Origin of the sequence: Actinocrinis puniceicyclus (assembly GCF_018283645.1) — a bacterium.
Classification (GTDB): Bacteria; Actinomycetota; Actinomycetes; order Streptomycetales; family Catenulisporaceae; genus Actinocrinis; species Actinocrinis puniceicyclus.
In genome coordinates this window covers 1-41,687 of record NZ_JAGSXH010000051.1, presented here as the reverse complement: position 1 = coordinate 41,687, position 41,687 = coordinate 1, and the positions used below count along the sequence as shown (strand labels likewise).

The window sequence follows — 41,687 nt, the reverse complement described above, 5'->3', positions numbered from 1 at the left end:
CTTCAGCACCGCTTCGCGCGTCGTCACCCTGCCCATGCCTTGCACGGTACCCCCGCCGAGCGAACTGCAACGCTCCCGGCGAAACGGTCAAGACGCCCTACAGGCCGGCCGAATGCGGGTGAAACGCACGACGCTCCGCGTCCTGGTGGACGCGGAGCGCGCGAGTAGCCCGTTCAGCGAAGAGGGGCTTCTTGGTGCGGTCGACAGCGGGAAGCCGTCACCGCGTGCGAATGACTACAGCGGCTTGACGTTCTCCGCCTGCGGACCCTTGGGGCCGGTGGTGACGTCGAACTCGACGCGCTGGTTCTCGTCGAGCGAGCGGTAGCCGCTCGACTGGATCGCAGTGAAGTGGACGAAGACGTCGGCGCCGCCGTCGTCCTGGGAGATGAAGCCGTAGCCCTTCTCCGCGTTGAACCACTTGACCGTACCGGAAGCCATCTCTCTCCTCTTGGAAGGGGGACGTCGGACAGGTCCCACGGGATGTGGAACCCGGGTTGCCCTCCACGAACCGTCCCGCTTTGCCGGTCACGCCATGGGAGAGGATGCGCCACGAAACACGAAGGCCCGCGGCCGTACTCCCGCGGGCGTTCAAACGAAGCATTCAGGGAACTGCAGCTGCAACCGCGCCCACCTTAACACGTGACCACCGCCGCGCACCTCCTTCCAACGGGTGAATTCGAAAAGATCCGGGTCCGTGCCCGGCCCGCGACGCCGGAACACACGCAAACCACCGTACGTGGTACCAGCAGGTCAAAAACGGGATGCACGCCGACCGTCCGCCTCCTATGGTCCTTAGCATGCCCCCCACATCGCCGTCCGGCGGTTCCTTCGCGTCCCTTTGGCGTTTGAAGACCTATGTTCGTCCGTATCGGTGGCAGATGCTCCTGATGTTCGCCGTCGCGCTCGGCGGCACGCTCGTAGGCGTCGCCGTCCCGCTGCTGACCAAGGCCGTCGTGGACGGGCCGCTGCGGCACGGCGAGCGCGGCGAGCTGTGGCAGCTCGGCCTCTACGCGCTGCTGTTCGGCCTGGCCGAGGCCGTGCTGATCCTCGCCCGCCGGCTCACCCTGGCCACAACCGCGCTCGGCATAGAGAAGGACCTGCGCGACCAGCTTTACGCGCACCTGCAGCGCCTCGACGTCGGCTTCCACGACTCCTGGCAGTCCGGGCAGCTGGTGGCCCGGATGACCAGCGACATCTCGGCGATCCGGCGCTTCCTCGGCTTCGCGCTGATCTTCCTGGTGGTCAACAGCGTCACCTTCGCCGTGGTGGGCGTGCTGCTGATCGTGATCCATCCGCTGCTCGGCGGCCTGGTGGTGGTCCTCAGCCTGCCGCTCAGCTACGTGATCTTCAAGTACGAGCGGGTGTACCGGCGGCAGATCCGCGCCGTACAGGACCAGCAGGGCGAGGTCGCCACCGACGTCGAGGAGTCCGCGTTGGGCATCCGCGCCGTCAAGGCGTTCGGCCGGGCCGGCTTCCTCACCGAGCGCTACCTGGCCAAGTCGCGCGAGCTGCGCGGACTCCAGCTGACCCAGATCAAGACCCTGGCCGAGATCTGGGCGCTGATCATCGCGCAGCCGCAGGCGGTGCTCGCGCTGGTGGTGCTCGGCGGCGGGGCCGCCGTGGCCGACGGCACCCTCACGCTCGGCACCCTGATCGCCTTCATCTCCCTGTACCTGCTGCTGATCTGGCCGATCGAGTCGATGGGCTGGCTGCTCGCGGCATCTCAGGAGGCGAACACGGCCGCCGAGCGCGTCTTCGAGGTACTCGACGCCAGGCCCCGGATCCGCGGCAGCTCGCACGGCCACGCGGCCGGCCAGGCACGGGTGACCGAGCGCACGCGGCCCGACGCGGCGGACGGCGCCGGCGACGCCGAGCCCCGCCTGGTCTTCGAGCACGTCGACTTCAGCTACCCGGTCGCGCTCGACCGCTCGTCCGGAACCCCGATCCTCACGGACGTGAACCTGCGCCTGGCCGCCGGGGAGACGGTCGCGCTCGTCGGACCCACCGGCTGCGGCAAGACCACGCTGACCGCGCTGGTGCCCCGGCTCTACGACGTGACCGGCGGCCGCGTGCTGCTCGACGGCACCGACGTGCGCGAAATGTCGCTGACCGGGCTGCGTGCCCGGGTCGCGTGCGCCTTCGAGGACCCGACCCTGTTCTCCGCCAGCGTCCGGGAGAACCTGGTGCTCGGCCGGCCCGAGGCGAGCGCGGCCCAGGTCGAGGAGGCGCTGCGGATCGCTCAGGCGCAGTTCGTGCACGACCTGCCCTGGGGCCTGGACACGCGGGTCGGCGAGCAGGGGCTGTCCCTGTCCGGCGGCCAGCGCCAGCGGCTCGCCCTGGCCCGGGCCGTGCTCGGACGCCCGCCGGTGCTCGTGCTCGACGACCCGCTCTCCGCCCTCGACGTGCACACCGAGGGCCTGGTCGAGCAGGCGCTGCGCGCGGTCCTGGCCGAGACCACCGGTCTCGTCGTGGCGCACCGCGCCTCGACCGTCCTGCTGGCCGACCGGGTCGCGCTGCTCGGCCCGCACCCGTCCGGCGGCCACACCGTCACTGCGCTCGGCACCCACCACGAACTGCTGACGGCCGAGCCCGCTTACCGCGACCTGCTTTCACAGAGCTCTGACCTTGTCGAGGAAGGCGTCTGATCGCATGACAGTGCTCGACACCGACACCGCGTCCCCCGCTGCCGAACCGCAGGCCGGAGACATCCCGCTGGACGACTGGCGCGGGGTCGCCGCCGAGAAGGCCGACGAGATCTCGGCCGGCGGCGGGCTGTTCCTGCGCGCCCGTTCCCGGCGGCTGCTCGGCTCGCTGCTGCGCCCGCACCGTCGCGCGCTGGCGTGGGCGAGCTGCCTGATCATCGTGGTCACCGGCGCCGAGATGGCCGGCCCCTACCTGGTGTCCGTCGGCATCGACTCCGGCATCCCGGCGATCCGGCGCGGCGACTGGGCGCCGGTCGGCGCGGCGGTCAGCGGCATCCTGGTCACCGCGCTGGCCGGCTCGCTGCTGCGGCTGCGCTTCCTCAAGCTGGCCGGGCGGATCGGCCAGGACGTGGTCTACGACCTGCGCGGCCGGGTGTTCCGCCAGTTCCAGCGGCTGCCGATCGCCTTCCACGAGCGGTACACCTCGGGCCGGGTGATCTCCCGGCTGACCAACGACCTCGACGCGCTCGGCGAGCTGGTCAACGCCAGCCTCGACGGGCTGATCAACGCGATCCTCAACGTCGCGGTCATCGGCGTCGTGCTGGCCGTGCTCGACCCCGGGCTCTCGCTGTTCCTGCTGATCTGCCTGCCGGCGCTGTTCCTGCTGCTCAGGTGGTACACCCGCGGTTCCCGGGTCGCCTATCGCCGCACCCGCGAGACGATCGCGGCTTTGATCGTCCACTTCGTGGAGACCCTCAACGGCATCCGCGCGGTCCACGCGTTCCGCCGCGAGCCGCGCAACGACGCGATCTTCCACGAGCTCAGCGCGGACTACAAGCGGGCCAACGCCGACGCGATGCGGCTGATGGCGTGGCTCATGCCGGGCATCAAGGCCATCGGCGCGGTGATGACCGCGGCGGTGCTGATCTTCGGCGGCTTCCAGGTGATGGACCACGCGCTGGAGGTCGGCGTGCTGACCGCCTACCTGCTGTACCTGCGCCGCTTCTTCGACCCGCTGCAGGACCTGGCGATGTTCTACAACTCGTACCAGTCGGCGACGGCGGCGCTGGAGAAGCTCTCCGGCGTCCTGGAGGAGGAGGCGGGCGTTCCGGAGCCGCGGCAGCCGGTCCAGCTGCCCCGGCCGGTGCGCGGCGAGCTGCGCTTCGAGGCGGTGCGTTTCGCCTACCCGCGCCGCGAGCAGCAGTCCGCGGACGGCGCGGCGCATCCCGAGAAGATCGTCCTTCCGGAGCTCGACCTGACCATCCCGGCCGGGCAGACCGTGGCGCTGGTCGGCGCGACCGGCGCGGGCAAGTCCACCCTGGCCCGGTTGATGTGCCGCTTCTACGACCCGGACGCCGGCGTGGCGCGGCTCGACGGGATCGACCTGCGCGACCTGGGCGACGGCGACCTGCGCAGCGCGGTGGTCATGGTCACGCAGGAGAACTTCCTGTTCACCGGCACCGTCGCGGACAACATCCGGTTCGGCCGCCCGGACGCCACCGACGCTCAGGTCGAGCAGGCGGCCCGGGCGATCGGCGCGCACCAGTTCATCGCGGCCCTGCCCGACGGATACGCCACGGACGTCAAGAAGCGCGGCGGGCGGCTGTCCGCCGGGCAGCGCCAGCTGGTCGCGTTCGCTCGTGCGTTCCTCGCCGACCCGGCGGTGCTGGTGCTCGACGAGGCGACCTCGTCGCTCGACGTGCCCAGCGAGCGGCTGGTGCAGCGGGCGCTGCGCACCATCCTGGCCGAGCGCACGGCGCTGATCATCGCGCACCGGCTCTCCACGGTGGAGATCGCGGACCGGGTCCTGGTGATGGAGGGCGGGCGGGTGGTCGAGGACGGCGCGCCGGCGCAGCTGTTGGGCGCCGCGACGGGCCGCTTCGTCGACATGCACTCGGCCTGGGTGGACTCGCTGGCCTGAGCAGACATCTTCGACGACCCGGCCCGACGGAAACCGCCCCGCGAACGTGTGAGCGCAACGCGCCGGCGCCCGGACGATCCGCGATCAGTAGGGAAAACCCTTGACGCCCCGTCAGCCGCGGCGCGGAAGGAAAGCCGCGAAACGGGACGAAAATCCGCTCCCTGAATCGAAACCCGCGTGAGTTACCGGGGAGTATCCCGCTGGGTGGGCCGGGCAGCCTACGATCGCCCCATGACCCGCGTACTGCTCGCAGAAGACGACGTGGCCATCGCCGAGCCGCTGGCTCGCGCGCTGCGCCGGGAGGGCTACGACGTCGACCTGCGCGCCGACGGGCCGGGCGCACTGGCCTTGGCCCAGTCCGGCGTGGTGGACCTGCTCGTGCTGGATCTCGGACTTCCCGGCATGGACGGTCTGGAGGTGTGCCGCCGGCTGCGCACCGACGGCCACGGCTTCCCGGTACTGGTGCTCACCGCCCGCGCCGACGAGGTGGACACGGTGGTCGGCCTTGACGCGGGCGCCGACGACTACGTGACCAAGCCGTTCCGGCTCGCCGAGCTGCTGGCCCGGGTGCGCGCGCTGCTGCGCCGCGGCTCGCCGGACACCGGTACCGCCGCGCGCGGGGTGCGCATCGACGTCGAGTCCCACCGCGCCTTCCTCGGCGACGAGGAGCTGAACCTGACCGCGAAGGAGTTCGACCTGCTGCGGGTGCTGGTGCGCGACGCGGGCCGGGTGATAACCCGTGAACAGCTGATGCGTGAAGTCTGGGACACTACCTGGTGGTCCTCGACCAAGACGCTGGACATGCACATCTCCTGGCTGCGCAAGAAGCTCGGCGACGACGCCGCCAACCCCCGGTTCATCTCGACCGTCCGCGGGGTGGGGTTCCGGTTCGAGCGCGGCTGACGACCGTCCTTGAAGGCACCGCCCTGGGGGGTAAATGCGCCGTCGGATGATCAAGTCCACGGTCTCCGCCGTGCTGATCGTGGTCGTGTTGCTCGGCGTGCCGCTGGGTGTCATCGACGCGCTGCGCATCAGCGAGGCCGAGCACGCGGCGCTCAACCAGCGGGTGCAGCTGATCGGCTTCCAGCTGGACCAACAGCTCGCGGTCACCGGCCAGGTCGACGAGAAGGTGCTGGCCGCGCTGGTTCCCGACGGTGACAGCGCCACCCTGACGTATCCGGGGCACGACCCGGTGATGCTCGGCACTGCCGTGAACGACCATCCCAAGTCGAGCGACCCTTACATCGGCCCGAAACCGCGGCAGGTGACCGCCGTGCTCACCGAGTCCTGGTCGCCGACCGAGATGCGTATCCGCGGCAGCCTGCTGCTGGTGCTCGGGGTCGCCGTGCTGGCCACGATCGCGGCCTGCGGAGTGGCCTTCCTCCAGGCGCGGCGGCTCTCGCGCCCGCTCAGCGACCTGGCCCAGACCGCCGAGCGGCTCGGCTCCGGCGATCCGCGGCCGCGCCACCGCCGCTACGGCATCCCGGAGCTGGACCGGGTCGCCGAGGTGATCGACCACACCGCCGACCGGATCTCCCGGATGCTGGCCACCGAGCGGCGGCTGGCCGCCGACGCGTCGCACCAGCTGCGCACCCCGCTGACCGCGCTCTCGATGCGGCTGGAGGAGATCATCGCGGCGCAGGACCTGATGGACGTGAAGGAGGAGGCGGCGGTCGCGCTGACCCAGGTCGAGCGGCTGACCGACGTGGTGCAGCGGCTGCTGACGGACGCACGGGACACGCGCCGGTCCACCTCCACGGTGCCGATCGACGTGGACATGGTGATCCGCCAGCAGATCTTCGAGTGGCGTCCGGCCTTCCGCAGCGCCCGCCGCCCGATCCGGGTGGAGGGGGTGCGCGGCCTGGCCGCGGTCGCCACGCCCGGCGCGTTCGCGCAGGTGCTCGCGACGCTGATGGAGAACTCGCTGATGCACGGCGCCGGCCCGGTCACCATACGCACCCGCACGACCGGCGGATCTGTGGTCGTCGAGGTGTGTGACGAGGGGCCCGGCGTGCCGCCCGAGCTGGGCGCCAGGGTCTTCGAACGCTCGGTCTCCGGCCGGGCCTCCACCGGCCTGGGCCTGACCGTGGCGCGGGAGCTGGCGGAGGCCGACGGCGGCCGGCTGGAGCTGCTTCAGCAGCGCCCGCCGGTCTTCGCGGTGTTCCTCACGGCCTTCGATCCGCTCACGTAGCGCCGGGCCGCGCCTCGGCGGCCGGACTTCGAGGGCGCGGGAACGGACTTCGGGGCGGGCTTCGGGGTGCGGTCGCGGGGGCGCGCGGACCGCTGCGTGCGCGCTACCGGTCGTGCCTGTATGTGAAAGCAAGTCGTGAAAGATGCGGCATGACGAACGCGAAGGGGCGGGAACCCTCTCGGATTCCCGCCCCTTGGAAGGCCTTAGGTCGGCGCGTCAGCTGCCGGTGCTCCCGCTGGTGGCGCGCAGCAGGTCCCCGGAACCGGAGCGCTTGTGCCGCGGGCTGTGCGGCACGAGCGGAAGTTGCGAGGTGGGCATCGGCTCGGCGGTGGAGTACTGGAACTGCTCGACGACCAGCGCCGGGTCCGCCTTCGGGAAGATCCAGGTGCGGTAGGTCCACAGCCGGAATACCATCCCCAGCGGCATGCCGAAGACGTACTTGGCGATGTTGTTCGCGACCGCGCTGTCGAAGTGCAGGACGTACTGGGAGAAGGCCAGCGGCACCGTCTCGATCAGCATCCCGATGCCGTTGACCGCGAAGAACAGCACCAGCTCGCGGCTGCGGCCGATCGAGTCGCGGTCCTTGTAGGTCCAGAACCGGTTGCCCAGGTAGGCCACGATCGTGGCCACGATGGTGCCGAAGATCGAGCCGATGACGGGCTTGTGCGGAATGGCCTGCCAGCACAGGTTGGTCACCAGCATGTTCACCACGAGGGCGATCGCGCCGATAGTGCCGAACTTCGCCAGCTCGTGGAACCCGCGGCGAATTCGGGCGTATACAGCTTCTAGTGCCGCCACTGTGGATTACCTGCCTGACTTCCGGGGGCTCACCACTACGAGAGTAGCCACTGTCGTCGGTGCGAGACCGTCACGGGAGGGTCCGTAGCAGACCTGTGACGGACACATTGCCCGTTCAAGGTACACAAAACAGGCCGCTCGTGCGTGCACGTGGTATCGCCGTGACAACGTGCGGGCATGGCCGTGGCAGCCCAGGGCCGGGCATCCCGGGCCGGAGCAGGCCGGGCGCGCCGTTAGGCTTGGGTCCTGTGATCGGCACAGATGGTGGAAGGGCGGGCGCGACCGGCGCCGCCGGGTCCCTCGGTGTCGGTGCGCCGGTCGTCGGCGTCATCGGCGCGGGGCAGTTGGCCCGGATGATGCAACCCCCGGCCGTTGCGCTCGGCGTGCGGCTGCGGGTGCTCGCGGCCAGGGCGGACGATTGCGCCGCTCAGGTGATCCCGGATGTGGTTCTCGGTTCGCACGACGATCCGGACGCGGTCGTCGCCTTCGCCCGCGGCTGCGACGTGGTGACCTTCGACCACGAGCACGTGCCGACCGCCGTACTCGAGCGCCTGATCGAACAGGGCGTGGCGGTGCATCCCGGCGCGGACGCGCTGCTGCACGCGCAGGACAAGGCGGTCATGCGGGAACAACTCGGCGCGCTCGGCGTGCCGGTCCCGCGCTGGACCCGGCTGGACGCCGCGAGCGTGGACGCCGCCATGCATACCGCGGCGCAGTTCGCCCGCGAGACCGGTTGGCCGTTCATCCTCAAGGCGATCAGGGGCGGCTACGACGGCAAAGGCGTCTGGAGGATCGAGACGCCGCAACAGCTGCGGGAGGTCGTCGAGACCGCGCACGAGCGCGGCGTCGAGCTGATCGCCGAGGTGCTCGTGCCGTTCGTCCGGGAGCTTTCCGCCCAGGTGGCCCGCTCGCCGCACGGGCAGGCCGTGGCCTATCCCGTGGTGGAGACGGTGCAGCGGGACGGTGTCTGCCGCGAGGTCTACGCCCCGGCACCCGGCCTCGGCGCCGACCGGTCGGCGCAGGCGCAACGCATCGCGCTGACGGTCGCGCGGGAGCTCGATGTGACCGGGATGCTGGCGGTCGAGCTGTTCCAGACCGCCGACGGCGCGCTGAGCGTCAACGAGCTGGCGATGCGGCCGCACAACTCCGGGCACTGGAGCATCGACGGGGCGGTGACCAGCCAGTTCGAGAACCATCTGCGCGCGGTGCTGGACCTGCCGCTCGGCGCTCCGACGCCGCACGCGCCGGTCGCCGTGATGGCCAATGTGCTCGGACTCGACCTGCCCGACGTCTACCCGGCGTATCTGCACTGCATGGCGCGGGACCCCGGGCTGAAGATCCACATGTATGGCAAGGCGGTCAAGCCCGGCCGGAAGATCGGACACGTGACCGTGCTCGGTGACAACCTCGGCGACTGCGTTGAGCGTGCCACGCACGCGGCCGCCTACTTGCGGGGAGAGATCGATGAGTGACGCACCGGCGCGGGGCGGGGACCGGGCGCAGGTCGGCATCGTCATGGGCTCGGACTCGGACTGGCCGGTGATGAGCGCGGCCGCCGCGGCGCTGGACGAGTTCGAGGTCTGCTACGAGGTGGATGTCGTCTCGGCGCACCGGATGCCGCAGACGATGATCGAGTACGGGCGGCGGGCGGTCTCCCGCGGCCTGAAGGCGATCATCGCCGGGGCGGGCGGAGCGGCGCACCTGCCCGGGATGCTCGCCTCCGTGACGCCGCTGCCGGTGATCGGCGTGCCGGTGCCGCTCAAGCACCTCGACGGCATGGATTCGCTGCTGTCGATCGTGCAGATGCCCGCGGGCGTGCCGGTGGCGACCGTGTCGGTCGGCGGCGCACGCAACGCGGGACTGCTCGCGGTGCGGATCCTGGGCGCGCACGATCCGCATCTGCTGGCCGCGATGCGCGCGTTCCAGGACGACCTTGAGGCGCAGGCGCGGGCTAAGGGTGCGGTGTTGCGTGCCAAGCTACAGACCGACAGGTCCGAGCCGAGCTGAGCTGACCGGCGCCCTTAGCCCCATAGCTCCTTAGCCTCTCGGCCTCGGTCTCGGGCTTGGGCTCGGCCTTGGGCTCAGTCTCGGCTTCGGCCTTATCCTCAGCCGACCACGGGCCGGCCGAGCGCGCGGTAGGTCCAGCCCGCCTCATGCCAGCGTTCGGCCGAGAGCGCGTTGCGCCCGTCGACGATATGCCGCCGCGAGACGACCTCGCCGACCTCGCGCGGATCCACCTCGCGGAACTCCAGCCACTCGGTCAGGTGCAGGATCACGTGCGCGCCACGCGCCGCGGCCAGCGCCGATTCCGCGTAGGCGAGCGTCGGGAACAGCTTGGCGGCGTTGTCGTTCGCCTTCGGGTCGTACACGGTGACCTGCGCGCCCTGCAACAGGATCGAGGCCGCCACGTTCAGCGCGGGCGAGTCCCGCACGTCGTCCGAGTCCGGCTTGAACGCGGCGCCCCACACCGCGACCCGCTTGCCCAGGAACGAGCCGTCGCACTGCTCGCGGGCCAGGTCCACCAGCCGCACCCGGCGGCGCATGTTGATCTCGTCGACCTCCTTGAGGAAGGCCAGCGCCTGGTCCACGCCCAGTTCCCCGGCCCGCGCCATGAAGGCCCTGATGTCCTTCGGCAGGCAGCCGCCGCCGAAGCCGAGCCCGGGCACCAGGAACTTCCCGCCGATCCTGGCGTCGTGCGCCAGCGCCTCGGCCAGTTTCATCACGTCGCCGCCGGCCGCCTCGCAGACCTCCGCCATCGCGTTGATGAACGAGATCTTCGTGGACAGGAAGGCGTTCGCGGCGACCTTCACCAGTTCGGCCGTGGCCAGGTCCGTCACGATCAGCGGCACGCCCGCGTCCGTCAGCGGCTTGTACACCTCGCGCAGCACCGCCTCAGCGCGCGACGAGTTCCCGGCGTCCGACGCCGTTCGCGCACCCGGCGAGGCGACGCCGAGCACCAGCCGGTCGGGCCGCAGCGTGTCGCCGATCGCGTAACCCTCGCGCAGGAACTCGGGGTTCCACGCCAGTTCCACGGCCGTGCCCGCCGGGGCCAACTCGGCGACGCGCTCGGTGAGCCGGGCCGCCGTGCCGGCCGGAACGGTGGACTTGCCGGCGATCACGGTCGGCTGGTCCAGGTGCGGCGCGAGCCCGTCGATCACCGCGTCGACGTACCGCAGATCCGCCGCGTATTCGCCCCTGCGCTGCGGTGTGTTCACGCAGATGAAGTGCACGTCCGCGTGGAACTCGGCGACTTCGGAGTAAGAGGTGGTGAAGCGGAGCCTGCCGTCGGCCACGTGCTTGGCCAGCAGTTCCTCAAGTCCCGGCTCATAGAACGGGACCCTGCCCGAGGCCAGCGCGGCGATCTTCTCCGCGTCCACGTCCATGCCGAGTACCTCATAGCCCAACTCGGCCATACAGGCCGCGTGTGTGGCGCCGAGGTATCCGGTTCCGATAACGCTGATCCGAGCGGCCACGTGCCGCCCCCTTCCGTCGCGTCGCGATAGTGCTGCCCGCCGCATGCGGTGTCTCCGACCTTAGGCCACGGTTGACGACACTTCGCCCGGCGTCGCGCACAAAGGCACAGTCGGGCGGGGGTGGCGCACTGGCTACTGGTGGGTAACAATGGCGGATGTGAACCAGCCCCAGGATTTCGACCTTTTCACCCTCCGCGAGGAGCATGAGCTGCTGCGCGAGTCGGTGCGCTCGCTCGTCGAGACCAAGATCGCGCCTTACGCCGCGGCCGTGGACCAGGAGGCGCGCTACCCGCAGGAGGCGCACGACGCCCTCCACGCCGCGGACATGCACGCGATCCACATCCCCGAGCAGTACGGCGGCGCCGGGGCTGACGCGCTGGCGGCCTGCATCGTGATCGAGGAGGTCGCGCGCGCCTGCATGTCCTCGTCCTTGATCCCCGCGGTCAACAAGCTGGCCACGGTGCCGCTGATTCTCGCCGGGTCCGAGGAACTGAAGCAGAAGTACCTGCGCCCGGTGGCCGAGGGACGGGCGATGTTCTCCTACGCGCTGTCCGAACCCGACGCCGGTTCCGACGCCGGGGGCATGACGACGCGCGCGGTGCGCGACGGTGACGGCTGGCGGCTCAACGGCGTCAAGCGCTGGATCACCAACGCGGGCGTGTCCGAGTACTACACCGTGATGGCGGTCACCGAGCCGGGCATCGGCACCCGGGGGATCTCGGCCTTCGTGGTCGAGAAGAGCGACGAGGGATTCACCTTCGGCGCCAAGGAGAAGAAGCTCGGCATCAAGGGCTCGCCGACCCGGGAACTGTACTTCGACGACGTCTGGCTCCCGGGCGACCGCATCATCGGCGAACCCGGCACCGGTTTCAAGACCGCGATGCGTACGCTCGACCACACGCGCGTCACCATCGCCGCGCAGGCGCTGGGTGTCGCGCAGGGTGCGCTCGACTACGCGGCCGACTACGTCAAGCAGCGCAAGCAGTTCGGCAAGCCGATCGCCGAGTTGCAGGGTGTGCAGTTCATGCTCGCCGACATGGGCATGAAGATCGCCGCCGCGCGTCAGCTCACGTACGCGGCAGCCGCGAAGTCCGAGCGCAACGACCCCGACCTGACCTTCTACGGCGCGGCCGCGAAGTGTTTCGCCTCCGACGCGGCGATGGAGATCACGACGGACGCGGTCCAACTGCTCGGCGGGTACGGGTACACGCAGGACTATCCGCTGGAGCGGATGATGCGAGACGCGAAGATCACGCAGATCTACGAGGGCACCAACCAGATCCAGCGCGTGGTGATGGCGCGTCAGCTGCTCAAGGGCTGAGCGCGCGCTCGGTGCGGCGCGCGGCGTTCTGCCGGCGCTGGAAGGTCTCTCGCACGTCGTCGCGGCCTGGCGGCTCGTGCAAGTTTCGCGGCGTGTGCGCGTGCACGAGGGCGGCCGCCTCGGCGCGGCTTGACCGCGCGCTCACCGGAGCCGTACTGTCCCAGCCGATCCGAGGGCCGCGGTCCACGGATCAGCATGCTGATGGCAGGGGCGCGCAGGCCGTACTGCGCGCGGGCACCCGCTTCTACCAGCGCAGCCCGGCGATTTACGCCGCCGGCGCAGCTGGACCCACTTGCCCGCGACCCCCGGACCGGCCGCCTGACGGGCACCCACCGATTTCACCGTCAGGCGGCGCCATCATGCCGTCAGTTGTTGGACTCCGCCGACCTGAACTCCGCCGACCTGAGTGCGTAGAACTCCAGGCACGCGGCGTAGTCGGGCAGCCGGCCGGCCGCGCGGTTTTCGGCGAGAGACGGCGCCGCCGCGTCGCGCGCGGAGAACTGCGGTGAGTCCGTCGGCCACTCGATCGCGAGTTCCGGGTCGAGCGGGTTGATCGAGAACTCACGCTCCCGGTTGAAAGTCGCCGAGCAGCCGTACACAAGCGTCGCGTCGTCCGTCAGCGCGCAGAAGCCGTGACCAAGGCCCTCCGACAGGTAGACGGCGCGCCGCTCCTCGTCGTCCAGCCGGACGAACTCCCAGCGGCCGAAGGTCGGCGAACCCTCCCGGATGTCCACGATCAGGTCCAACACCGCGCCACGCACACAGGTCACATACTTGGCCTGGCTCGGCGGCAGCTGCGCGAAGTGGATCCCGCGCACCACGTCCTTCGCCGATACCGACAGGTTCGCCTGCGCGAGGTCCAGCGGGTGCCCGACCGCCTCCGCCAGCTTGTCGTAGCGGTACCACTCCATGAACAGGCCGCGCGGATCGCCGTGCTGCTGCGGAAGGATCTCCCACGCGCCGGGGACGGACAGCGGTGTGATCTTCATGCGGACCTCTGGGCTCCTGCCGGACTGTGGACTCTTGGTCGCTCGATTGCCCGCGCCACGCGCGGACGTGGGTACATCGTGACCTGACGTGTCGTGTCGCGTCGTGTCGCGTCATTTTGCTCGCGTCGCACCCTATCCGAGTCGAGGACCGCTCGCCCGCCTGTGGTAAGCCGCGTGCCCGGCGGCATATCGTGTGATCATGCCTCAGACGCCGCCGCAGCTTCCCGGGAAACCCGTCTCCGAGACCCGGATCTCGCTGAGCCGCGTGATGACCCAACTCGACGTCAATCTGCTGGGCAACGTGCACGGCGGGGTGATGATGAAGCTCGTCGACGACGTGGCCGGTCTCGTCGCGACCCGGCACTCCGGCGGCCCGGCGGTCACCGCGTTCCTCGACGAGATGGCCTTCCTCAACCCGGTGCACGTCGGCGACCTGCTGCACACGCACGCACAGGTCAACTGGACCGGCCACACCTCGATGGAGATCGGAGTCAGGGTCGAGGCGGAACGCTGGGACCGGGCCGGGGCCGAGCCCGCCCACGTCGCCAGCGCCTACCTGGTGTTCGTCGCCATCGACGCCGACGGCAAGCCGCGCCCGGTCCATCCCCTGCTGCTGGAGACGCAGGAGGACGAGCGGCGCAACCACGAGGCCGGCATCCGGCGCACACACCGGCTGGCCCGCCGCGCGGCGATCCTCGCCTCCCGCGAGGCACCGTGAACAGTCCCGGCACGCGGACACACGACGGTTCCGCGCCGGCCGGCCTTCGATAGAGTGCGGCCCCGATGAACGCGAACGCGACGCTGGAACCCGAGCCCGCCGGTGCGGCGGCGATGCCGCCCATGACGCCGGCCGCTGAACCCGCCGAGGGCATCCCGGCGCGGCCCGATCCGTGGCCGTCGGTCTCGGTGATCATGCCGGTACTCAACGAGGAGCGGCACCTGGCCGCGGCCGTGCGCCACATCCTCGCGCAGCGGTACGCCGGCGACCTTGAAATCGTCATCGCGCTCGGGCCCTCCCGCGACCGCACCGACCAGATCGCCGCCGAGTTGACCGCCGCCGATCCGCGCGTACGCACCGTCCCGAACCCCACCGGCCGCACTCCCAGCGCGCTCAACGCGGCGATCGCAGCCTCACGTGGCGAGATCGTCGTGCGCGTGGACGGGCACGGGCTGCTCAACCCCGGCTACATCGAGACCGCGGTACGGCTGCTGGAGCAGACCGGGGCGCAGAACATCGGCGGCGTCATGCACGCCGAAGGCGAGACGACGTTCGAGCGCGCCGTCGCGGTCGCCATGACTTCCAAACTCGGCGTCGGCAACGCGAAGTTCCACACCGGCGGTGAGGCAGGACCCGCCGACACCGTGTACCTCGGCGTGTTCCGGCGTTCGGTGCTCGACAAACTCGGCGGCTACCACGAGGCGTTCATCCGCGCGCAGGACTGGGAGCTCAACCACCGGCTGCGGCAGAGCGGCGGGCTGGTCTACTTCTCCCCGGAGCTGAGGGTGACCTACCGCCCCCGGCCGAATCTCAGGGCACTGGCGAACCAGTACCGGCTGTACGGCCGCTGGCGTCGAGTCGTGATGCGTACACATCAAGGCACGGCGAGCGTGCGGTACCTCGCCCCGCCGGTTGCCGTCATCGCGGTCATTTCAGGCACGCTGCTCGGGCTGGCGGGTCTGGCCGCCGGACTTCCGATCCTCGCGCTGGGTTTCGCGGCGCCGGTGGGTTACGCGCTGCTGATCACGCTCGGCGCGCTGCTCGAGTCGCGCGGCCGGGCCCGGCCGGTGCGAGCCCGGCTGCCGCTCGTGCTCGCGACGATGCACTTCAGTTGGGGCTGGGGATTTCTCACCTCGCCGCGCTCGCTTTACGAGTCGACGCTGAAGTGACGCGCCGCGCCGCCGAGTTCCGCGCGGCCCGGTGATGCGCGCCCGGTGATGCGCGCCTCTGATCCGCGGCCCCGCCCGAGGTGTCAGTTCCCGTATGACAAGTCCGAGCACGGATCCGAGTCGGCCCGCCGGATGTTCTGGGTGATGCCGCTCGGGACCGGCGTCGGGGTGCCGGCAGTCGTGCCCGCAGCGGACGCCTCGTCGGACGCCACGGCGGAGGGCGAGGTCCCGGTGCTCGCGCTTGAACTCGGCCCCGCCTCGCCGAGCGCCATCAGCCGCATGCGCTCGCTCGCCGCGCTCGGGCCCGGGCTCGCGGTCGGCGCCGCGGAGGCCGAGCCGGTGGGACCGGAAGTCGCCGACGCCCCGCCCGAAGCGTCCTGGCCCTCCAGCGTCCTGTCCTCGCGCAGCAGCGACCACAACACGTCGGTGTCCGGCTGTATCAAGTCCACCCGCGCGCCGTCATAGCTCCACGGCGTCGTGACGAACTCCAGGTTGTACAGCGGCACCGTCTTGAGCTGAACACCCAGCGAAACCAGGGAGCTGACCGAGTCGAGCGAGCTGTCCACGGTCAGCGACTTCGTCGCCGCGTCCGCGAGCTGATACAGCGCGACCGGGTTGTCCAGCGTGCCCGAGTCCAGCATCTTCTTCATCAACGCGGACAGGAACGCCTGCTGGCGCTTCATCCGGCCGATGTCGCTGTTGTCGCCGAAACCCTCCCGCGCGCGCACGTACTCGACCGCGGCCTGACCGGACAGGTTCTGCACGCCGGGGTCGAGCGTCACGCCGTACGCGTGTTCAAGGTATGTGCTGTTCACCGCCGGAACGCATACCGTGACCCCGCCGACCGCCCTGCTCATCGCGGCGAAACCGGAGAAGTCGATCACCATCGTGTGATCGATCCGGATCCCGCTCATCGCCTCGACGGTGTTCTGCGTGCATATCGGATTGCCCGTGGGCAGATTCCCCTCGGAGAACGCCGAGTTGAACATCACGTCGGTCTGCGCGGGCAGCCAGCCGCCGTTCGCGTAGCAGGCCGGGACGTCCACCAGCGCGTCGCGCGGAATGGAAACCCCGACCGCGTGCTTCCGGTCCCCGGAGACATGCAGCAGGATCGTCGTGTCCGAGCGGGCGCCCTCGACCGCGAAGCCGCCGCCGAGCGAGACGTTGCCTCCGGCGCGGGTGTCCGACCCGATCAGCAGCAGGTTGATCGGGGGCTGCGCGGCGGGCTGGCCGGGCGCCGTGGTCGCGGGTGTCGCCTCCGGTGGCCGGCTCCTGGAGACGCCGACCTCACTGAACGTCTTGATGTTGGCATTCAGGTGAAGGTAGACGTAGCCGAGCGCGCCGCTGATCCCCACCGCGAGCGTCGAGGCGACGACCACGGCGACCCGCAGTTCACGCAAGCGACGCCGTCCCAGCGCTGCCATCGCCACCCCATTCATCCCCGCACCAGTGCGCACTGTCAGAGACCACCGGACCGGCCGCACGGTTGCGCCAATCGCATGAATTTTCGCAGTTGGCCGCGTTGGACGCGACTTCGCGCGGATCCCGCTGCGGGCGGGGCCCCGCGATCAGTCCAGCGTCAGCCACCGCGTCACGCGCTCCGTGCGGGCGATCCGCTCCAGTCGCTGCGAACCGGCACCGTGCACGAGCACGACCGCGGCTCCCGTCAGCAGCGGGCCGAACAGCCAGCCGAGCAACTCCTGTCCGGTGAACCGGTCCCGTTGCGCGTTCACCAGCAGCCGGTCCGCGCCGCCGAGCCCGCGTGCGGGGCCGTCCGGGTACTCGCTCGCCGCGGCGGCCGCGGCCGCCGCCCGTTCGACGAGTTCGGCATGTGTGACCGTCCGGCCGTCGAGGACCAGCGCCGCCATGCCCGGCGTGGGCGGATTGAACGACGTGAACCGGTCCGCGAAGGCACGCACCTCGGCCGCATAGTCGCGGAAACCTTCCGGCGCGACGTCGAACGGGCGGCCGAGCGGCAGCAGCGAGAGCGCCAGCCGCTCTCCCGGGCACTGCCCCGCCTCGGCCAGAACCGCCTCCTCGGGCCCCGCCACCACCGTGTGCGCGGACCTCGTCTCGCCCCAGGGATCGACCACCGCGCCCGCCCACAGCGGCGCCACCAACCAGACCGCCGTCAGCCAGTGCGGCCGCGCGCTCACCGTGATCCGGTCGCCCGGGCCGGCCAGCAAGTCGTCCTGCACCAGGTTCGCGGTCTTGGCCAGCCAATTACCGAACGTCGCGTACGACAGTTCGACTCGTTCACCGGTAGTTTCGTCATGATAAGTCAGGAACGGCTGCGCCGCCTTCGCCGCGATAAGACGCCGCCACGCCGAGGCAACGTCCCGGGTGTCCGCGAGGCCGCGCAGGTCGCCGCCGGAAAAGGGAATAGTCACGGCAGCGAGCCTACGCATGGTGCCGCCACGGCTTGAGCGCGCCCGCCCGAGCCGGGAAACCCGGGCCCTTTAGGCTGTTGCCCCGTGACCCAGTCAGCAGCGCGTATCTCCGCACTGCCCGCTGCGATCCGCCGGCCGATACCACGGCTCGGACACGCGCGGGCGCGGCTGCGCGCGCTCGCCGGGCGGCGTCACTTCTGGGGGGTGGCCGCCGTCGCCGCGGCCACGGCGCTGCTGCACGGCGCCTTCGAAGTGCAGCAGTACCACCGTTTCCGGGTCGGCGGCTACGACCTGGTGATCTTCGACCAGGCGATCCGTGACTACGCGCACGGCCGGCTCCCGGTGTCCATGTTCAAGGACGTGCACGACGCCGCCCAGGTCGCTCCCGGCTACGCACAGCCGTTCTCGATCCTCGGCGACCACTTCTCGCCGATCCTCGCGCTGCTCGCCCCGCTCTACTGGATCTGGAACAACCCGCAGGTGCTGCTGCTGGCCCAGGCCGCGCTCTTCGGCCTCGCCGTGCCGAGCGTATGGGCCTTCGCGCGCCGCGCCCTGCTGCGCATCGCCCCGCCTCGGAAGGCCGCGGTCGGCGCATACCTCACCGCCGCCGCCTTCGGGCTGTCCTGGCCGCTGCAAGAGGCGACGCAGGCGGGTTTCCACGAAGTCGCGTTCTTCGTGCCGCTCAGCGCGATGCTCGTCGAGCGGTACCAGGCCCGGCGGCTTGGCCAAGCGGTCGCCTGCGCGGTGGCGCTGCTGCTGGTCAAGGAGGACGCGGGATACGTGGTGGCCGCCTTCGGCCTGCTCCTGCTCGTCACCCGCCGCGTGAACGGCGAGCCGCTGGAGCGGGACGAGCGCCGCCGCTACCGGATCACCGGGGTTGCGCTCGGCGTCGGCGGCGTGGCCTTCGCCATGGCCGTGCTACACCTGTGGATCCCCGCCTACGGCGGCCGAGTCGGCTTCTACTGGTACTACGGTCAGCTCGGCCCGGACATGCTCGGCGCGCTCAAGACGCTGATCACCGACCCCGGTTACGCCTTCCAGGTGGCGACGCAGCCCGACATCAAGATCAATACGCTGTATTTTCTGTTCTGGCCCTATCTGTACCTGAGCCTCGCCTCACCGCTGTGCCTGCTCGCCGCGCCGCTGCTGGCCGAGAGGCTGTTCTCGGACAAGCCCGAGCACTGGACGCTCGACCAGCACTACAACGCCTTCCTCGCGGCGATTCTGATCATGGCCGCGGCGGACGGGCTGATCCGTGTCGTCGGCGGCGTCTCATCCCTGCGCCCGCGTCTGCCCGGCCGGGTACTTGCGCTCAGACGTGCGCGACCTTGGTTCGCGGTCGGCTGGCCCGCGCTGATCCTGCTGTTCGCCGTGGTGATCACGCACACCTTCCCGATCCGCAGCGTGTTCAACGCGGGCCAATGGTCGGCCGACGCCCTGACCACGGCGCAGACCGCGGCAACCGCGATGATCCCCAGCGGCGTCTGCGTGGAGGCGGACGACGACGTCGCAACGCATCTGAGTAGCCGTGATCAAGTGATCCTGCTCGATCAGGTGCCGCGGGGCTGTCCCTGGGTGGTCCTGCAGACCGCGCAGAACTCATATCCGCTCAATGACATCCTCTTGGCGGTGGAACGCGCGCACTGGCTGCGGCAGAACGGCTATCAGCTTGTGTTCAACCAGGCCAAGGTCTATGTCTATCACAGAGTGTAATCGGCTCTCGCGCAGGCGAAGAGGCGCAAGTATCCGGAAACCTGATGGGAGAACAGGAACAGTGGCTGAAGCGATCCTGCTTGTGGGCGGTAAAGGCACCCGGCTGCGGCCGCTGACCGTCTACACGCCCAAGCCGATGCTCCAGGTCGCCGGCGTGCCGTTCCTCAGCCACCAGCTGGTGCGGGCCAGGGCCGCGGGGATCGACCGGATCGTGTTCGCCACCGCCTACCGGCCCGAGGTGTTCGAAGCCTACTTCGGCGACGGCTCCGACTTCGGGCTCGAACTCGACTACGTCACCGAGACCGAGCCGATGGGCACGGGCGGCGCGATCCGCAACGTGGCCGACCGGTTGCGCAGCGCGGCGGACGAACCGGTGCTGATCTTCAACGGCGACATCCTCTCCGGCGTCGACCTGGTCGCGCTCGTCGACGCGCACCTTACCCGCGGAGCCGACGTGACGCTGCATCTGACGAGGGTCGCCAAGGACAAGCTGAGCGCGTTCGGCCTGGTCCCCACCGACGCCGACGGCTGGGTGACCGCCTTCCGGGAGAAGCCGCAGCGCGTCGAGGACATCGTCACCGACCAGATCAACGCCGGCTGCTACGTCTTCCGACGCTCAGTCATCGACGGCATCCCGGCCGGCCGGCCGGTCTCCGTCGAGCGCGAGACCTTCCCCGGGCTGCTCGCCGCGGGCGCGAAGGTGCTCGGCGTCGTCGAGCAGTCGTACTGGCGGGACCTCGGCACGCCCGAGGCGTTCGTGCACGGTTCAGCCGACCTGGTGCTCGGCGCCGTCGACTCGCTCGCCATCCCGGCCACCACGCGCCCCGACCTGGCCGACGCGCTGGTACTGCCCGGGGCGGACCTCGATGTGGACGTGAAGGTGGGCGGCGGCAGCACCATCGGCGCACGCGCCAAGATCGCTTCGGGTTCGGAGATCATCGGCTCGGTGGTCGGTGAGGACGCGCACGTCGAAGCCGGGGCGGTGGTGCGCGACTCGATCGTCGGCAGGGGGGCGCGCGTCGGGGCGGGCACCGTGCTCGACGGGGTCGTCATCGGCGACGGGGCGCAGGTCGGCGCCGGCAACGAGTTGCGCGGTGGTGCGCGGGTCTGGTGTGAAGTCGTGATCGGCGACAGGGCGGTACGCTTCTCCGCCGATGAGTCCTGACCCTCCGCAACCCGCAGCAGCTGCTGCCGACGCCGGCAGCAGCGCGGACAGCTCGTGCGTCGGCCCGCCGGAGTCTTCTGCCGTACCGCATCCGAGGCGTGACTCGGATGCGGCGAGCCACGGGCCGGGCACGGCGGAGCGGTCTGCGGCGGAGCGGTCTGCGGCGGAACGGCAAGTGTCGACGCGGACCGCGCCGCCCGACGCGGAGACGTCGATCCTCTGCGATGTCGACCTGCCGCTATCTCTCGGCGTTTTGCGTCGGGGACCAGGCGACCCGACGTACCGCGCCACCGCGGACGGTGCGATCTGGCGCGCCTGCCTGACCCCGCAGGGCCCCGCCTCGGTGCGGGTGCGCCGCCTCGGCGAACGGGTCGAGCTGGCGGCTTGGGGCGGCGGCGCGGATTGGCTGGTCGCCAACGGTCCAGCCATGATCGGCGCGCGCGACGACCCCGGCGGCTTCGCACAGCTCGTCGCCGGTCACCCGCTGCTGGCCGAGGCGCACCGACGGCACGCGAGACTGCGCCTGGTCCGCACCGGTCTGGTGGTGCAGTCGCTCATCCCGGCGATCCTGGAGCAGCGCGTCACCACGATCGAGGCGTTCCGTGCCTGGCGCCGCATCGTCGAACACCACGGGACGCCCGCCCCGGGGCCCGCGCCGCAGGAACTGCGCGTCCCGCCGGCCCCGGAGGTCTGGGCGCTCATTCCGTCCTGGGAGTGGCATCGCCATGGAGTCGATGGCAAACGTTCGTCCACGGTCATGCGTGCGGTACGCGTCGCGGGCGGGCTGGAACGCATCGGCGCCCTGACCGGAGAAGAAGCGGTACAACGCCTGTGCACGATCCCTGGTATCGGCATCTGGACGGCGGCTGAGACGGCGCAGCGTTCTCACGGACACGCTGACGCGTTGTCAGTCGGCGACCTGCACCTGTCGAAGCACATCGGTTACGCGCTCACCGGTGAACGGGACGCCGACGACGCGCGCATGCTCGAACTGCTCGAACCCTTCCGCCCGCACCGCTATCGCGCCGCGCGGCTGATCCTGCTCACCGGCCCGGGCCAGCCGCGCCGCACGCCCCGCGCCCGAATCCAGGACCACCGCCGGCACTGACCGCGCAATATGATTCAGAGCGTGCGCGGACGGCTTTTGGTCCGGGGAAGAGGCAACCGAGATGGGCATTTCCGCAGTAACGCTGCTCCCGCTCTACATCGTGCTGTTCCTGGCCGCGACGGCCCTGTGCGTATACCAGGACGCCTCGGCCCAGGCGCGTAAGGGAAGGGCCGTCTACTTCTCCGCAGGGTCCTTCGAAGTGAGCACGCCGGTCGCGTGGGCCGTGGGCTGCCTCTGCCTGTGGGTGTTCTTCATGCCGCTCTACATCACCTGCCGCGGGAAAGCGGGCTGAGCTGACGCGGTTCCGTCATCTGACGATCAGGAAGTCCTCCGGCGAGCGTGGCGGCCTGTCGCGTGGCGGCTGCGCGGGGTGGCCGACCGCGACGGCACCCACCGGGTCCCAGTGGCCCGGCAGGTCCAGCACCGAGCGCACCACGTCGCGGCAGAACATCGTCGAGGACACCCAGGCCGAGCCCAGGCCCTCCGCAGCCAGAGCGATCAGCAGGTTCTCCACTCCCGCGCCCGCCGCGACAAGGAACATCTCCCGTTCGGCCGTGCGTCGCCGCGTGTCGGGATACGTATGAGAGCCCTCCATCACCAGGCACGGCACGACGAGGACGGGCGCGCCTCTCAGCACGTCACCGCGACGTACTCGGCGCGCGATCGACTGCTCACTGAACCTGTCGCCGCGCAGGTCCTCGATCCAGGCCGCGAGCATCGCGTCGAGCAGCGCCTTGCGAGCGCCCTCCGAGCGCACCTCCACGAAGCGCCACGGCGTCGTGTGATGCGGAGCCGGCGCGGTGATCGCCGCTGCGACCGCCCGCCGGACAGCGTCCGGCGGCACATAGGCGTCGGTGAAGGCCCGGATCGTGCGGCGGTTCGTGATCGCGGACGCCCGCGCCTCGGCAGTACCGAGTGAGAACAGGTCCTCCTGCGCCGGACGCAGCAGCACCCGCGCCCCGGGCCCCGGCTCGTCGGCGACCAGATGCCCCAGACCGCGCACCACCGCCACCGGTACCCCGGCGAGCTTGCCCTTGACCAGTTCTGCGGCGGCGGCCAACTCGTCGGCGAGGGCGGTCACGGTCACCGCCAACGGGTTGCCGTGGGTGTCCTGATGTCCCCGCAGATCGTCCACGGTGGCGAGGTAGGCCGCACCGATGGCCTGATCCACCAGGCCGGCGCGCCAGACACGTCCGAACGTATCCGAGATGATGACGGCTACGGACACCCCCAGTCGGGTACGCACACCTTCGGCGATCTCACGCGCGGACCGGTCCGGGTCCTCGGGCAGTAGCAGCGCGGTGCCTTTCGGCGTGTTCGACGCGTCGACGCCGGCCGCCGCCATCACCAGGCCCTGCCGGTTCTCCACGATCCGCAGTGGACCGCGCCGCGCCACGAGACGCACCGTTTCCGCGTCGATCGCCGCCTCGCGGTCGGCGGCCGCGACGATGCGCCCCTCCGCCTTCGAGACCGCCTTCGACGTCACGACCAGGATGTCGCCGTCCTGCAACGCGGTGCTACCCGGCTCGGCGGTACTTGTGCTTGATCCCGTGACGCCCGATTCCGTGACGCCCGATCCCGCGGCAGCCGATACTGTGGCGCCCGATCCCGTGGTGTCCGCTGTACTGGCCGCCGCGATGAGCCCGGCGAGATCCGCGCCCGGCTCGACCTCCGGCAGGCCGTACAACCCGAAAACCGCGTAGCGACGAGGCGGCTGATGCCGCGTCATGTCCGTGGTGCTCATCGCTTCAGCTCCGCGGCCAGATCGAGCGCGGCCCGCGCCATCGCCGCCGTCGCGTCCGCATCCCGCATCAGCAGCGGCACCGCGCGGCAGCGGATCCCGGCCGCCTCGACCCGCGCCGCCTGCTGCGCGTCGGCCTCATCGACCAACCAGCCGTCAAGCAGCGAGGGGCCGTAGTACTCGGCGACGGCCGCGGCGCTCGTTTCCGACACGCCCACCGCGGCCAGCACCTTGTCCGCCATTCCGCGCACCGGGGCGGAACCGATGATCGGGGACAGGCCCACGACCGGGGCCGCGCTGGACTCCAACGCCTCGCGGATGCCCGGCACGGCCAGCACCGCGCCGATCGACACCACCGGGTTCGACGGCGGGAACAGCACCACGTCCGCTTCAGCGATCGCATCGAGCACACCGGGTGCCGGTTGCGCCTTCTCCGCTCCCACGAACACGATCGACTCGGCTTGCGGCGCGTGCAGCCGTACCCAGTACTCCTGGAAGTGCACGGCACGCCGCTTACCGTCGTCATCGGCAAGTATTACGTGCGTCTCGGCGCGGTCGTCCGTGGCCGGGAGCAGCCGCACCCCGGGCTTCCAGCGCGCGCACAGCGCTTCCGTCACCGCGGAGAGCGGGTAGCCGGCGTCGAGCATCTGAGTGCGCACCAGATGCGTTGCGATGTCGCGGTCTCCGAGCGTGAACCAGTCGGGCCCGACGCCGTACTCGGCCAGTTCCGCGGCGACCGCGAAGGTCTCGTCCGCGCGCCCCCAGCCCTGACCCTCATGGATCCCGCCGCCCAGCGCGTACATCACCGTGTCAAGGTCCGGGCATACGCGCAGCCCGTGCAGCGTGATGTCGTCTCCGACGTTACCGATGACGGTGACCTGCGCCCGTGGCGCCGCGGCGAGCAGCCCGCGCAGGAACCGGGAGCCGCCGACCCCGCCGGCCACGGCCGTGATCCTCATAGCTGTGCTAGTCACGATGACGAGCCTATCTGGCGCCGTGGTCTCGCAGCGTGGCCGCTAACCCCGCACCTCGACGGCGATCGCGCCCTCGCCCGCGAGATCGGCAAGCGTCAGGACATGACCCGCGGGCAAGAGCCGTACCGCGCCCGGCTGCAACGCTGCGCGGGTCGTGCAACGTTGCTCAAGCGAGCCGTGCACCACGCTGACTGCGCGCGGCGTGTCCGACGCTTCCAGGTGCAGCACGCCGCCCTTACCCACAGCGTGGATGATCGCCCGCAGGCTGAAGTGACCCGGCTTCGCGTTGGCGGGGTGCGCGCGTTCTGGATCGGCACGCTGCACGAACGCGCGCTCCAGCAGAGAGCGCCGCGACTTGTCCGAGATCACGGCTTCGAGGGATGCGGCGTTGATCCAGGCTGCGAACCGCAGGGCGGCTTGTGTCAGCGCCGCGGCCGTCGGCGTAGCGGGGCTTTGAGACGCCCGGCGCAGCAATTCCGGGTGGATTCGCGCGTTCCCCAGCACCGCGGCCACATCCGGCGGGATCAGCGCCTCGCTTGGCTCGGCGGTCACGACGGGAGCGGTGTTCACCGCGGGCGGTGTGGCGGCGGGCGCGGTCTGTGACGGCTGCCGCTCAAGGACCGTGGGAGGCATGAGAGGTAAGTCCTGTCCAGGGTGTCGTCATCGCTGGGACGCGGTGATCACGCGTTGGGATAGCGGCCGCGAGATGCGGGTCCTGTCAACGGGTGGAAGCGAGCCGCGATCGTGCGGGGTGCGGGAATCCGGCCCGGACGATGGGGCTCGACGGAAAGCCGACATGCGGCGCCCGGCGCAAACCGGGCGGAAAGTCAGCTACAGCAACAGCGACAACAACAGAGCGCGCCACCGAGAAGGTGCGACGCGGCGGAGAATCCGCCCGAAATCGCCCGCTTGGCGTGAATATCGGTACGCGCTGACATAGTTCCTAAAGCCTAGCGCACAACCGCGCCGCGTCCAGTCGCGTCACTCTCCGTGTTAGTGCCTCGCACTAGTCCAGGTGGGCTTGGGCTGCTCATCTGCTGATCAGACGTATTCACTCGCGCGTGTGATATCGGCTGCCTTAAAGGGTGGGGACGCGCGGCGGCAAGTATGGATCACCGCCTCTTGCTCGCGCGCCGCGGACGCACGTCGCGACCGTCACGGGCCTGACAGGCGGGGTCGTCGAACGCTGCTCTCTACGAGTGAATCAAGCCGCCGCTAGCAGATCGCGGCTTGACGGGCTGGGAATGACGCGCGTGTAATTTCAAGCAGGTCGCCCGGATTCCTGACGAGAAGTCAGCGATCTTCAGTGGTTCATGACCGGCGGTGTCCGCCACGCCGATCAGGCCGCGCCGATCAGACCACGCCGTGTCAGTGGTCGCCACGCCGGGAACCGCAGCGTGCCGGGAACAAGAGACGGGAGACGTGCCGATGACCGAGGTCTTCCCGCTGCTCGGCGGCTTCGACGAGGAGCTGACCTGGCAGGAGCGGGCGCTGTGCGCGCAGACCGATCCCGAGTCCTTCTTCCCGGAGAAGGGCGGCTCGACACGGGAGGCCAAGCGGGTCTGCCTGGTCTGCGAAGTCAAGGCGGACTGCCTTGAATACGCCCTCGCACACGACGAGCGCTTCGGCATCTGGGGCGGCCTGTCCGAGCGCGAGCGGCGCAAGCTCAAGCGCAGGACCGCGTAATCCCTTTCCAGGCGTACGAATCCGGGCAAAGCGGGACGACTTCCCGGGAACCTCCCCGACTGTCTTCCGCGTCGCGTAGGGTGGGTCAACCGTGCCGCACGCCCGCGCGCCGTCGTACAGGCCGCGGGACGCAGGCGCGGCAAAGCGGCTTCGAAGTAGAAGCAGCAAGCCCCTGTCGTCGAGTCCCGGGTCGTCGTTACGCATGTCACAGTACGCACCACCCGCGCGCCCGCAGCCGCACGGAGCCGATCCGCGAGGCGCCGAGCCGCGCGCGGCGGGCTCCAATCCGCTGGAAGCCCTGCGCCACCACGTCGTCACCGCCGTGCTCGTCAGCCACGACGGCGGCCGCTGGCTCGGCCCGGTGCTCGACGCGCTGCTGAACCAGCGCCGCCCGGTCCAGCGCGTCATCGCCGTCGACACCGGATCCCGCGACAACTCGGTCGACCTGCTCGAAACCGCCCTCGGCGCCGACCAGGTCCTGCACCGCAAGCGCTCCACCGGCTACGGCGCGGCCGTCGCCTTCGGCCTGAAATCCTCGCCGCCGGTCGCCTACGACGAATTCGGCTACGACAGCCCCCTCGCCCCGGTCGAGTGGATCTGGCTGCTGCACGACGACTCCGCGCCCGCCCCCGACGCGCTCGGGCAGTTGCTGCTGACCGCCGAGGACGAACCCGACGCCGCCGTGCTCGGCCCCAAGATCCGCGGCTGGTACGACAAGAAGCAACTGCTGGAGGTCGGCGCCACGGTCGCCGCCAACGGCCGGCGCTGGACGGGTCTTGAGCACAACGAGCACGACCAGGGCCAGCACGACGAGACCCGTCCGGTGCTCTGCGTGAGCTCCGCCGGCATGCTCGTGCGCCGCGAGGTGTGGGACCGGCTGCGCGGCTTCGACCGCAACATCTCGATCTTCCGTGACGACCTGGACTTCTGCTGGCGGGTCAACAGCGCCGGGTACAAGGTCGTGGTCGCCCCCGACGCGGTCATGCACCACGCCGAGGCCGCGGCCCGCGAGCGCCGGCGGATCGGCGCCGGACCCAACCGCCCGCGCCTGCTCGACCGCAGCCACGCGCTCTACACCGTCGCCGTGAACAAGGACAGCCGGTTCTGGCCCGCCCTGTGCCTGAGGCTGATGCTCGGCTCCTTCTTCCGGACCCTGGGCTTCGTGATCGCCAAGCAGCCCGGCACCGCCTATGACGAACTGGTGGCCCTGCTGACCTTCGCCGCCCGGCCGGACCGGATCCTGCGCGGCCGCTCCACCCGCCGCAAGCTGCGCGTCGTCGGCGGCGAGCAGATCGAGCAGTTCTTCCCGCCGCGCGGCGCGCTGGCCCGCAACGCGCTGGACAACCTGTGGACCCAGCTTCGCGGCGAACACGCCGACTCCGCCCAGGAATCCTCCCGGCACCGCTCGGTGGAGACCGGCCCGGTCTCCGAGGAGTCCGAGGCGCTGGAGACCGACTCGACCGCGCTGCTGCTGCGGCTGATCCGCAACCCGATCATCGCGGTCGGCGGCGGGCTGACCCTGGTGGCACTGCTCGCCGCGCGTTCGATCCTCGTCGGCGGCGCGCTGGCGGGAGGCGCGCTGCTGCCGACCCCGCCCGGTTCCGCCGACCTGTGGTCCGCTTACCTGGCGGGCTGGCACGGCGTCGGCCTCGGGACCACCGCGTACTCACCGCCTTATCTCGCGGTGCTGGCGCTCCTGGCGACGCTGCTGCTGGGTAAGGCGTCCTGGGCCGTGTCCGTGCTGCTGATCGGCTCCGTCCCGCTCGCCGGGCTGAGCGCGTCCTACGCCTTCCGCCGGATCACGTCGTCCGCGCCGCTGCGTATCTGGGCCGGCTACGCCTACGCTCTGCTCGCCGTCGCCACCGGTGCGATCGCCACCGGACGGCTGGGCACCGCGGTCGCGGTGGCCGTGCTGCCGCTGGTGGTCACCACGGCCAGCCAGGCGGTCGGCAGCCCCGGCCGCACCGGCTCCACCCGGTCGGCCTGGACCTGCGCCTTCCTGCTCACCGTCGCGACCGCGTTCGCCCCGGTCACCTGGGTTCTCGCGCTGGTCTTCGGCGCGCTGGCCACGATCACCGTCGCGTGGCGTACTCGCTCCAACATCGCGGTCACCGTCATCCGCATGGGCATGGTGCTCGGCACTCCGCTGGTGGTGCTCGTGCCATGGTCGCTGTCCCTGCTGCGCCACCCGACCTCGTTCTTCCTGGAGCCCGGGCTGGCCGGGGTGAACCTGGAGCGCCCCGCGCCGACCCCGCTCGGCCTGCTGCTCGGCAACCCGGGCGGCCCCGGCACCTACCCGGCTTGGATCGGCCTCGGCCTGCTGCTCGCCGCGCTCGCCGCGCTGCTGCGCGGCACCCGCCGCCGGGTCGTGGTGTCCGCCTGGGCCATGGCGCTGGTCGGCTTCGGTTCCGCGGTCGTCATCGCCGGGCTCAAGGTCACCCCGCCCGGCTCAAGCCAGAGCGTCATCCCCTGGCCGGGCGTCTCCACCGCGCTGCTTGGCCTTGGCCTGATCACCGCGACGGTCGTCGGAGCCGAAGGCGCGCGTGAACGCATCGCGAGCGCCGCGTTCGGCTGGCGCCAGCCGCTGACCGTGCTGATCACCACGGCCGCGGTGCTCGCCCCTGCCGCGGCCGGCACCTGGTGGCTGCTGCGCGGTGCGGCCGGCCCGATAGCCCGGATCTCCGCCGAACTCCTCCCGCCGTATGTCGCGGCGGAGGGGCAGACCGCCGCGCGTCCACGCACCCTGATGCTGACCGGCGGGTCTTCAGGCGCCGTCGGCTACGGAATCGTGCGCGACGCGGGTCCGACGCTCGGTACCGCCGATCTGCGCACATCGGTGACCCAGAACGCGAAGGTGGACGCGGTCGTCGGCCAGTTGCTCTCGGGCAACGGCGGCGACGCGGCGCAGCAGTTGGCTGCGATGGACGTGGGCTACATCATGGTCGGCCCGACGGCCCCCGCCTCCGTCTCCCAGGCGCTGACCGGCGTCGCCGGGCTCACCGAGCGCTCGACGTCGCAAGGCGGCGGCAAGGCATACGGACTGTGGTCGGTCAACGGCGACATCGGCCGGGTCACGGTGCAGGACCAGGCCGGCAACGCCCTCCCCGTCTCCTATCAATGCTCGAACATCCCGCCGGTGCCTCAGGGCAGCGCCCAGGTGTGTGCCCAGGACACCGGCGCCACCCTGACCGTTCCGCCGGGCCCGTCCGGGCGGCGACTGGTTCTCGCCGAGGACGCTCTGACCGGCTGGTCCGCGGTGATCGGCGACCAGAAGCTCACCGCGCTCGCGCCTGTGGACGGCTTCCAGGCGTGGCAACTGCCCGCCGGTGGCGGCACGGTCTCCGTCGGCTACCACTCTGTGAAACACACGGTATGGCTGCTCATCGGCGGCCTCGCGGCGCTCGCGGCGACCATCATGGCCCTGCCGTTCGGGCGCCGTCCCGATGAGGACATCGAGGGCGAGCAGGCCGCCGAGCTCGACGCGGCGACCCGACCGTCCGCCTCGGTGGAACTGGAGCCGGAGCCAGAGCCGGAGCCCTCCGCGCAGCAGGCGGACCATTACCGGGAATCCGGGCCGTACCGCGAGCCCGAGCCTTACCCGGCCGCCGCGGTGGAACCGGAGTTCGCACCCGAATCCGGACCCGAGCCCGCCGGGGTGCGCGCGGGCCAGTACGGCGCTGACGAATACGCGAGTGGCGAGTACCAGGCCGCCGGGTACCCGGCCGACGAGTACCAGAGCGAGGCATACCGCACCGGCGAGTACCAGCAGGGCGACCGCACCGAGGAATACCACAGCGGTTCGTACCAGGCTCCCGGTTACGGTGCTGGCGAGTACTCCGCTGCCGACCCCTCGTATGAGCAGTACCCGATGGGCAACGCAGACCCGTACGCCCAGGAGCAATATCAGGAGCAGTACACGTATCAGCAGCAGGGTTCGTACGGCCAACCGCCCTACCAGAACGACTACGAAACGGGCGGGTACGAGCAGACGGCGCCGGCCTACGGTCAACATCAACAAGAGCAGGACGAGTACGACAGCGGCCAGCACCCGCAAGCCCAGTACGGTCAGCAATACGCCCAGGAGCAGTACCCGGCAGAGCACCACGTACAGGAGCCGTACGCGGCGGCCCAGTACGGGCAGGCACAGTACGAGCAGGCACAGTACGAGCAGGCCCCGTACGAGCAGGCCCCGTACGAGAACGGTGCCTATGGCCAGTACGGCGAGCAGTACACCGATCCTGCTGCCTACCAGTACGGCGCTCCTGAATACGGCGTGCCTGAACAACGTCAGCCCGACGACCAGGCTCTGCACCAACCGGTGCAGCAGCCGCACGGGCACGAGTACGACTCCGACGGCTACGGCCACGGCGAGCAGGACGGATGGACCCGGTGAGCACGCCCGACGACTCCAACACGTGGGAACGACCGCCGGCCGACGGCGGCGAGCAACTCGGCCAGCACACACCGGGCCGGCCCACCCTGAGCCGGCCTTCGCTGAGCCGAACGTCCCTAGGCAGGGTCGGAGCCCAGGCCACCGCCGGCGCGGGCCGCCGCATCCAAGTCGCGGTCGCCGTCTTCGCGGCCATCGGCGTCGGTGTCGCGTACGGCTACGGCGTCGCTCCGGCAGCCTCCAAGCCGCAGACCGCCGTAGCCGCCAAGTCCACCCCGGTGCGCACCGCAACCCTGGTGTGCCCCGACGTGATCGGCTCGAATGACGCGACTGTCAACGCGATCACGCCCGCAGGCGCGGCCGGAGGCATCACCCCGGCGGCCGGAGACAAGGCGACCCTGACCGCGCTCGGCGGCAAGTCACCGCTCGCCACGCTCAAGCAGCCCGGCGCGCTGTCCGTCAACACCGGCCTGGGCGGCAACATCGCCAACATCCAGCAGGAGTCGATCCCGATCACCGGGCAGGCCGGCGGCGGATACGCGCCCGGCTTCACCGTCACCGAGACTCTCGCCGGCGGAACCACCGCCGGCACGCACGGCCTGGCCTCCACACCCTGTACCGCGCCCGACACCGACTTCTGGTTCCTGGGCGCCGACCCGGGTGAGAAGTCCAACGCGCTGATCAACCTGTTCGACAGCGATCAGCTCGCCGCGCAGGTGAACCTCACCGCCTACACACCCACCGGGCAGGCCGGCCTGGGCGCCACCGAGCTCGGTCAGGGCCGGCTGGTACCGCCCGGCGGCCAGCACGACCCGATCGACCTGAACGGCTTCAGCAGCACCGGCGACCCGATCGCGCTGCACGTCGTCGCCACCGCAGGCCGCGTCAGCGCCGCCCTGCTGGACTCCGACGGCATGGGCGGCCGCGACTTCCTGCTCGCGCAGAAGCCCGCCGCGCACCTGATGCTGCCCGGCATTCCGGCGCCGAGCGCCAAGCCCGCCTCGCGGATGAAACTCCAGCTACTGCTGTTCTCCCCGACCACGGACACCGACGCTTCGCTGCACTGGATCGGCACCTCGAAGATCGTGCCGACCGTCACCGCCCCGCACCTGACCGCCGGCAAGGTCGAGCAACTCGACATCTCCAGCGTGCCCGGTCCCGGCGAGGCCGGCGCGCTGCAGATCGACACCGCGGGCAACGTGCCGATCCTGGCCGCGATCAAGGTCACCGCCGAAGGCGGCACGGACACCGCGTACCTAAGCCCGGTCCCCGCGCTGGCCGGCGAAGCCGTGGTCGCCGACGACAAACCCGGTTCAAGCGTCGAGCTGACCAACAACGGCACCCAGAGCGCGCAGGCCAAGGTGACCATCGAGAGCGCGACCGGGGCGCCCACGCCGCAGACCGTGACCATCCCGGCGCAGTCCACCAAGCTGGTCGCGCTCCAGGCCCCGCAGGGCGCGACCTCGTTCGCGGTTTCCGTCGCCCCGCTCGCCGGCGCCGCCTCGCTGTACGCCGCGAGGGTGATGAGCGGCGGCGGGATGCTCACCATCCAGCCGATGGCGACCGCGCTGGAGACCGTGCAGATCCCGGCCGTACTCGGCGACCTGTCCGGATCCGTCCCGCAGCCCTGACGGCGGCCGGCGGCCCGCTGACCGCCGGCCTGCCCGCGCGGTCACTCCGGGTCGATGATCTCCGGGTCCAGGCCCAGCAGGTCCGCGACCTGCTCCACCACGATGTCGTGCACCAGCGGGCCCAAGTCGGCGCGCGCCGGCGCGCGCACTTCCAGCGGCCGCCGGTAGAGCACGATCCTGGCCGGGGCGTCCCGTCTGGCCCGCACCACCCGACCCAGCGGAACCGGCTCGTCCGACCACAGCTCGGCCCCGGGCGGCGGCACCTCCTCGACCGCGAACTCGACTCCGGACAGCTGCGGCCACCTGCGCTCCAACCGCTCCACCGCGTCCAGCACGAGTTCGTCGAACTGCTCCGCCCTGGTCAGGCTGAGCGGGATCTCCGGCGGGGCCAGCGGCCCGCGCAATCCGCGCCCACGCCGATCCCTGCCCCGGCGGCGGCCGGGACGCGGGGGACGGCCCGAACGCGGCTCCGCAGAACTTTGCACGGAATCGAGCGTATCCCGCGCGCCCGCTCTTGTGGCAGATGCCGGACCACAGCACAGATGAGCGGCAGATCGGGATGCGTGGCGTCTGGCAGCGCCGGGCGTCGCGGCAATACACTCGCGCATGTGAGCCCTGTCCGTCGCTGTTCGCGCACCGCGTGTGGTCGCCAAGCTGTGGCGACGTTGACGTACGTTTACGCGGACTCCACCGCAGTACTCGGACCGCTGGCGACATACCCCGAGCCGCACTGCTACGACCTGTGCTCGGAGCACTCCGAACGCCTGACCGCCCCGCGCGGCTGGCAGGTCGTGCGCCTTTCCCCGCCGGAGACCGGCCGGCGCACCCCCTCCAGCGACGACCTGGAGGCCCTTGCCCTAGCCGTACGCGAGGCCGCCCGCGCACCCTCACCCGCCGACGCGGAGCCGGGCCGTCCCACGGCCGTCCCGCGCGGCGACACGCCGCCGCGCCGCGGCCACCTGCGCGCCGTCACCGAAGCAGACGGCTGACGATACGCGGTCGCGGGGCGGCCGCGTCCGACCGCCGCCGCCCCGACCCAAGGTCTCGCCCCAAGACTTGTCCCCAAAGTCTCTCCGGGTTCGCCCTGGCCTGCGACGCGGTACGCCATGGCGTGCCGGGAAGCCGCGCGCTCGCCACAGCCCGGCCCGTCTCGCCACAGCCCGGCCCGGCTCGGCTCGCCAAGGACGCGCGCGCGAGCCGGTAGGCTCGGCTCGACGAGCGCCGCGCGGCGCCCACCCGGATGGAACGGAGCCGACCACCGTGACCGCCCCCCACCCGACCGCAGGCGACCTGACCCACCTGGTCAAGGCGTACGACGTTCGAGGGATCGTGCCCGACCAGCTCGACGAGCGGATCGCCGAGGCGGTCGGCGCCGCGTTCGTCCGTGTCACCGCCGCCGACGCGATCACCGTCGGCTGGGACATGCGCCCCTCGTCCCCGGACCTGTCCGGGGCCTTCTCCCGCGGCGCGGCGGGCCAGGGAGCCGACGTGGTGCAGATCGGCCTGGCCTCGACCGACCAGCTCTACTTCGCCTCCGGGCACCTGAATCTGCCCGGCGCGATGTTCACCGCGAGCCACAACCCGGCCAAGTACAACGGCATCAAGATGTGCCGGGCCGGCGCGGCCCCGGTCGGACAGGACACCGGCCTGTCCGAGATCCGGGACCTGGCCGCGCGCGAGCTGGCCGAGCCCGGCAGCGTCTTCACCCCGGCCGGGAAGCAGGGCACGATCACGCAGCGGGACCTGCTCACGGCCTATGCCGAGTACCTGCGCACCCTCGTCGACCTGAGCGGCAACCGCAGGCTCAAGGTGGTCGTGGACGCCGGCAACGGCATGGGCGGGCACACCGTCCCCGTCGTCTTCGAGGGCCTGCCGCTCGACCTGGTCCCCATGTACTTCGAACTCGACGGATCCTTCCCCAACCACGAGGCCAACCCGCTGGACCCGAAGAACCTGGTCGACCTGCAGGCCAAGGTGCTCGACAGCGGCGCGGACATCGGCCTGGCCTTCGACGGCGACGCGGACCGCTGCTTCGTCGTCGACGAGCGCGGCGAACCGGTCCCGCCGTCCGCGGTCACCGCCCTGGTGGCCGTGCGCGAACTGGCCAAGCACCCGGGCTCGACGATCATCCACAACCTGATCACCTCCCAGGCCGTGCCGGAGATCGTCCGCGAGCACGGCGGCGTCCCCGTGCGTACCCGTGTCGGGCACTCCTTCATCAAGCAGACGATGGCCGAGACCGGGGCCGTGTTCGGCGGCGAGCACTCCGCGCACTACTACTTCGCGGACTTCTGGAAGGCCGACACCGGCATGCTCGCCGCGATGCACGTCCTGGCCGCCCTCGGCGAACAGGCACTGCCGTTGTCCGAACTGGTCGCCCAGTACTCCCGCTACGCCGCCTCCGGCGAGATCAACAGCGAGGTCGGCGACCAGGCCGGCCGCGCCGCCGCGGTCCGCGCCGCCTACGAAGGCAAGCCCGGCGTGTCCATCGACGATCTGGACGGCATGACGGTCAGCGGTGAGGGCTGGTGGTTCAACCTGCGCCCGTCCAACACGGAACCGCTGCTGCGCCTCAACATCGAGGCGCGCACCTCCGGGCAGGTGGCCGAGATCCGCGACGAGGTCCTCGCCATCGTGCGCGCCTGATGATCCGCGCCCTGCCGGGCGCCCCGAGCCGAAACCGACCCGCCACCGCCGAGCCGAAGAGGAAAGCCCATGTCGCCCCTGGTCGAGCCCTCCCTGCTGGAGATTCTCGCCTGCCCCAACTGCCACGCCCCGCTGCGCGAGGACACCGAGGCCGCCGAGCTGGTCTGCACCGACGCGGCGTGCGGCCTGGCCTACCCCGTGCGTGACCACATCCCGGTGCTGCTCATCGACGAGGCTCGTAAGGCCGACTGATCCGGACCGAACCCAGGCCGCACCGGCAGGAAGGGCACGATGGAGCTGCATGAGGAACTGCTGTCCGACGCAGAGGCCGCGGAGCGGGCGGATCACGGCGGCACACTTCGCCTGATCGCCGCGACCGGTGCGCGCATCCGTCGAGCCGCCGCGCTGCGCGAGATCGACTCCGTCGCGGATACGGCGCTGCGCGACCTGGCCGCCGAGGGGCGGCCTCGCGCCCTCATCGTGCTCGGCTACGGCACCGGGGCCACGGTCGCACGGTTGCTCACCGCCGTCGCCGGGGCCGCAGCCACCGTTCCGATCGTCCCGGTGCCCGGCCCCGCGTTGCCCGGCTGGGTCGGCCCGCTCGACCTGGTCGTCGTCGCCTCCACCGCGGGGCGCGCCCCGGAGATCGCCGCCGCGCTCGCGGAGGCCGGTCGTCGCGGCAGCCGCATCGTGGTCGCGGCCCCGCCGTCCTCACCTATCGGCGTCCTGTGCACCCAGGTGCGCGGCACTCTCATCCCCATGGCGGACGACGTAGCCCCGGTCTGGTCCCGGCTCTGGTCTGTCGCGGTGCCCACGCTCATGGCGGCGGAACTGGCCGGCGTCATTCCGGCGCAGCGTTACGACGCGGCCGCCTCGGCGGCGGACGAGGCGGCGATACGCTGCCGGCCCAGCCAGGAGCCGTTCGTCAACCCGGCCAAGGAGATCGCGCTGCGCCTGGCCGAGTCGATGCCCGCGGTCTGGGCCTCGGGCCAGATCGCCGCCGTCGCCGCGGAGCGCCTGGCCGATCAGGCCGCGCTGCGGGCCGGGATTCCGGTCATCCACGCCGCGCTGCCGGACCTGGGCCGGGGACAGCTCGGGCTGGTCGACGGCTTATACGCGGCCGGCGCCGACGACCTGTTCCGGGACCCGTTCGAGGACGGTGCCGGCAAGAACGCCGCGGTGGTCCTCTTCGGCGAGGCCGAGGTGGATCCGCGCCTCGGCGTCGTCGAGTCCCTGGTGCGTGACCGGGGCATCGCCGTCACGACTGTGACCGCCCAGCAGCCGGATGCGCTGTCCCGAGCCGCCGATCTGATCGCGGTCGCAGACTTCGCCGCCGCGTATCTCGCGCTGCTCATGGGCATCGGACCCGACCAAGGGCGCACGATCGACGAATATCGGCTCCGCACCGCGCAGTAGCGCCAGGGAACCAGGGCCGCCTGTTCGCGGGTCGAGCGAGCCTTCCACGACATAACGAGACCGGCACGGAAGACTGTAGACATCGTGTCAGACGTCGTCGTCACGCGGTAACGTAGTCGTTGACAGGGAGGGAACGGGTTCGGCATAGCAGGGATACGAGTGTGGTAGCCAGCGGGGAGATTTCCGTAGTCTTCGGCGACGTCGAGGACGCAGCGGCGAAGGTGCGCAGCGTGGGCGCGAACATTGACATGCTGCTGGCCGACCTTCGCACCATGCTGCGACCGCTGGCGGCCGAGTGGACCGGCGCCGCGGCCGAGAACTACCAGTCCCAACAGCGCCTCTGGGACTCAGCCGCGCAGGACCTGCACGCGGTTCTGTTGCGTATCGCGTCGGTGTTGGACACCTCGCACCTGGCGTACGTCGACACTGAATCGCAGCTGCACAATCTGTGGGCGTAACGCCTCAAACACGGCTTGGAGTGCTCCCGCCTCCGATCACGCGGACTCGCAGATGCAGAGCTGAAGCGGCGTGTCCACGGCGAACGGCCGCCCGGACCAGTCGCCGAAGCGCTCGACGAGCCGAAGGCCGCCGAGCGAGACGAGCAACGGCAGCTCCTGCGGGAAGATGCTCCTGATCTCGAGCGGTGCGACGAGGAAGTCGGGCTCGCAGCTGGTCGAGAGGTGCCACGTCCCGCGTGTAACTTGCGCGGGCGCGTCGTATATCTCAGCGACGTCGACGCTGACCTTGCCACGGTCAGGATCGACGAACGACAACGACGCCCGGGGGCGCCGCACGCCATCGGCTTCGGCGAGTAGGCGCACGCTCGGGTTGAACACATCGAAGACGAACTGCGCCCCGGGTGCCAGGTGTCTTCGAACCGACCGGAAGCAGCTCACCAGATCTTCAGCCTCATGCAGATGCAGGAGGGAATTGGCCGCGATGAACACGAAGTCGAATGTGCGGCCCAGATCGAAGGCCCGCATGTCGCCCTGCATCCATTCCACCGCAACACCGCGCCCGTTCGCCTTACGCTGAGCCTCAGCCAGCATGTCTGACGAGAAGTCCAGGCCGACGCACGGATGGCCGTCGGACGCGATGGGGATCAGCTTGTGCCCGGTGCCGCACCCGAGCTCCAATACGCGCCCGCCTTGCCGATCGGCGTTGGCCCGGTAGAAGTCGACTGCGGGTCCGCCGCCCGGGAACATCAGGTCGTACAGCCTCGCGTGCGAGTAGAACGCTTCACTCATCAAGCACCGTCTCCGTTCGCTGGATCTGGGGCCAGGGGAGCATGAGTCGACGGCGCGTCACCGTCGCGGCGATCCGCACCTGAACCCTCGGCCATGCCGCCATGGTCGCTCGCCCGGGCGACGCTGAAAAACGAAATATCGACCCACCGTGATCGTCCGGATGCCGTGTGGTCGGGTTCTCGGCGCCTACCCCACCCGGGCGCTTCCCGGACCTCCTAGACTCTGGATGGGCGAACTCTAGGAGGAAGACTTATGGCGCACGCCGACTTCAAGGTCGCGGACCTGTCCCTGGCCGGCTTCGGGCGCAAAGAGATCCAGCTGGCCGAACACGAAATGCCGGGCCTGATGGCGGTGCGGCGCGAGTTCGCCGAGACCCGGCCTCTGCGCGGGGCCCGGATCACCGGATCGCTGCACATGACCGTGCAGACCGCGGTCCTCATCGAGACCCTGGTCGCACTCGGCGCCGAGGTGCGGTGGGCTTCGTGCAACATCTTCTCCACCCAGGACCACGCCGCGGCGGCGATCGCGGTCGGCCCCGAAGGCACCGCCGACGCGCCTGCCGGCGTGCCGGTGTTCGCGTGGAAGGGCGAGAGCCTCGAAGAGTACTGGTGGTGCACTGAGCAGGCGCTGACCTGGCCGGACGGTGAGCTTCCGAACATGATCCTCGACGACGGCGGCGACGCCACCCTGCTTGTGCACAAGGGCGCCGAGTTCGAAGCCGCGGGCGCGGTGCCCGAGCCGCGGGACGGCGAGCCGGAAGAGTGGCACGTCATCCTGGCCGTGCTGAAGGCCTCGCTCGCGGCCGACGGCAAGAAGTGGACGCGTGTGGCCGAATCGGTCAAGGGCGTCACCGAGGAGACCACCACCGGCGTGCACCGGCTCTACGAGATGTTCGCGGCCGGCACGCTGAAGTTCCCGGCGATCAACGTGAACGACTCGGTGACCAAGAGCAAGTTCGACAACAAGTACGGCTGCCGCCACTCCCTGATCGACGGCATCAACCGGGCCACCGACGTGCTGATCGGCGGCAAGGTCGCCGTCGTCTTCGGCTACGGCGACGTGGGCAAGGGCTGCGCGGAGTCGCTGCGCGGCCAGGGCGCGCGCGTCATCGTCACCGAGATCGACCCGATCTGCGCGCTGCAGGCGGCGATGGACGGTTACCAGGTCACCACGCTCGACGAGGTCGTCGGCAGCGCGGACATCTTCATCACGTGCACCGGCAACCGCGACATCATCACCGCGGAGCACATGGCGCGGATGAAGCACCAGGCGATCGTCGGCAACATCGGCCACTTCGACAACGAGATCGACATGGCCGGTCTGGCCAAGCTGCCCGGCATCGTCAAGACCGAGGTCAAGCCGCAGGTGCACGAATGGAGGTTCCCGGACGGGCACACGATCATCGTGCTTTCCGAGGGCCGCCTGCTCAACCTGGGCAACGCGACCGGGCACCCGTCGTTCGTGATGTCGAACTCCTTCGCCAACCAGGTGCTCGCCCAGATCGAGCTGTTCACCAAGCCCGAGCAGTACCCGATCGGCGTCTACACGCTGCCCAAGCAGCTCGACGAGAAGGTCGCGCGGCTGCATCTCGACGCCCTGGGCGTGAAGCTGACCAAGCTCAGCGAGCAGCAGGCCGCTTACCTCGGCGTCTCGGTGGACGGCCCTTACAAGGCGGACCACTACCGCTACTGAGTCCGGCCGCCGGCTCGGTCAGTCAAGCGGGGCGAAGCCCGGTTCGCGCGTGCGGGAACCGGGCTTCGCCCCGTTCCACAGGCTGTGGACAGTTCCACAGGCCGTGGTCGGCTCAATGGCTTCGGCCGGTGCGCCCCGCCGCCGGGATCGTATTGACCGGTACGGCCGGCGCGACCGGGGTGGAGGCGAGCGCCGATGCGTACGCGGCGCCCGCCTCGCGGCGGAACCGTTCCCCGGTGACCGCCACCAGATACTGGTACGCGGGAAGTCCCTGCGGGGGCGGCGGAGTGACATAGGCCGAATACTGCCGGGCGAGCTCGTCGGCCAGTTCCCCGGCCGCCGTGCGGTCCAGTTCGAAGACGCGGGAGACGAGTTGTCGTCCGGCGACGACCAAACCGGTGGGCACGTTCCCTACGGAGGCGGTCGCCGCCCACGCCGCCACGGCTGGCGCCGGCGGGATAGGCAGCGAACCGCGCCCGTAATCGCCGCGCTCCCGTACGACGAGAGTTCCCGCGAGCAGGTCCCCGATTCGCTGTGCCCGCCGCGAGGATACGCAGGCGATGACGCCGGGCAGGCCGACGAGGCACACCCACAGCCAGCTCATGCCGCTGGCCGCGACCGTGCCGAGCAGCGGCAGGTTCAAGTCCGCGAAGATTCCGGCCAGGGCGCGCGCGAGAGCGTGCCGGAACCGCTCGGGCCCGCCGTCGGTCCGCACGACGCGCAGCCCCACCGCCGCCTTGCCGAGCGAGCGCCCGGTCGAGACGGTCTCGCTGGTCACCGGATAGCCGACGGTCACCAGCGCGATGATCACGATGATCGCGGCCTGCTGCGCGTCCGGGTTGCCCGAGCCCGAGTTGAGCGTGACCGCGGCGAACGCGAGCAGCGCGAAGATCGCGGCCTGTACGAGCAGGTCGAGCAGCGCCGCCGCGAACCGGCTCGCCAGCCGGGCGGGCCGCAGTTCCAGCTCGACGCCTTCCGCGATCACCAGGTCGGCCATCAGTCCCTGTCCCCCAAACGGGCGGTCTGTGAACAATCGCGGATCACCGCCACGGATTACCGCGGGACAACGGTAGGGCAGGATCCTGGCACCGGGCCAGGACCATGGGTACGGTGGGGCGCGGCAGACAACCAGGGGCGGGACGGACGGGTACGGGCCATGGACATCGATGCGTTCGTGATCAGGCGGGCGCCGCAGTGGAACCGGCTGGACCGGCTGGCTCGCCGTCGCAAGCTGACCGTCGCCGAGGTCGACGAGCTGCTCGCGCTGCATCAGGCCACGGCGACCGATCTTTCGCTGGTACGCAGCGCGCTGCCGGACACGGAGCTGATCGGCCGGCTCTCCGCGACGCTGGCGCTGTCCCGTTCGGCGTTGACCGCACCGCGGGTGGCCAGCTGGCGCACCGTCGCGGACTTCTTCGGCGCGAAACTCCCGGCGGCGCTCTATCGTTCCCGCTGGTGGTGGGGCGCGACGGCGGTCTTGTCGCTGCTCGCCGCGCTCGTCGTCGGCTGGTGGCTGGTGGCGCATCCGGAGGTGCGTTCCGCGCTGGTTCCGTCTCCGCAGGTGCGGCAGCTCACCGAGCCGGGCGGCGATTTCGAGACCTACTACACCTCCGCGCCCGCACGGGATTTCGCCGCCCACGTGTGGACGAACAATTTCTGGCTCGCGCTGGAGACTCTGTTCTCCGGGGTCCTGCTCGGCATCCCGGTGCTGTTCATGCTGTGGGAGAACGTGGTCAACCTCGCGACCGACGGCGGATACATGGTGGCGGCGGGCCGCGGGGACGTGTTCTTCACCTTGGTCACACCGCATGGCTTGCTTGAGCTCACCTCGCTCTTCGTGGCGGCGGGTGTGGGTCTGCGGCTGGGCTGGACGCTGGTGGATCCGGGTCCGCGCACGCGGCTGGCAGCGCTCGAACACGAGGGGCGGACGGCTGCGGTCGTCGGTATAGGAATGGTGCTGACGCTGCTGTGCAGCGGCGTCATCGAGGCGTTCGTGACCCCGTCCTCGCTGCCGGCGTGGACCCGCATCGGTATCGGTGTCGCGGTCGAGCTGCTGTTCATGACGTACGTGTTCGTCGTCGGCAGGCGTGCTTACCAGCGCGGTGAAGCTGGTGACCTGGACGCGGTGGACCGGATCGACGAGCAGCCTGCGGTCGCCTGAACTCGCTGTCGCACGGCGGGCGATCGTGTGCCGGCACGTGGTGTTGCGCGTCTTGTCTGCCGAGTATGTAACAGCTCGTGTAACCGATTGGCGTTACGCACCCGGGGTGGTGCATACTCTTCGACGGCCCTCCGGGGACCACCTCAAACCTCGATCTCACTCCGTCCGACAAGGCGGTTTGACGGTCCGGTGGCGGGTGGCTAGACTGGGAGGGTTGCTGCGAAAAGCTGGCGACTGGTGAAGGTGAAAGTTCCACTTTACTTCACGGTCAGCACACTGGCAAGAGCAGCGCACGAGACGTGATAGAGTCGCATCGCGACGAAATAAGCGTCGAACCGAGGCAAGCATCCTGGGGATTCCGGTGACGGGTCCGTTGGTGTGTCTGTTTCTTGAGAACTCAACAGTGTGTCGATTATGTTTACGATGCCATTAGTTTTTTTGGATGGTTGTTGTTGTCCCGACCCCCGTCGGGATGGTTTCAGCCGGGTTTCGGATTCTTTTTTGG

At 70.5% G+C, this 41,687-nt stretch carries 35 protein-coding genes; 23 read left to right on the top strand and 12 right to left on the bottom strand.

The genetic code is table 11. From position 1 onward, the window contains the following. Positions 1-234: 234 nt before the first annotated feature. Positions 235-438 carry a cold-shock protein gene (locus KGA66_RS15595; RefSeq protein WP_211468841.1) on the bottom strand — a complete coding sequence of 68 codons (204 nt, stop codon included), beginning with the start codon at positions 436-438 and terminating at the stop codon, positions 235-237. Between the two features lie 359 nt (positions 439-797). On the opposite strand from KGA66_RS15595, the gene KGA66_RS15590 reads away from it, so the two are divergent. The 4 genes from KGA66_RS15590 (at position 798) to KGA66_RS15575 (ending at position 6,754) form a co-directional block, all read left to right on the top strand. Further along, on the top strand, positions 798-2,645 hold the full coding sequence (locus tag KGA66_RS15590) for an ABC transporter ATP-binding protein (protein ID WP_246507916.1): 1,848 nt from the start codon (positions 798-800) through the stop codon (positions 2,643-2,645). A 4-nt stretch (positions 2,646-2,649) separates the two neighbouring features. After that, the gene (locus KGA66_RS15585; RefSeq protein ID WP_211468839.1) at positions 2,650-4,563 is read left to right on the top strand and encodes an ABC transporter ATP-binding protein; all 1,914 of its coding nucleotides are present in this window, start codon (positions 2,650-2,652) and stop codon (positions 4,561-4,563) included. Between the two features lie 231 nt (positions 4,564-4,794). Beyond that, the gene (locus KGA66_RS15580; protein WP_211468838.1) at positions 4,795-5,466 is read left to right on the top strand and encodes a response regulator transcription factor; all 672 of its coding nucleotides are present in this window, start codon (positions 4,795-4,797) and stop codon (positions 5,464-5,466) included. A gap of 46 nt (positions 5,467-5,512) precedes the next feature. Then, a complete protein-coding gene (locus KGA66_RS15575; protein WP_246507915.1) occupies positions 5,513-6,754 on the top strand; it encodes a sensor histidine kinase in 1,242 nt (413 codons plus the stop codon). Positions 6,755-6,970: 216 nt separating this feature from the next. Here the strand turns inward: KGA66_RS15575 and KGA66_RS15570 are convergent, their stop codons facing one another. After that, positions 6,971-7,552, bottom strand: a complete 582-nt coding sequence (locus KGA66_RS15570; RefSeq protein ID WP_211468836.1) for a GtrA family protein — start codon at positions 7,550-7,552, stop codon at positions 6,971-6,973. Positions 7,553-7,905: 353 nt separating this feature from the next. On the opposite strand from KGA66_RS15570, the gene KGA66_RS15565 reads away from it, so the two are divergent. After that, a complete protein-coding gene (locus KGA66_RS15565) occupies positions 7,906-9,024 on the top strand; it encodes a 5-(carboxyamino)imidazole ribonucleotide synthase (protein ID WP_246507922.1) in 1,119 nt (372 codons plus the stop codon). Then, a complete protein-coding gene (gene purE, locus KGA66_RS15560; protein ID WP_211468835.1) occupies positions 9,017-9,559 on the top strand; it encodes a 5-(carboxyamino)imidazole ribonucleotide mutase in 543 nt (180 codons plus the stop codon). The genes KGA66_RS15565 and purE overlap by 8 nt, the downstream gene beginning before the upstream one ends. Positions 9,560-9,657: 98 nt before the next feature. Here the strand turns inward: purE and KGA66_RS15555 are convergent, their stop codons facing one another. Further along, the gene (locus KGA66_RS15555; protein ID WP_312886931.1) at positions 9,658-11,025 is read right to left on the bottom strand and encodes a UDP-glucose dehydrogenase family protein; all 1,368 of its coding nucleotides are present in this window, start codon (positions 11,023-11,025) and stop codon (positions 9,658-9,660) included. 157 nt (positions 11,026-11,182) lie between these two features. On the opposite strand from KGA66_RS15555, the gene KGA66_RS15550 reads away from it, so the two are divergent. Continuing rightward, positions 11,183-12,346 carry an acyl-CoA dehydrogenase family protein gene (locus KGA66_RS15550; protein WP_312886930.1) on the top strand — a complete coding sequence of 388 codons (1,164 nt, stop codon included), beginning with the start codon at positions 11,183-11,185 and terminating at the stop codon, positions 12,344-12,346. Positions 12,347-12,711: 365 nt separating this feature from the next. Here KGA66_RS15550 and KGA66_RS15545 read toward each other — a convergent pair whose 3' ends face one another. Beyond that, the gene (locus KGA66_RS15545; protein WP_211468832.1) at positions 12,712-13,335 is read right to left on the bottom strand and encodes a dTDP-4-dehydrorhamnose 3,5-epimerase family protein; all 624 of its coding nucleotides are present in this window, start codon (positions 13,333-13,335) and stop codon (positions 12,712-12,714) included. Positions 13,336-13,534: 199 nt separating this feature from the next. Here KGA66_RS15545 and KGA66_RS15540 point away from each other — a divergent pair, with 199 nt between their 5' ends. Together KGA66_RS15540 and KGA66_RS15535 are read left to right on the top strand one after the other, a co-directional pair. After that, positions 13,535-14,053 (top strand): acyl-CoA thioesterase, encoded by a 519-nt coding sequence (locus KGA66_RS15540; protein WP_211468831.1) that lies wholly within the window; start codon positions 13,535-13,537, stop codon positions 14,051-14,053. Positions 14,054-14,175: 122 nt separating this feature from the next. After that, positions 14,176-15,222 (top strand): glycosyltransferase family 2 protein, encoded by a 1,047-nt coding sequence (locus KGA66_RS15535; protein WP_211468845.1) that lies wholly within the window; start codon positions 14,176-14,178, stop codon positions 15,220-15,222. An 83-nt stretch (positions 15,223-15,305) separates the two neighbouring features. Here the strand turns inward: KGA66_RS15535 and KGA66_RS15530 are convergent, their stop codons facing one another. Both KGA66_RS15530 and KGA66_RS15525 read right to left on the bottom strand, forming a co-directional pair. Next, positions 15,306-16,646 (bottom strand): LCP family protein, encoded by a 1,341-nt coding sequence (locus KGA66_RS15530; protein ID WP_211468830.1) that lies wholly within the window; start codon positions 16,644-16,646, stop codon positions 15,306-15,308. 144 nt (positions 16,647-16,790) lie between these two features. Further along, entirely contained in the window at positions 16,791-17,612 is an 822-nt protein-coding gene (locus KGA66_RS15525) for a TIGR03089 family protein (protein WP_211468829.1), read from the bottom strand. A gap of 84 nt (positions 17,613-17,696) precedes the next feature. Between KGA66_RS15525 and KGA66_RS15520 the strand changes: the two genes are divergently transcribed. The 4 genes from KGA66_RS15520 to KGA66_RS15505 all read left to right on the top strand — a co-directional run bounded on the left by KGA66_RS15520 (position 17,697) and on the right by KGA66_RS15505 (position 21,890). Then, positions 17,697-19,325: a DUF2079 domain-containing protein gene (locus KGA66_RS15520; protein ID WP_211468828.1), complete on the top strand. Its 1,629-nt coding sequence runs from the start codon at positions 17,697-17,699 to the stop codon at positions 19,323-19,325. A gap of 61 nt (positions 19,326-19,386) precedes the next feature. Then, positions 19,387-20,490 carry a mannose-1-phosphate guanylyltransferase gene (manB, locus tag KGA66_RS15515; protein ID WP_211468827.1) on the top strand — a complete coding sequence of 368 codons (1,104 nt, stop codon included), beginning with the start codon at positions 19,387-19,389 and terminating at the stop codon, positions 20,488-20,490. Positions 20,491-20,665: 175 nt separating this feature from the next. Continuing rightward, positions 20,666-21,598, top strand: coding sequence for a DNA-3-methyladenine glycosylase family protein (locus KGA66_RS15510; RefSeq protein WP_211468826.1), 933 nt, complete (start codon positions 20,666-20,668; stop codon positions 21,596-21,598). A 61-nt stretch (positions 21,599-21,659) separates the two neighbouring features. Beyond that, entirely contained in the window at positions 21,660-21,890 is a 231-nt protein-coding gene (locus tag KGA66_RS15505) for a hypothetical protein (RefSeq protein WP_211468825.1), read from the top strand. A gap of 15 nt (positions 21,891-21,905) precedes the next feature. Here the strand turns inward: KGA66_RS15505 and KGA66_RS15500 are convergent, their stop codons facing one another. The 3 genes from KGA66_RS15500 to KGA66_RS15490 are packed head-to-tail and all read right to left on the bottom strand — an operon-like array spanning position 21,906 to position 24,883. Continuing rightward, a complete protein-coding gene (locus KGA66_RS15500) occupies positions 21,906-23,342 on the bottom strand; it encodes a coenzyme F420-0:L-glutamate ligase (RefSeq protein WP_246507912.1) in 1,437 nt (478 codons plus the stop codon). Continuing rightward, entirely contained in the window at positions 23,339-24,298 is a 960-nt protein-coding gene (gene cofD / locus KGA66_RS15495) for a 2-phospho-L-lactate transferase (protein ID WP_211468843.1), read from the bottom strand. The genes KGA66_RS15500 and cofD overlap by 4 nt, the downstream gene beginning before the upstream one ends. Positions 24,299-24,355: 57 nt before the next feature. Beyond that, positions 24,356-24,883 (bottom strand): hypothetical protein, encoded by a 528-nt coding sequence (locus tag KGA66_RS15490; RefSeq protein WP_211468824.1) that lies wholly within the window; start codon positions 24,881-24,883, stop codon positions 24,356-24,358. An 858-nt stretch (positions 24,884-25,741) separates the two neighbouring features. Here KGA66_RS15490 and KGA66_RS15485 point away from each other — a divergent pair. The 3 genes from KGA66_RS15485 to KGA66_RS15475 all read left to right on the top strand — a co-directional run bounded on the left by KGA66_RS15485 (position 25,742) and on the right by KGA66_RS15475 (position 32,020). Beyond that, complete coding sequence (locus tag KGA66_RS15485; RefSeq protein WP_211468823.1) at positions 25,742-25,999, top strand: WhiB family transcriptional regulator; 258 nt, start codon at positions 25,742-25,744, stop codon at positions 25,997-25,999. A 202-nt stretch (positions 26,000-26,201) separates the two neighbouring features. Beyond that, positions 26,202-30,392: a glycosyltransferase family 2 protein gene (locus tag KGA66_RS15480; RefSeq protein WP_211468822.1), complete on the top strand. Its 4,191-nt coding sequence runs from the start codon at positions 26,202-26,204 to the stop codon at positions 30,390-30,392. Continuing rightward, positions 30,389-32,020, top strand: a complete 1,632-nt coding sequence (locus tag KGA66_RS15475) for a DUF5719 family protein (RefSeq protein ID WP_211468821.1) — start codon at positions 30,389-30,391, stop codon at positions 32,018-32,020. Before KGA66_RS15480 ends, KGA66_RS15475 begins: the two co-directional genes overlap by 4 nt. Positions 32,021-32,061: 41 nt before the next feature. Here the strand turns inward: KGA66_RS15475 and KGA66_RS15470 are convergent, their stop codons facing one another. Then, a complete protein-coding gene (locus tag KGA66_RS15470) occupies positions 32,062-32,505 on the bottom strand; it encodes a metallopeptidase family protein (RefSeq protein ID WP_312886928.1) in 444 nt (147 codons plus the stop codon). 123 nt (positions 32,506-32,628) lie between these two features. On the opposite strand from KGA66_RS15470, the gene KGA66_RS15465 reads away from it, so the two are divergent. The 5 genes from KGA66_RS15465 (at position 32,629) to KGA66_RS15445 (ending at position 36,540) form a co-directional block, all read left to right on the top strand. Continuing rightward, entirely contained in the window at positions 32,629-33,009 is a 381-nt protein-coding gene (locus KGA66_RS15465; protein WP_369015882.1) for a DUF3499 domain-containing protein, read from the top strand. 271 nt (positions 33,010-33,280) lie between these two features. Then, entirely contained in the window at positions 33,281-34,666 is a 1,386-nt protein-coding gene (locus tag KGA66_RS15460; protein WP_312886927.1) for a phosphomannomutase/phosphoglucomutase, read from the top strand. Between the two features lie 69 nt (positions 34,667-34,735). After that, a complete protein-coding gene (locus tag KGA66_RS15455; RefSeq protein ID WP_211468818.1) occupies positions 34,736-34,918 on the top strand; it encodes a Trm112 family protein in 183 nt (60 codons plus the stop codon). 39 nt (positions 34,919-34,957) lie between these two features. Beyond that, on the top strand, positions 34,958-36,082 hold the full coding sequence (locus tag KGA66_RS15450) for an SIS domain-containing protein (protein ID WP_211468817.1): 1,125 nt from the start codon (positions 34,958-34,960) through the stop codon (positions 36,080-36,082). 161 nt (positions 36,083-36,243) lie between these two features. Beyond that, positions 36,244-36,540, top strand: coding sequence for a WXG100 family type VII secretion target (locus KGA66_RS15445; RefSeq protein ID WP_211468816.1), 297 nt, complete (start codon positions 36,244-36,246; stop codon positions 36,538-36,540). A gap of 36 nt (positions 36,541-36,576) precedes the next feature. Here KGA66_RS15445 and KGA66_RS15440 read toward each other — a convergent pair whose 3' ends face one another. Then, positions 36,577-37,287 (bottom strand): class I SAM-dependent methyltransferase, encoded by a 711-nt coding sequence (locus KGA66_RS15440; RefSeq protein ID WP_211468815.1) that lies wholly within the window; start codon positions 37,285-37,287, stop codon positions 36,577-36,579. 294 nt (positions 37,288-37,581) lie between these two features. Here KGA66_RS15440 and ahcY point away from each other — a divergent pair, with 294 nt between their 5' ends. After that, entirely contained in the window at positions 37,582-39,021 is a 1,440-nt protein-coding gene (ahcY, locus tag KGA66_RS15435; protein WP_211468814.1) for an adenosylhomocysteinase, read from the top strand. A gap of 112 nt (positions 39,022-39,133) precedes the next feature. Here ahcY and KGA66_RS15430 read toward each other — a convergent pair whose 3' ends face one another. Next, positions 39,134-40,018 carry an RDD family protein gene (locus KGA66_RS15430; protein ID WP_211468813.1) on the bottom strand — a complete coding sequence of 295 codons (885 nt, stop codon included), beginning with the start codon at positions 40,016-40,018 and terminating at the stop codon, positions 39,134-39,136. A gap of 159 nt (positions 40,019-40,177) precedes the next feature. Between KGA66_RS15430 and KGA66_RS15425 the strand changes: the two genes are divergently transcribed. Then, positions 40,178-41,182 carry a stage II sporulation protein M gene (locus KGA66_RS15425; RefSeq protein ID WP_211468812.1) on the top strand — a complete coding sequence of 335 codons (1,005 nt, stop codon included), beginning with the start codon at positions 40,178-40,180 and terminating at the stop codon, positions 41,180-41,182. Positions 41,183-41,687: the final 505 nt, after the last annotated feature.

Excerpts from the sequence above, each read along its gene's own strand:
- KGA66_RS15595 (WP_211468841.1), bottom strand. The coding sequence starts at position 438 with ATGGCTTCCGGTACGGTCAAGTGGTTCAACGCGGAGAAGGGCTACGGC.
- KGA66_RS15590 (WP_246507916.1), top strand. The coding sequence starts at position 798 with ATGCCCCCCACATCGCCGTCCGGCGGTTCCTTCGCGTCCCTTTGGCGT.
- KGA66_RS15585 (WP_211468839.1), top strand. The coding sequence starts at position 2,650 with ATGACAGTGCTCGACACCGACACCGCGTCCCCCGCTGCCGAACCGCAG.
- KGA66_RS15580 (WP_211468838.1), top strand. The coding sequence starts at position 4,795 with ATGACCCGCGTACTGCTCGCAGAAGACGACGTGGCCATCGCCGAGCCG.
- KGA66_RS15575 (WP_246507915.1), top strand. The coding sequence starts at position 5,513 with ATGATCAAGTCCACGGTCTCCGCCGTGCTGATCGTGGTCGTGTTGCTC.
- KGA66_RS15565 (WP_246507922.1), top strand. The coding sequence starts at position 7,906 with ATGATGCAACCCCCGGCCGTTGCGCTCGGCGTGCGGCTGCGGGTGCTC.
- purE (WP_211468835.1), top strand. The coding sequence starts at position 9,017 with ATGAGTGACGCACCGGCGCGGGGCGGGGACCGGGCGCAGGTCGGCATC.
- KGA66_RS15545 (WP_211468832.1), bottom strand. The coding sequence starts at position 13,335 with ATGAAGATCACACCGCTGTCCGTCCCCGGCGCGTGGGAGATCCTTCCG.
- KGA66_RS15540 (WP_211468831.1), top strand. The coding sequence starts at position 13,535 with ATGCCTCAGACGCCGCCGCAGCTTCCCGGGAAACCCGTCTCCGAGACC.
- KGA66_RS15535 (WP_211468845.1), top strand. The coding sequence starts at position 14,176 with ATGACGCCGGCCGCTGAACCCGCCGAGGGCATCCCGGCGCGGCCCGAT.
- KGA66_RS15530 (WP_211468830.1), bottom strand. The coding sequence starts at position 16,646 with ATGGCAGCGCTGGGACGGCGTCGCTTGCGTGAACTGCGGGTCGCCGTG.
- KGA66_RS15505 (WP_211468825.1), top strand. The coding sequence starts at position 21,660 with ATGGGCATTTCCGCAGTAACGCTGCTCCCGCTCTACATCGTGCTGTTC.
- KGA66_RS15500 (WP_246507912.1), bottom strand. The coding sequence starts at position 23,342 with ATGAGCACCACGGACATGACGCGGCATCAGCCGCCTCGTCGCTACGCG.
- cofD (WP_211468843.1), bottom strand. The coding sequence starts at position 24,298 with ATGAGGATCACGGCCGTGGCCGGCGGGGTCGGCGGCTCCCGGTTCCTG.
- KGA66_RS15485 (WP_211468823.1), top strand. The coding sequence starts at position 25,742 with ATGACCGAGGTCTTCCCGCTGCTCGGCGGCTTCGACGAGGAGCTGACC.
- KGA66_RS15480 (WP_211468822.1), top strand. The coding sequence starts at position 26,202 with ATGTCACAGTACGCACCACCCGCGCGCCCGCAGCCGCACGGAGCCGAT.
- KGA66_RS15455 (WP_211468818.1), top strand. The coding sequence starts at position 34,736 with ATGTCGCCCCTGGTCGAGCCCTCCCTGCTGGAGATTCTCGCCTGCCCC.
- KGA66_RS15450 (WP_211468817.1), top strand. The coding sequence starts at position 34,958 with ATGGAGCTGCATGAGGAACTGCTGTCCGACGCAGAGGCCGCGGAGCGG.
- KGA66_RS15440 (WP_211468815.1), bottom strand. The coding sequence starts at position 37,287 with ATGTTCCCGGGCGGCGGACCCGCAGTCGACTTCTACCGGGCCAACGCC.
- ahcY (WP_211468814.1), top strand. The coding sequence starts at position 37,582 with ATGGCGCACGCCGACTTCAAGGTCGCGGACCTGTCCCTGGCCGGCTTC.
- KGA66_RS15430 (WP_211468813.1), bottom strand. The coding sequence starts at position 40,018 with ATGGCCGACCTGGTGATCGCGGAAGGCGTCGAGCTGGAACTGCGGCCC.
- KGA66_RS15425 (WP_211468812.1), top strand. The coding sequence starts at position 40,178 with ATGGACATCGATGCGTTCGTGATCAGGCGGGCGCCGCAGTGGAACCGG.